A 57,671-nucleotide genomic window follows, 5' to 3' on the forward strand; every position below is an offset into this window, starting at 1 on the left:
CATACCGGCATATTCAATATGGTAACCATCGGCCAGTTCCTGCTCGGCTTCAGGCTGGTCGAACGGGTGACGGTGAGTCACGGCGACGCCAGCGATGAAGAAGGTCAGGAAACCGAAGATCTGCGGAATGATGAACCACAGGTTCTGTGCTTGATATTCAACGATGTCGCGCATGTTGAACGAGCCAACTTGCACCACGATGCCCATCAGCGACAGGCCCATGAACACTTCATACGACACGGTCTGGGCCGAAGCCCGCAAGGCACCCAGCAGGGCAAACTTGTTGTTGCTCGACCAACCGGCAAACAGCACCGCGTAGACCGACAGACCGGCCATGGCGAAGAAGAACAGGATGCCGATGTTCAGATCCGCCACGCCCCAGGTCGGGGTGATCGGGATAATCGCAAAGGAGATCAGCAGGGCGCTCATGGCCACCACCGGCGCCAGGGTGAAAATCACCTTGTCGGCAAACGGCGGCGTCCAGTCTTCCTTGAAGAACATCTTGATCATGTCAGCGGCAATCTGGAACGCGCCAAACGGGCCGACGCGGTTCGGACCGTAACGGTCCTGCCACAAGGCCAGCAGGCGACGTTCTACCCAGCTGAGCAGCGCGCCGCACACCACAACGGCGAGCAGAATCACCACGGCTTGCACCACCGAGATAATCACGTCGATCACTTCAGGCGTAAACCAGGTCATTGGGCTGCCTCCTGCAAACCGTCAACGGTAAGGCCAAAGATTGCAGGCGGGATGCCTGGCAAGCCTGCTGGCAATGCCACCAGACCTGCGCCCAGCTCTTCATTGATACGCAGCGGCAGACGCAGGGTCACACCGGCCACGTTGAGGCTGAGCAACGCACCGTCATTGACGCCCAGACGATCGGCTTCGGACTTGGCCAACGCAATGTAAGCGGCTGGAATGCGTTCTTGCACAGGTGCGGCTTTGGAAGAGTTCTCTTCGCTGCCCAGCAGGTGGTAGAACGGCACGACTTGCCAGGTGCCACGGGCCGGGTTGAACGCGCCCGGAATGTTGGCGAACCAATTCAGCGAGTCACCTTTGCTTTCGATCAGGCGGATACCCGGGTCGCCCGCACGGATATGACCACCGACTTCGTCCTGGAACTTGTTCCACGCTTGTGGCGAGTTCCAGCCCGGTGACCAGGCGAACGGCACTTGTTGGCGTGGTTCGGCGGAACCCGAGTAACCTTCCATGGAGAAGGCGAACGCGGTGTCCGGGTCTTGCGGGGTGCGCGGTTCGTGCACGCTGATATTGGCGCGCATGGCCGTGCGACCGCTGTAGCGCAAGGGTTCGCGCGCCAGCTTCATGCCTTTGATACGGAAGGCTGCCGACGGCGCCGCATCAACGATACCCGCCAGTTCCGGCGTGCTTGCCGCGGTTTGCTGCGTCACGTGATCGAGCAGGGTCCAGTCAACCGGCTTGTTCAGCAGGGTGCTGCGCAGGGCGTGCAACCAGCGCCAGCCTTCGTGGATCAAGATGCTCGAATCGAGGTAGCGCGGCTCGAACACCTGGAAGAAGCGTTGAGCGCGACCTTCCTGACTGACCAGCGTACCGTCGCCTTCGGCAAAGCTTGCCGCGGGCAGTACCAGATCGGCACGGTCGGTGGTGGCGGTCTTCTGATGATCGGCAACGATCACCACTTTGGCCGCGTCCAGTGCTGCGTTGACCTTGACCGCATCGACACGGGTAAACAGATCGTTTTCCAGCACCACGATGGCGTCGGCTTTACCATCGATCACCGCTTGCAACGCAGCGTCTACCGAGTCGCCGCCAAGCATGGCCAGACCGAGGCTGTTGGCTTCCGGCACGACCAGGCTGATGGAACCGGCTTTCTCACGCAGGTGCAGCGCCTTGGCGATGTTGCCTGCGGCTTCGATCAGGGCGTTGGAGCCCAGCGAAGTACCGGCAATGATCAATGGGCGTTTGGCCGCCAGCAGGGCATTGGCAATACGTTGGGCCAGTTCCAGAGCTTCAGCGTCCAGACCGGCAACGGCAGGCGCGCTGGCGTCGATGGCGTGGGCCACGGCGAAACCGATACGGGCCAGATCGTCCGGAGCAGCGTGGACGCACTCTTCGGCTACATCGTCGAGTTTTGTTTCAGCCAGGCTGGCAATAAACAGCGGGTTCAGCGCGTGCTGGCCGATGTTTTTGACCGCAGCGTCGAGCCAAGGCTGAACACGCATGGCGTCAGCCATTTCCTCGGCTTTGCCCTTGACCGACTGACGCAGCGACAGCGCCATACGGGCGGCGGTCTGAGTCAGGTCTTCACCCAGTACGAAAATGGCGTCGTGATCTTCGATCTCGCGCATGTTCGGTACGGGCAGCGGGCTGTCTTTCAGGACTTGCAGCACCAGACGAATGCGCTCCAGCTCGCCGGCTTCGATGCCCGAGTAGAAGTGCTCGGCGCCGACCAGTTCGCGCAACGCGTAGTTGCTTTCGAGGCTGGCGCGCGGCGAGCCGATACCGACGATGTTGCGACCGCGCAACAGGTCGGCGGCTTTATCCAGTGCAGCGTCAACGCTCAGTTTGCTGCCGTCGGCCAACAATGGCTGACGAGGGCGGTCGGTGCGGTTGACGTAGCCATAGCCAAAACGGCCACGGTCACACAGGAAGTACTGGTTAACCGAACCGTTGAAACGGTTTTCGATGCGACGCAGTTCACCGTAACGCTCGCCCGGGCTAATGTTGCAGCCGCTGGAGCAACCGTGGCAGATGCTCGGTGCAAACTGCATGTCCCATTTGCGGTTGTAACGCTCGGAGTGAGTTTTGTCGGTGAACACACCGGTCGGGCAGACTTCTGTGAGGTTGCCCGAGAACTCGCTTTCGAGCACGCCGTCTTCAACGCGACCGAAGTACACGTTGTCGTGGGCGCCGAACACACCGAGGTCAGTACCACCTGCGTAATCTTTATAGAAACGCACGCAGCGATAGCAGGCGATGCAGCGGTTCATTTCGTGGGAAATGAACGGCCCGAGTTCCTGATTCTGGTGAGTACGCTTGGTGAAGCGATAGCGGCGCTCGCTGTGACCGGTCATCACGGTCATGTCTTGCAGGTGGCAGTGACCGCCTTCTTCGCACACAGGGCAGTCGTGCGGGTGGTTGGTCATCAGCCATTCGACGACGCTGGCGCGAAACACTTTCGCTTCTTCGTCTTCGATGGAGATCCAGCTACCGTCGGTGGCCGGGGTCATGCACGACATGACGATACGACCACGGGTGTCGTTCTCGTCGGTGTACTGCTTGACCGCACATTGGCGGCAAGCGCCAACGCTGCCCAGGGCAGGGTGCCAGCAGAAATACGGAATATCGAGGCCTAGCGACAGACACGCCTGTAACAGGTTGTCTGCCCCATCGACTTCGAGCTCTTTGCCGTCTACGTGGATAGTGGCCATGGTTCAAAGTTCTTCGTTGGCCCGGTGTCAGCGGGCGTGGCTAATGGAATCTTGTTATGCGTTCGAAGCAACTCAGCCTTACGGCGTTATCGAACGATCAGAAGGGGGCACGGACCCCCTTCATTCAGAGCGTTACGCGCCGATTACAATCGGGCGTGCCAGAGGCGGAACACCGGGTTTTGCTTGCGCAATACCGGCTTCAAACTCTGGACGGAAATACTTGATGGCGCTGCCCAGCGGCTCCACGGCGCCCGGTGCGTGAGCACAGAACGTCTTGCCCGGGCCGAGGAAACCGACCAGACCCAGCAGGGTTTCGATATCGCCCGGCTGACCTTCGCCTTTTTCAATCGCCATCAGCAGCTTGACGCTCCACGGCAGACCGTCGCGGCAAGGGGTGCAGAAACCACACGACTCGCGAGCAAAGAACTGTTCCATGTTGCGCAGCAGGGAGACCATGTTGACGCTGTCATCCACGGCCATGGCCAGGCCCGTACCCATACGGGTGCCGACCTTGGCGATGCCACCGGCGTACATTTGCGCGTCCAGGTGCTCAGGCAGCAGGAAGCCCGTACCGGCACCGCCCGGCTGCCAGCACTTGAGCTTGAAGCCGTCGCGCATGCCGCCAGCGTAGTCTTCGAACAGCTCGCGAGCGGTCACGCCGAACGGCAACTCCCACAGGCCAGGGTTCTTCACTTTGCCGGAGAAGCCCATCAGCTTGGTGCCGTGGTCTTCGCTGCCTTCGCGGGCGAGGGATTTGTACCAGTCAACGCCGTTGCCGATGATGGCCGGCACGTTGCACAGGGTTTCAACGTTGTTCACGCAGGTCGGCTTGCCCCAAACGCCCACTGCTGCCGGGAAGGGCGGCTTGGAACGCGGGTTGGCGCGACGGCCTTCGAGGGAGTTGATCAGCGCAGTTTCTTCACCGCAGATGTAACGCCCGGCGCCGGTGTGCACGAACAGTTCGAAGTCGAACCCCGAACCCAGAATGTTCTTGCCCAGCAGGCCCGCTGCCTTGGCTTCTTCCACAGCACGGCGCAGATGCACCGCTGCGGTGGTGTATTCGCCACGCAGGAAGATATAGCCGCGGTAGGTTTTCAGTGCGCGGGCACTGATCAACATGCCTTCGATCAGCAGATGGGGCAGTTGCTCCATCAGCATGCGGTCTTTCCAGGTGTTGGGTTCCATTTCATCGGCGTTACACAAAAGGTAACGGATGTTCATGGACTCGTCTTTAGGCATCAGCCCCCACTTCACACCCGTGGGGAAGCCCGCACCGCCGCGACCTTTGAGGCCCGCATCTTTCACGGTCTGGACGATGTCGTCCTGAGCCATGTCGGCAAAGGCCTTGCGCGCAGCGGCGTAGCCGTCTTTGGCCTGATATTCGTCGAGCCATACCGGCTCGCCGTCATCACGCAGACGCCAGGTCAGCGGGTGAGTTTCTGCCGAACGCGCGATGCGGTTGGCAGGGCCGAAAGAAGTCAGGGTCATGGGTAGCCCTCCAACAACGTGGCGACGCCGGATGGCTGCACGTCACCGAATGTGTCGTCGTCGATCATCAACGCCGGCGCCTTGTCGCAGTTGCCCAGGCAGCAGACCGGCAGCAGCGTGAAGCGACCGTCCGGAGTGGTTTGGCCCAGGCCGATGCCCAATTTGTTCTGGATTTCGCCGACCACCGACTCATGGCCGCCGATGTAGCAGACCATGCTGTCGCACACACGGATGATGTGGCGACCAACCGGCTGACGGAAGATCTGGCTGTAGAACGTGGCCACGCCTTCAACGTCGCTGGCCGGAATGCCCAGCAGTTCGCCGATGGCGTATACCGCGCCATCCGGCACCCAGCCGCGTTCCTTTTGAACGATTTTGAGGGCTTCGATCGACGCCGCGCGCGGGTCTTCGTAGTGATGCATCTCGTGCTCGATGGCCGAGCGCTCGGTTTCGCTCAGGGCGAAACGGTCTGTCTGGATAAGCGTGCTGTTCATGCTTAGCGGTCCACGTCGGCCATAACGAAATCGATACTACCCAGGTACGCAATCAAGTCCGCGACCATTTCACCTTTGATCACCGAAGGGATCTGCTGCAGGTGCGGGAAGCTTGGGGTGCGAATCCGGGTGCGGTAGCTCATGGTGCCGCCATCGCTCGTCAGGTAATAACTATTGATGCCCTTGGTCGCTTCGATCATCTGGAAGGATTCGTTGGCCGGCATCACCGGGCCCCACGAAACTTGCAGGAAGTGCGTGATCAAGGTCTCGATATGTTGCAGCGTGCGTTCTTTAGGCGGCGGCGTGGTCAGCGGGTGATCCGCCTTGTACGGGCCGGCTGGCATGTTGCGCATGCACTGCTCGATGATCTTCAGGCTCTGGCGCATTTCTTCGACGCGCACGATGCAGCGGTCATAGGCATCGCCATTGGCCGCCAGCGGCACTTCAAATTCGAAGTTCTCATAACCCGAGTACGGGCGCGCTTTACGCACGTCGAAATCGCAGCCGGTGGAGCGCAGGCCAGCACCAGTAACGCCCCATTCCAGGGCTTCTTTGGTGTTGTAGGCGGCGACGCCGATGGTACGACCGCGCAGGATGCTGTTGTCCAAAGCGGCTTTCTGGTACTCGTCCAGACGCTTGGGCATCCAGTCGATGAATTCCTTGACCAGACGATCCCAGCCGTTCGGCAGGTCGTGGGCAACACCACCAATGCGGTACCAGGCCGGGTGCAGACGAAAACCGGTAATGGCTTCGATCACTTTGTAAGCGCGCTGACGGTCGGTGAAGGTGAAGAACACCGGGGTCATGGCGCCCACGTCCTGGATGTATGTCCCCAGGAACAGCAAGTGGCTGGTGATACGGAAGAACTCGGCCATCATGATGCGGATGGTGTCGACCCGGTCCGGCACTTTGATGCCAGCGAGCTTCTCGACCGAAAGCACATAGGGCAGGTTGTTCATCACGCCGCCGAGGTAGTCGATACGGTCGGTGTACGGGATGAAGCTGTGCCAGGACTGGCGTTCAGCCATTTTTTCGGCACCACGGTGGTGGTAGCCGATGTCTGGCACGCAGTCGACGATTTCTTCGCCGTCCAATTGCAGGATGATGCGGAAGGCACCGTGAGCCGAAGGGTGGTTCGGCCCCAGGTTGAGGAACATGTAGTCCTCGTTTTCACCGGAGCGTTTCATGCCCCAGTCTTCCGGCTTGAAGCGCGCGGCTTCTTCTTCCAGCTGAATTTTTGCCAGGCTCAGGCTGTACGGGTCGAACTCGGTGGCGCGGGCCGGGAAGTCCTTGCGCAGCGGGTGACCTTCCCAGGTCGGCGGCATCATGATGCGCGACAGGTGAGGATGACCTTTGAAGTCGATGCCGAACATGTCCCACACCTCACGCTCGTACCAGTTGGCGTTTGGCCAGATACCGGTCACGGTCGGCAGGCTCAGATCGCCTTCAGATAGCGCCACCTTGATCATCACATCGCTGTTACGTTCCAGCGACATCAGGTGGTAGAAGACGGTGAAGTCTGCGCCCGATGGCAAGCCCTGACGCTTGGTGCGCAGGCGCTCGTCCACACCGTGCAAGTCATAAAGCATGACGTAAGGTTTTGGCAGGTTACGCAGGTGGGTCAGCACTTCGACCAGTTTGGCGCGGGCAACCCAAAGCACCGGCATGCCGGTGCGCGTGGCCTGTGCGGTGAACGCTTCAGGGCCAAAACGGTTGTTCAATTCAACGACCACATCTTGGTCGTCAGCCTTGTAAGGCGGGATGTACAGAGCGGAGCCTGTAGTCATGGTTTTTTTATCGCTTTCGTTCAACGTAAAGAATGAAGCCAGTGATTCGTTCTATTGATTAGAAACGGCTCTGGGTCAGACTTCGTCGGGGCTGCGCAGGTTGGTCACCTGAATACGCTGTTCGCGGCGCTGTTCCTTTTGCGATGGCATCTCGGCGCGGTAAACGCCTTGCTCGCCAACAACCCAGGAAAGGGGGCGACGCTCCTGGCCAATCGACTCTTGCAAGAGCATCAAGCCTTGCAGAAAAGCCTCTGGGCGGGGCGGGCAGCCGGGTACGTAAACGTCCACAGGCAAGAACTTGTCGACCCCTTGAACCACGGAGTAGATGTCGTACATGCCGCCGGAGTTGGCGCACGAACCCATGGATATCACCCATTTTGGTTCAAGCATTTGCTCATAGAGACGCTGAATGATCGGCGCCATCTTGATGAAGCAGGTCCCGGCAATAACCATGAAATCCGCCTGACGCGGCGATGCCCGGATAACCTCGGCGCCAAAGCGCGCGATGTCGTGGGGCGCCGTGAAGGCGGTGGTCATTTCCACGTAGCAGCACGACAGGCCGAAGTTGTACGGCCACAGGGAGTTTTTACGCCCCCAGTTGACCGTGCCGTTCAGCACGTCTTCAAGCTTGCCCATGAAAATGTTTTTGTGGACTTGATCTTCTAACGGATCAGCAACGGTTTCCCGTGTGCCGATCGGATACTGCTCGTTAGGAGCGTCCGGGTCGATCCTGGTAAGTTCGTATTGCATTGCCAAAGCCTCATTGTTTCAGCTTGGCCTGCCGCTTACGACGAGCTTCCGGTGCCCAATCAAGAGCACCCACCCGAAATAGGTAGACAAGGCCTGCCAACAGAATTGCTATGAAAACGAGAGCTTCGACGAATCCGGTCCAGCCGCTTTCGCGTACAGACACAGACCATGCAAAGAGAAAGAGGGCTTCGATATCGAAGATCACGAACAGCATCGCGACCAGATAGAATTTGGCTGAGAGCCGCAAGCGGGCGCCACCGGTGGGCAGCATGCCGGATTCGAACGGTTCATTTTTGCTGCGACCCCAGGCTTTTGACCCAAGGAGGCTGGACACGCCGAGCATGAAGGCGCAAAGGCCGACAACGCCGAGAAGGAAAATGGCAAAGCCCCAGTTGTGGGCTATGAGTCCTGTCGCTTCGGGCATGCTGGAAATCCTTAACAGAGAACACGCGTCTCTGAGCTTGAAAAGGTAATAAAGCAGTGACGAAATGTCGCAGCGCAATTGATGGGCGGGATTTTATGGCTAAACACCCAGCAAGTAAATTTTCTAAGATGAATTAATTCAGTCCTTTAGTTGTAGAACCTCTGTCAATGTCTATGTAGCCCTTACTGTGCGTGCGTTACAGCGGTTTTCAGTGTTTCTGTACACGTGTTCATGTATTCAACAAAAGCAATTCGTAATGATAATTAATATCGTTTAAGTGATTGTTTGTTGTGTCGCTATGTCGCAGGTGTCTGGAACTTGGCTTATATACGCGCGGATAGCAAGTTTGGAACTTGGCTTTTTAACCTGTTCAGGCGTTTGAGGTATGGATCTGGGTCAGTGTTTTGGTGGAAAGAGGTGCTCTGGTCTCGTAGCAGCTGCCGTAGGAACGAGGCTGCGTTAGGCGGCGAAGCCGCCTTAAGAACTGACGCTCTGGTGTAATAGTCAAATCTGACTCGCAAAATTTACCACGACTACGCCGGGGTGCCGTATCACGCCGGACGCAGCCTCGTTCCTACGGCAGCTGCTACGCGAGACTGGTTATCTGCGAGTCAAAAAAAAGCCCCGAACCAGTCGGGGCTTCACGTTAAAGGCATTGCGTTTGTTCTTTACAGGCTGGGCAATGGCCGGGGTTCCACTATCAGTGGAACTGTTCTTCTTCCGTCGAGCCGGTAAGAGCGGTGACCGAAGACGATCCACCCTGAATCACGGTGGTCATGTCATCGAAATAACCGGTGCCCACTTCCTGCTGGTGCGCGACAAAGGTGTAGCCTTTGGCGGCATCAGCAAATTCCTGCTCTTGCAATTTCACGTAGGCAGTCATGTCGTTGCGGGCGTAGTCGTGCGCCAGGTTGAACATGCTGTGCCACATGTTGTGGATACCCGCCAGTGTAATGAACTGGTGCTTGTAGCCCATTGCTGACAGTTCGCGCTGGAACTTGGCGATGGTCGCGTCGTCCAGGTTTTTCTTCCAGTTGAAGGAAGGCGAGCAGTTGTACGACAGCAGTTGGTCCGGGTATTCCTTTTTGATCGCTTCAGCAAAGCGACGGGCTTCGTCCAGATCCGGCTTGGCGGTTTCACACCAGATCAGGTCAGCATATGGGGCGTAAGCCAGGCCACGAGCGATCGCTTGATCCAGACCGGCGCGTACTTTGTAGAAGCCTTCCTTGGTGCGTTCGCCTGTAACGAATGGTTGGTCGTACGGGTCGCAATCGGAGGTCAGCAGGTCAGCCGCGTTGGCGTCGGTGCGGGCCAGGATGATGGTCGGGGTGCCAGCAACGTCAGCCGCCAGACGGGCAGCCGTCAACTTTTGTACCGCTTCTTGAGTAGGTACCAGAACCTTGCCGCCCATGTGACCGCATTTTTTGACCGAAGCCAGCTGATCTTCGAAGTGAACACCCGCGGCGCCTGCTTCGATCATGCTTTTCATCAGCTCATAAGCGTTCAGAACGCCGCCGAAACCGGCCTCGGCATCGGCAACAATCGGTGCAAAGTAGTCGATATAACCTTGATCGCCCGGGTTTTTACCGGCTTTCCACTGAATCTGGTCGGCACGGCGGAACGAGTTGTTAATACGCTTAACCACGGTTGGAACGGAGTCGACCGGGTACAGCGACTGATCGGGGTACATGGATTCGGCAGAGTTGTTGTCTGCCGCCACTTGCCAGCCCGACAGGTAAATAGCCTGGATACCGGCTTTAACCTGTTGTACTGCCTGGCCCCCGGTCAGGGCGCCCATGCAGTTGACGAAATCTTTCTCGGGACGGAAGGACGGGTGTGCGCCCTGTGTCACCAGTTTCCACAGCTTGTCAGCGCCCATTTTTGCAAAGGTGTGCTCGGGTTGTACCGAGCCGCGCAGGCGGACCACGTCAGCAGCGGAATAATCGCGAGTCACGCCTTTCCAGCGTGGATTTTCGGCCCAGTCTTTTTCAAGGGCTGCAATTTGCTGTTCGCGTGTCAGTGCCATGGTGATAAACCTCGTCGCATAGGTCTGGGTTGAAAGTTTGCTCCACCAGGCACACATCAATGTTGTTTGTGTAAGTGCGTGAATGGCTTCTCGCTAGCTGCATTCAGAGGTCTTCTACAAGGCCTCTGATTCGCGGGAGCGGGGCCATCATGCCTTTGCATTTTTGCGTCGTCAAATACTTTGTAGTGCTTTTTTTATGGCACTACATATTTAGTCTAATACGACTCAGTGGTCAGTTTTGGGCCCTTGGGTCAAGGGTGTCGACTTTTACCCGTACGGTCATGTCATCACGGCTTTGGGTAGAGTAGGTAAGGGTTTCACCCTGTTGTGCGGTCTGGTTCTGACCATTGATACCCGCGACAGTGATCCACTTGCCCAGAGGTCCGCTGATCTGTGTGTCGGCATTCTGAACGTCCACTACATCAGGCTGCTCCTGGCTCATGCGGTCGCGCTGAGTGCTGATCGCCAGATGCACCGTGGTACCCGTCACTGTTGCGGTGACATAAAAGCCTCGCGTCACATTTCGGTATTCGGTCTGCGTCAACAAACGGCCATAGCCATCTGTCTGGGTGCTGGTGAGCGGCACACTTTGCCCGGTTTGAATAAATGCAGGAACACCCTCTGTCGCTTGAATTTGCTGAGTACCGCCATCGCGGCTTGCCGTGCTGTAAACGCGAGTACTGCGGCTGTTTAGATGCAGGTTATCGTCACGGGTATCGACGGTGATCAGCAGGCGCTTGGCGGGTTTGTCGAGTTGACTGAGCAGGTTCTGGAGGTTTTTGATTTTTGAGGCCGATGCCTCGACGATCAACTGATTGCCGTAGGCACTGACTGTGCCGTTCTTGCCTATAAAGTTTTGTGCGATAGGCAGAAGGTCAGTGCTGGTGCGGTTTTGCAGAGTGATGACTTGGGTGTCGGCCAAAGCAAAGCTGCTGGTGAGCAGTAACAGGCTGGCGATGAATGTGCGCAGGGACATGTCCGTAAGCTCCGCAATGCGTGAAAGGTCACAGCAGAGTGTGCCAGATAGCAAAACGCCCTGCGATCCGAAGATGGCAGGGCGTTGCTAATCCGTAGCAGCTGCCGAAGGCTGCGTTCGGCGGCGAAGCCGTCGTAAATCCTGTGTTCACATTGGCTGGATTTACGATCGCCTCGCAATCGGACGTCGCCTTCGGCAACTGCTACGGGAGGGTCAGGTCAGCTCACCCGTACCATATCAACATGAGGAATACCCGCTTCCAGGAATTCTTCGCTGACGATATTAAAGCCCAGCCGCTCGTAAAACGCCGAGGCGTGCACTTGTGCGCTGAGCATTTGCTGCTTGAGTCCGCGCTTTTCTGCTTCGCTGACCGCCGCATTCATCAGCGCATCACCGACTTTCAAACCGCGCCAGTCCTTGAGGACAGAGACACGGCCGATATGGCCGTCGAGCAATAAGCGCGCTGTACCGATGGCATAGTCGCCTTCATAGGCCAGAAAATGCACGGCTTCAGCGTCGTCAGAGTCCCATTCAAGCTCAGGTGGGACCTGTTGTTCATTAATAAATACCGCCTCACGAATGCGTCGAAGGTCGGCGATGTCCTTTTGCCAATTGGCGACACGTACGCGAATTTTATTCATCAGCGAATCCCAGGCTTCCTTGTTTGACCAGCTCACAGAGCAGGTTGCGTCCATCTTCATCAGCCAACCATGGCCCGAGGTTGTCACTGTGCAGGGCGTCGGCAGCGCAGATCATTTTCAGCAGCTCACGCAGCTTACCCGGCAGCAGGCGGCTTTGACCGCTGGCGAACAGTAGCAGGTCTTCGTCCACTTCTGACCAGGCCAGACGCGCGCTCGGGTTGCGAATCAGAACGGCGCCCTGTTCCAGGCTGCCCAGCAAGTCTTCTTCTTCGAGTTCGGGGCCTGTCACGAGTTCCGGATAACGTGGCTCGGTCATGAATTGGCCGAACCAGGTCAGTAGCATGCGCTCGTCGCTCATGTGCTCGGCGAGCAAGCCTTTGAGACGATCAAGGGCGTCATGCTGGATTTGATGCGGGTCGCTCACCGGCTGGGCGTCAGCGTCGGTGTAGCGCTCTTCATCAGGCAGGTACTGGCTGAGGAAGTCGGTGAAGTGCGTCAATACCTCTGCCGCGCTCGGTGCGCGGAAGCCCACGGAGTAGGTCAAGCAGTCATCAACGGCTACGCCGCAGTGCGCCAGGCGGGGCGGCAGGTAGAGCATGTCGCCCGGTTCCAGCGTCCACTCATCGGTGGCCTGGAAGTCGGCCAGAATGCGCAGATCGGCGTGTTCCAGCAGCTTGCTCTCGGAATCGCACATCTGGCCGATCTGCCAGTGACGCTTGCCGGCGCCTTGCAGCAGGAACACGTCATAGTTGTCGAAGTGAGGGCCAACGCTGCCACCCGGGGCTGCGTAGCTGATCATCACATCGTCAATGCGCCAGCTTGGCAGAAAACGGAAATTTTCCAGCAGTTCTCCCACTTCGGGTACGAATTGATCAACCGCTTGAACCAGCAGCGTCCATTCGCGCTCGGGCAGTTTGCCGAATTCGTCTTCTGCAAACGGGCCGCGGCGTAATTCCCATGGACGCTCGCCGTGCTCGATGACCAGGCGCGACTCGACTTCTTCTTCAAGTGCCAGGCCAGCCAATTCGTCGGCATCAATCGGGCTTTCGAAGTCAGGAATGGCCTGACGGATCAGCAACGGCTTCTTCTGCCAGTAGTCGCGCAGGAACTCGCGCGCAGTGATGCCGCCCAGGATTTGAAGAGGAGTATCAGGATTCATGTGTAACCTATTGAAAAATTGCACTTTGTAATCGGGAATAAAAACGCCCGGCACGGCCGGGCGTTAGTAGGTCGTTGCAGCGATCAGATGCGCTTGGCCTGTTCGACCGCGTTACCAATGTAGTTGGCAGGCGTGAGCAGCTTCAGCTCGGCTTTCGCCGCTTCCGGCATTTCAAGGCCGTCGATGAAAGTTTGCAGTGCTTCTGGGCTGATGCCCTTGCCGCGCGTCAGCTCTTTGAGCTTTTCGTACGGGTTTTCAATGTTGTAGCGACGCATCACGGTCTGAATCGGCTCGGCCAGAACTTCCCAGCAAGCGTCCAGGTCGGCAGCGATTTTCTGGGCGTTAAGCTCCAGTTTGCTGATGCCTTTGAGGCTGGCTTCGTAGGCAATCACGCTGTGAGCAAAGCCCACGCCGAGATTGCGCAGTACGGTGGAGTCAGTCAGGTCGCGCTGCCAGCGGGAGATTGGCAACTTGCTGGCCAAATGCTGGAACAGGGCGTTGGCGATGCCCAGGTTGCCTTCGGAGTTTTCGAAGTCAATCGGGTTGACCTTGTGCGGCATGGTCGATGAGCCGATTTCGCCTGCGATGGTGCGCTGCTTGAAGTAGCCCAGGGAGATGTAACCCCAGATATCGCGGTCGAAGTCGATCAGGATGGTGTTGAAGCGGGCGATGGCGTCGAACAACTCGGCGATGTAGTCGTGCGGTTCGATCTGAGTGGTGTACGGGTTGAAACCCAGACCCAGCTCGTCTTCGATGAAGGCGCGGGCGTTCTCTTCCCAGTCGATCTGCGGGTAAGCCGACAGGTGAGCGTTGTAGTTGCCGACGGCGCCGTTGATCTTGCCCAGCAACGGTACAGCAGCGACCTGAGCGATTTGACGCTCAAGACGGTAAACCACGTTGGCCAGTTCTTTACCCAGTGTGGTTGGCGAAGCCGGTTGGCCGTGGGTGCGCGACAGCATCGGCACGTCGGCGAACTTGATTGCCAGTTCACGGATAGCCTGTGCGGTCTGGCGCATCAGCGGCAGCATCACATCATCACGGCCTTCGCGCAGCATCAGGGCGTGGGACAGGTTGTTGATGTCCTCGCTGGTGCAGGCAAAGTGGATGAATTCACTGACGTTGGCCAGTTCAGGCAACTTGGCGGCCTGTTCCTTGAGTAGATACTCAATGGCTTTAACGTCGTGGTTGGTGGTGCGCTCGATCTCTTTGACACGCTCGGCGTGCTCCAGAGAGAAGTTTTCGGCCAGTTCATTGAGAACGGCGTTGGCTTCGGCGGAGAACGCCGGGACTTCAGGGATGGCGGCGTGAGCAGCCAGGCGCTGGAGCCAGCGAACTTCAACCAGAACGCGAGCACGGATCAGGCCGTATTCGCTGAAAATTGGGCGCAAAGCCTGGGTTTTGCCGGCGTAGCGGCCGTCAACAGGGGAAACCGCAGTGAGCGAAGAAAGCTTCATGGGGTGTTCTCGGACAGTCGGGCAACGAAATGGGGCGCGTATCATACATGAAAAAAACGGCCGGTCCGTTGCCAAGTGACCGGCGTCATACGCGTATCGATGTTAAAAAGTGTCCGGCCGGGTCTGTCAGTGACCGCGCAGCATCGGGTAGAGCTCTTTGAGCAGCTTGCGGCGGCTGATGACCAACTGCCAGCGATGGCCACCCAATTGACGCCACAGGCGTGCTGAGCGGATGCCGGCCAGCAGCAGGGCGCGAATTTTCGAGGCGTTGCTCGGTTGTTGCAGATTGCGCATGTCGCCATGCACCTGAATACGCTGGCGCAAGGTGCTTAGCGTGTCTTGATACAGCGCACCGCAGGCCGCGACCACGTTTTCGTGGGCCGGGCCGAAATGTTCGACTTGAGACTGAATCTGCGGCAGGCGTTTACCGATCAGTTCCAGCATGTCATCACGCTTGGCCAGTTGGCGCTCCAGGCCCAGCATCGACAGCGCGTAGCGCAATGGTTCGCGTTGCAGGGTGTTGGGGTCGCGTTCAAGGGCGCCAATCAGGGCGCGATAACCTTCACGCAGGTGGCTGTCGTCGCCGCCAAACACTTCAAGCGTGTCCTTGGGGTCGCGAACCAGCAGGGTCCCCAGCATGCAGGCTAATTCGGCTTCGCCGACTTGACCGGTTTTAGCGATCTTGTCGACCAGTACGGCAGCCAAGAAGACGCCGCCAAGGGCTACCAACTGCTCCTGGGTGGTGTTCATGCCTGGTTGCCTTTGCTGGTCCAGGGCTCGGCCACTTCGATCACGCCGCCGCCCAGACATACTTCGCCGTCGTAAAACACCACCGATTGACCGGGGGTGACGGCACGCTGTGGGTCATCGAATGTGGCGCGATAACCGTCTGCGGTTTTTTCCAGCGTGCAGGGCTGGTCGCTTTGGCGATAACGAACCTTGGCGGTCAGGCGCAGCGGGCTGCTCAGGTCGATCGGATTGACCCAGAAAATTTCAGAAGCGAGCAGGGCGCGTGAAAACAGCCACGGATGATCGTTGCCCTGACCTACGATCAACTCGTTGTTCTCCAGGTCTTTGAACAACACGTACCACGGCTCGTCGCTGGCGTCCTTGAGGCCGCCGATGCCCAGCCCCTGACGCTGGCCGATGGTGTGGTACATCAGGCCATGGTGACGGCCGATGACTTCACCTTCGGTGGTCTTGATCACGCCCGGTTGTGCGGGCAGGTACTGCTTGAGGAAGTCGCTGAAGCGTCGTTCGCCAATAAAGCAGATACCGGTGGAGTCTTTCTTCTTGGCGGTGGCCAGCCCGTGCTTCTCGGCTATTTGACGCACCTCGGGTTTTTCGAGTTCGCCCACCGGGAACAGGGTGCGGGCAATTTGCTCACCGCCGACCGCGTGCAGGAAGTAGCTTTGATCCTTGTTCGGATCAAGGCCCTTGAGCAGCTCGGTACGGCCGTCAATGTCGCGACGACGCACGTAGTGGCCCGTGGCAATCAGGTCGGCGCCCAGCATCAGGGCGTAGTCAAGGAACGCCTTGAACTTGATTTCGCGGTTGCACAGGATGTCCGGGTTCGGCGTGCGTCCGGCTTTGTATTCGGCCAGGAAATGCTCGAACACGTTGTCCCAGTATTCGGCGGCAAAGTTGGCGGTGTGCAGTTTGATGCCAATCTTGTCGCACACGGCCTGGGCGTCTGCCAGATCATCCATGGCGGTGCAGTAATCCGTTCCGTCGTCTTCCTCCCAGTTCTTCATGAACAGGCCTTCCACCTGATAGCCCTGCTCCATGAGCAGAACGGCGGAAACGGAAGAGTCGACACCGCCGGACATGCCGACGATGACGCGCTGTTTTTCGGGGGCGACTAAGGCTGGATCACGCATAAGGATTCAATGAGTGTCTTTAAAAAGGACGCGATTCTAGCAGGCCCGAGCGCTCAAGGCTAAACCGAAGGGCGGATTAACGAGAGGTCGAACAGTTTGCCGCTCAAATAATCGTCTATGCATTGCAAGGTCAGCTCGCTGCGCCAGCGATCGCGCTGGGCCAACAGCTCGTCGCGGGTCAGCCATTGTGGCCCGATGATGCCGGTGTCCAGTGTGTATTCGGGGTGGTGCTTGATGGCTTTGCCGGCAAAGCAGACGCGTTGGTATGTCACACCATTGCTGGGAGCGGTGTACAGATAAATGCCAATCACGCCGGTCAGTTCAACGTCGTAACCGGTTTCTTCGAGGGTTTCACGGATAGCCGCGTCGATCAGGCTTTCATTCGGGTCCAGATGGCCGGCCGGCTGGTTGAGCACTGCGCGGTCGCGTTTCAATTCTTCAACCATCAGGAAGCGGCCATTGTCTTCGACGACTGTGGCGACGGTGATGTGGGGTTTCCATTCCATTAAGTTGTTCTCTTTGTAATGAATTGTACGTAGCAGCTGCCGAAGGCTGCGTCCGGTTGCGAAGCAATCGTAAATCCTGAGTGTGCGGTGTAACTGACAAATTGCAGGTATTGATTTTACGACGTCTACGTCGTCGGACGCAGCCTTCGGCAGCTGCTACGAGATAGTCGTGTCCAAAAACACAAAACCCGGCGTCGTGGGCCGGGTTTTGTGTTGTTGCCTGTTGCTCTTACACGGAAGCGATAATCGCGTTCAGTGTGGCGCTAGGGCGCATTACTTGGCTGACCTTGTCGGCATCCGCGTGGTAGTAACCACCGATGTCTACAGGTTTGCCCTGCACAGCGTTGAGTTCGGCAACAATTTTTGCCTCGTTCTCGGCCATGGCTTTTGCCACAGGGGCAAATTGGGCTTGCAGCTCTTTGTCTTCTGTCTGAGCAGCCAGGGCTTGTGCCCAGTACAGCGCCAGGTAGAAGTGGCTACCGCGGTTGTCGATGTTGCCGACTTTGCGCGATGGCGATTTGTTGTTGTCGAGGAACTGACCGGTAGCCTGATCCAGAGTCTTGGCCAACACCAACGCTTTCGGGTTGTTGTAGGTGGTACCCAAGTGCTCAAGGGAGGCTGCCAGTGCCAGGAATTCACCCAGCGAGTCCCAGCGCAGGAAGTTTTCTTCCAGCAGCTGTTGCACGTGCTTCGGAGCCGAGCCGCCTGCGCCGGTTTCAAACAGACCGCCACCATTCATCAGCGGTACGATCGACAGCATTTTGGCGCTGGTGCCCAGTTCCATGATCGGGAACAGGTCAGTCAGGTAGTCGCGCAACACGTTGCCGGTCACCGAGATAGTGTCCAGGCCTTTACGGGTGCGCTCCAGAGTGAACTTCATGGCATCGACCGGCGCCATGATGCGAATGTCCAGACCGCTGGTGTCGTGATCCTTCAGGTAGGTTTCAACCTTCTTGATCATCAGCGCGTCGTGGCTGCGCTTAGGGTCGAGCCAGAACACGGCAGGCGTGTTGCTGGCGCGTGCGCGGTTGACGGCCAGTTTGACCCAGTCGCGGATCGGCGCATCTTTGGCCTGGCACATGCGCCAGATATCGCCTTCAGCGACCTTTTGCTCCATCAGCACATTGCCGTTGCTGTCGGTCACACGTACAACACCGTCCGTCTTGATCTGGAAGGTTTTGTCGTGGGAGCCGTACTCTTCGGCTTTCTGTGCCATCAGGCCAACGTTAGGCACGCTGCCCATGGTGGTCGGATCGAAGGCGCCGTGTTGCTTGCAGTCTTCGATGGTTGCCTGATAGATGGTGGCGTAGCAGCGATCCGGGATCACCGCCTTGGTGTCGTGCAGCTGGCCGTCAGCGCCCCACATTTTGCCCGAGTCACGGATCATCGCTGGCATCGATGCGTCGACGATCACGTCGCTTGGCACGTGCAGGTTGGTGATGCCTTTGTCGGAGTTGACCATCGCCAGCGCAGGGCGGTTGGCGTATACGGCCTCGATGTCAGCTTCGATTTCAGCTTGCTTCTCGGCTGGCAGCGCTTTGATGCGTGCGTACAGGTCGCCAATGCCGTTGTTCAGGTTGAAACCGATTTCTTTCAGGACGTCAGCGTGTTTTTCCAGCGCGTCCTTGTAGAACTCAGCCACGATCTGACCAAACATGATCGGGTCGGAAACCTTCATCATGGTGGCTTTCAAGTGCACCGAGAACAGCACGCCTTGTTTCTTGGCGTCTTCGATTTCAGCCGCTACGAATTCGCGCAGGGCTTTTTTGCTCATGACCGAGCAATCGATGATCTCGCCGGCTTGAACGGCGGTTTTTTCTTTCAGGACGGTGGTGGTGCCGTCTTGAGCGATCAGTTCGATTTTAACGGTGTCAGGGGCTTCGATCAGGGCGGCTTTTTCGCTGCCGTAGAAGTCGCCTTCGCTCATGTGAGCTACGTGGGACTTGGAGTCTGCTTTCCAGGCGCCCATTTTGTGCGGGTGCTTGCGAGCATAGTTTTTGACCGACAGCGGAGCGCGGCGGTCAGAGTTGCCTTCGCGCAGTACCGGGTTTACGGCGCTGCCCATGACCTTGCTGTAACGCGCTTTGATTTCTTTCTCGGCGTCAGTGGTCACGGTTTCCGGGTAGTCCGGAATGTCAAAGCCCTGCGCTTGCAGTTCTTTGATGGCGGCCTGCAATTGCGGGACCGAGGCGCTGATGTTAGGCAGCTTGATGATGTTGGCTTCAGGTGTAACGGCCAGCGCGCCCAGTTCGGCGAGGTGGTCGGGTACAGCCTTGGCACCCAATTGCTCGGGGAAGCTGGCGAGGATTCGACCGGCCAGAGAGATGTCTCGCGTTTCGACATCAATATTGGCGGTGGCCGTAAACGCTTCAATGATAGGCAGCAGTGAGTAGGTGGCGAGCGCCGGAGCTTCGTCGGTGAAGGTATAAATGATCTTCGAACGGTTGGGCATTTCGGATTAACTCTCTTCTTTGCTGAGCGTGCTCAGATACTCGAGATGCGCAGGGTAGGCGCTTTCGTTCACAGTGAACAATGAGCCGAAAGTCGAGGTTCTTCGCGGTGATGTGAATGCATCAGTAGAGCGTCAAGCGGTCGAACCGGGGTAACGGCTCAGCCTTTCTAGGCCTGAAAGACTCAATTCAATAGGTGTTGCTCGGTGACTCGATGGTCACCGGCCGCAGTATACATAGGTCCCTCAGGTTGCTGCGAGGGGTGTGGTGAATCGCGGGTCATCAATTGGTCTAAGAGCGCGCTGTTTATAGCGGCGTACCCAGTGAATACGGTGTTTTCATCGAGCACGGCTTGCTCTGAGTCAATCATTTTTTCTGTATTTCAAGCGCTCATATAACTGTTTTTTGGGCTTGGATACAGCTGCGAAGCATAAAAAAACCGCCTGCTCGAATTCTCGGTCAGGCGGTTTTTTTCAAATTTTTATAGGTGTGGACCGTTTTCTTGTCGTCATGTCAGACAGCAAGGGGTTGCCCCTCGGTTTCGGTCACCGCGTGCGGCGCAATGGCCTTCGCATCAGTGATGGCTACGGCGTGGAGGCCTTTGGGGCCCTGAATGATTTCAAAGCTCACTGGCTGGCCAGCCTTGAGCGTCTTGTAACCATCCATATTGATCGCCGAAAAATGAGCAAAAAAATCGATCGCGTTACCGTGTTCATCGATGCCTTCCTTGGCTTGCGTATTAATGAAGCCGAAGCCCTTGGCGTTGTTGAACCACTTGACCTTGCCTTGCATACTCATATCCCTCTGCTGCAAACGACTCCATCACTGGAGTATCATCCAGTTCATTCGCACAAAAACCAGTAAATGTGGTTGACTGCGCGGGCCTTTACTACCCACTGTGGGCCCTATTGGTTGTAACACCGTTTTACCGATAGTCAAGGTCACGCGGCAGGTACAGTTGAAATTTAATGTGCTTGCCTCCATCACTGTAATCGATCAATGACGAACCTTTCTTTCCATGCATGCAATTAGCCAGATTCGACTAACATTCAATCAGGATCAGCCCGGTTTTGATGACGACGATTCCGCTGGCTTGGCTGTGCAAGAGGCTAAGCCTGCGCTTCAGGTGCCGCCTATGTACAAGGTGGTTTTGTTCAACGATGACTACACACCCATGAATTTCGTTGTCGAGATACTTGAGGTGTTTTTTAACTTGAATCGCGAATTGGCGACCAAGGTCATGCTGGCCGTTCATACAGAAGGACGGGCTGTGTGTGGTATCTATACCCGCGACATTGCTGAAACCAAGGCAGCGCAGGTAAATCAGTACGCACGCGAAAGCCAGCATCCGCTACTCTGTGAAATCGAGAAGGACGGTTAACGCCGACCACTTGGGTATGAGGTGAAGCCATGTTAAATCGCGAGCTCGAAGTCACCCTCAATCTTGCCTTTAAGGAAGCCCGCTCCAAGCGTCATGAATTCATGACGGTTGAGCACCTCCTTCTAGCGCTACTGGATAACGAGGCGGCCGCAACCGTTCTACGCGCCTGTGGCGCAAACCTCGACAAACTCAAGCATGACCTGCAAGAGTTTATTGATTCCACCACCCCTTTGATTCCTGTCCACGATGAAGACCGTGAAACCCAGCCAACACTGGGCTTTCAGCGTGTCTTGCAACGTGCTGTTTTCCATGTGCAAAGCTCCGGCAAGCGTGAAGTGACCGGTGCCAACGTTCTGGTTGCGATTTTCAGCGAACAGGAAAGCCAGGCAGTGTTTCTGCTCAAGCAGCAGAGCGTTGCCCGTATCGATGTCGTCAACTTTATTGCCCATGGCATTTCCAAAGTGCCAGGGCAGGGTGATCACTCTGACGGGGAGCATGAAATGCAGGATGAGGAAGGCGGTGAGTCGTCCTCTTCCAGCAATCCTCTGGATGCCTATGCCAGTAATCTGAACGAACTGGCTCGTCAGGGGCGTATTGACCCATTGGTCGGGCGTGAAATGGAAGTTGAGCGCGTTGCTCAAATCCTTGCGCGTCGACGTAAAAACAATCCGCTGCTGGTCGGTGAGGCAGGCGTGGGTAAAACCGCGATTGCTGAAGGGCTGGCCAAGCGCATCGTTGATAATCAAGTGCCTGACTTGCTGGCGAACAGCATTGTCTATTCCCTTGATCTGGGTGCGCTGCTCGCGGGTACTAAATACCGCGGCGATTTCGAAAAGCGTTTCAAAGCGCTGCTCGGCGAACTGAAAAAACGTCCTCAGGCGATTTTGTTCATCGACGAAATTCACACCATCATTGGTGCGGGTGCTGCCTCGGGCGGTGTGATGGATGCGTCTAACCTGCTCAAGCCACTGTTGTCTTCGGGCGATATACGGTGCATTGGTTCGACGACGTTCCAGGAATTTCGCGGTATTTTCGAAAAAGACCGTGCCTTGGCGCGTCGTTTCCAGAAAGTGGATGTTTCCGAACCTTCGGTTGAAGACACCATCGGCATTCTGCGTGGCCTTAAAGGCCGCTTCGAACAGCATCACAGTATCGAATACAGCGATGAAGCCTTGCGCGCCGCTGCCGAGCTGGCGTCGCGCTATATCAATGATCGGCATATGCCTGACAAGGCGATTGATGTCATTGACGAAGCGGGCGCTTACCAGCGCTTGCAGCCGGTTGAGAAGCGCGTCAAGCGCATCGATGTGCAGCAAGTCGAAGATATCGTGGCAAAAATTGCCCGTATTCCGCCTAAGCACGTATCCAGTTCTGACAAAGAACTGCTGCGTAACCTTGAGCGCGACTTGAAAATGACCGTGTTTGGTCAGGATGCAGCCATTGATTCACTGTCGACGGCCATCAAGCTGTCGCGGGCCGGGCTGAAGGCGCCTGACAAGCCAGTGGGTTCGTTCCTGTTTGCAGGCCCGACCGGTGTCGGTAAAACCGAAGCGGCTCGTCAGTTGGCCAAGGCTTTGGGTGTTGAACTGCTGCGTTTCGACATGTCGGAATACATGGAGCGTCACACCGTTTCACGCCTTATCGGTGCTCCTCCGGGTTATGTGGGCTTCGATCAGGGTGGGTTGTTGACTGAAGCCATCAGCAAGCAACCGCATTGTGTGTTGCTGCTGGATGAAATCGAGAAGGCGCATCCTGAAGTCTTCAACCTGCTGTTGCAGGTCATGGATCACGGCACGTTGACCGATAACAACGGGCGCAAGGCGGACTTCCGCAATGTGATCGTCATCATGACCACCAACGCGGGTGCTGAAACGGCTTCGCGGGCCTCAATCGGCTTTACGGTGCAGGACCATGCAACCGATGCGATGGAAGCCATTAAGAAGAGCTTTACGCCCGAGTTCCGCAACCGTCTGGATACCATCATCCAGTTTGGTCGCCTCAGCCATGAGGTGATCAAGCACGTGGTGGACAAGTTTCTCACCGAGTTGCAGGCGCAATTGGACGACAAGCATGTGCAGTTGGTGGTTACCGACGCCGCACGTGGCTGGTTGGCGGCGGGAGGCTACGATGTGCAGATGGGCGCGCGGCCAATGGCGCGTTTGATTCAGGACAAGATCAAGCGTCCGCTGGCTGAAGAAATACTCTTTGGTGAACTGGCTGATCATGGCGGTGTGGTTCACATCGACCTGGTCGACGGGGAGCTGACCTTCGAGTTTGAAACAGCCGTTGAAATGGCTTGATCTAGCTCTGAAACAGGAAAAGCGCCGAAAGGCGCTTTTTTTTGATCGAAATACCCTCACCCTAGCTCTCTCCCAGAGGGAGAGGGGACTGATTCAGTCGATTTCAGGTTCGGTGATCAGTTTTCAGGCCGCCCGACCAGCTCCCTCTCCCTTTGGGAGAGGGTTGGGGTGAGGGTGGGCTTTTGATCTTCAGACCACAAATCGCAGACAAACAAAAACGCCCGGCAGAACCGGGCGTTTTGTATTGACTTGATTAACGAGCGCGGTAAGTGATGCGCCCTTTGCTCAAGTCATAGGGCGTCAGCTCGACGCGCACTTTGTCGCCGGTAAGAATACGAATGTAGTTCTTGCGCATCTTGCCGGAAATATGCGCGGTTACGACGTGCCCATTTTCCAACTCCACACGAAACATGGTGTTGGGCAGGGTGTCGACGACAGTGCCTTCCATTTCGAAGCTGTCTTCTTTCGACATGCAGTAAAGCCCTCGGTGTCCAATGAATGGCCCGGTGCAACTGCGCCAGGCAAAAGCGGCGTGCATTGTGCCCGAAAAATGGGGTTTAAGCCAAGGGTTCAGTTAACACTGCTCCATCTCTGATTTATCAGCAGCTCAATCGGGCGGTATTCAGTCTTGTAATTCATCTTTTTGCAGTCCTTGATCCAGTACCCCAGGTACAGGTTATCAAGCCCCATGCGCCGGGTTTCTGCGATCTGCCAGAGAATCCCGTAACGACCCAGGCTGCGGCGTTCTTCCTCGGGTTCGTAGAAGGTGTAAACAGCCGATAAGCCGTTAGGCAGCACATCGGTCACGGCAACGGCCAGCAAGCGTCCATCGAGACGGAATTCATAAAACGTCGAGAACGGCAGGTCACGCACCAGAAAAGTCGAAAACTGATCGCGGCTCGGCGGGTACATGTCGCCATCGGCATGTCGCTGTTCGATATAGCGCTGATACAGATCGAAGTTTTCTTCGCTGAAGCACGGCTTTACCGCCGTAACCTGTAAGTCGGCATTGCGCTTCATGATGCGTTTTTGCTGACGATTGGGGGCAAATCGTGCCACTGGAATGCGCGCAGCCGTGCAGGCATCGCACTTCAGACAATGGGGTCGGTAAAGGTGATCGCCGCTGCGTCGAAAGCCCATTTCGGACAAGTCGGCATAGACCTGCACATCCATTGGCTGGCTGGGGTCGAGAAACAGCGTTGTAGCCTGTTCTTCGGGCAGGTAGCTGCAAACGTGAGGTTGAGTGGCATAAAACTTCAAACGCGCCAGCTCGGTCATGATTGGCCCTCGGGAAATCTTTGAATTAAGTGTAAGACAGTGCGCAAAAATCGTCTGTAAAACACTCGGTATCTTGTAGCTCTTATAGGTTTAAGTCCCACTGTGCCGTTGTAGGTTGGTCCAGATGGTCGCGCAAGTAGTCGGCAAACTCTCGGCGCGGGATGGATCGTGCGCCCAGGCTTTCCAGGTGAGGCGTCGGCATTTGGCAGTCGATCAGTACGAAGCCCCATGCCTGAAGGTGTCTTGCCAGCGTGATAAAGCCAAATTTTGATGCGTTGTCAGCACGACTGAACATGGATTCGCCAAAAAAAAGCTGGCCCATTGCCAACCCATACAGCCCTCCAACCAGTTCGCCGTTGTCCCACACTTCCACAGAGTGTGCATGGCCGCGGGCGTGGAGCTCGGTGTAGGCATTTTGCATGTCGTCAGTGATCCATGTGCCATCTGCATCGCGTCGAGGGCCGGCACAGGCTTGTATGACCGCCTTGAAATCGCGATCAAAGCTCACCTGATAGCGTTGCTGGCGCAAAAGCTTGGCCATGCTGCGCGACACATGCAGTTCCTCGGGGAACAGTACTGTGCGTGGATCTGGCGACCACCAGAGGATAGGCTGGCCTTCGGAGAACCAAGGGAAACAGCCATGACGATACGCCTGAACCAAGCGGTCTGCTGACAAGTCTCCGCCTGCCGCCAGCAGCCCGTTGGGCTCGCGCATGGCCTTGGTCAGCGGCGGAAATGTAAGGGTGTCGCGTTTTAACCAGGTCAGCATGGTAATTAGTCTTGCGCAGGTGGGGGGAGGGCGCCTGCAACTCTACTGCGCCAATGCGGTCTCAATCGATCTGCCATTTGGAATCAGTTGCTGTTTTACAGTGCTATAAGTCTTTGTCACAAAAGATAATGCATGCTCAAATCAGGGCTTCACAGGCATTTCGGGCACTCACTGGCCCGACGCATGTGTCGGCGTGGCATCAGCGGCTTAAACCCGTACAATGGCCCGCCTGTTTGAGCTGATCTAAACTGCATGCGTACCCGCGCTGACAACGGTGGTTGATAGTACAAAGCGGCATGCAGCGCGAGTCCAGTGTCTGGTGTTAACGAGTTATCTGCTCGACACGCGTAGTTCCTTGCAGTCAATTTAGTCAATTAATAGTTGGGCGCGCCACAGGCGCAGGAAAAGACCCGTTTTGAAGAAATCCACAGCAGCACCCAAAGTAGTTCCTCTCTGGCGTCAGCAATTGCACTACCGGCTTAAGGAAGGTGCACTGATTGCTATCGGCGCCCTCTGCCTGTTTATGATCATGGCCTTGCTGACCTACGCCAAGGATGACCCTGGCTGGAGCCACAACAGCCGTATTGTCGATGTGCAGAACTTCGGTGGGCCTGCGGGTTCCTACAGCGCTGACATCCTGTTCATGGTGCTCGGCTACTTCGCTTATATCTTCCCGCTGTTGTTGGCAGTCAAGGCGTATCAGATCTTCCGTGAACGGCATCAGCCGTGGCAATGGAGCGGTCTGTTGTTTTCGTGGCGTCTGGTCGGGTTGCTGTTTCTGGTGCTCTCGGGTGCGGCACTGGCTCACATACATTTTCATTCGGCCTCGGGCCTGCCGGCAGGCGCGGGGGGAGCGCTGGGCGAAAGCCTGGGCGATCTGGCCAAGAATGCCTTGAATATCCAGGGCAGCACCCTATTGCTGATTGCCTTGTTCCTGTTCGGTTTGACGGTGTTTACGGACCTTTCATGGTTCAAGGTCATGGACATGACCGGCAAAATTACCCTCGACCTGTTTGAACTCATCCAGGGCGCTGCCAACCGCTGGTGGTCGGACCGTAACGAGCGCAAGCAACTGGTTGCTCAATTGCGTGAGGTCGACACCCGCGTCAATGAAGTGGTTGCCCCCAGCGTTTCCGATAAACGTGAACAGGCCAAGGCCAAAGAGCGTTTGATCGAACGCGAACAGGCGCTGACCAAACATATGTCCGAGCGCGAAAAACATGTGCCGGCGGTGATCACGCCGGTACCGACCAAAGCGCCTGAACCCAGCAAGCGCGTGCAGAAAGAGAAGCAAGCGCCCTTGTTTGTCGACAGCGCCGTTGAAGGCACTTTGCCTCCCATTTCCATTCTGGATCCAGCTGAGAAAAAACAACTCAACTATTCACCGGAATCCTTGGCGGCCGTGGGCCACTTGCTTGAAATCAAGCTCAAGGAGTTCGGGGTAGAAGTCGCTGTTGACTCGATCCATCCCGGCCCGGTGATTACCCGCTACGAAATTCAACCCGCAGCCGGGGTCAAGGTCAGCCGTATTGCCAACTTGGCCAAAGACCTGGCGCGTTCACTGGCTGTGACCAGTGTTCGGGTGGTTGAAGTCATTCCGGGCAAAACCACGGTCGGTATCGAAATCCCTAACGAAGATCGTCAGATCGTACGTTTCAGTGAAGTACTGTCCACGCCTGAGTTCGACAACGCTAAATCACCTGTGACCTTGGCTTTGGGCCACGACATTGGTGGCAAGCCGGTGATCACCGACCTCGCTAAAATGCCGCACTTGCTGGTGGCCGGTACGACAGGTTCCGGTAAGTCGGTGGGTGTGAACGCCATGATCTTGTCGATCCTTTTCAAGTCGGGTCCGGAAGACGCCAAGCTGATCATGATCGACCCGAAAATGCTTGAGCTGTCTATCTACGAAGGCATCCCGCATCTGCTGTGCCCGGTCGTGACCGACATGAAAGACGCCGCCAATGCCCTGCGTTGGAGCGTTGCCGAGATGGAGCGCCGCTATAAGCTGATGGCCAAGATGGGCGTACGTAACCTGGCCGGTTTCAACCAGAAGATCAAAGATGCCGAGGCAGCGGGCGAACCGCTGACCGATCCGCTGTACAAGCGTGAAAGCATTCACGACGAAGCGCCCTTGCTGACCAAATTGCCGACTATTGTGGTGGTCGTTGACGAATTTGCCGACATGATGATGATCGTCGGCAAAAAGGTTGAAGAGCTGATCGCCCGTATTGCCCAGAAGGCACGAGCGGCGGGCATCCACTTGATTCTCGCCACCCAGCGACCGTCGGTGGATGTGATCACGGGTCTGATCAAGGCCAACATTCCGACCCGTATGGCGTTCCAGGTGTCGAGCAAGATCGACTCGCGCACCATCATCGATCAAGGCGGTGCCGAGCAGTTGTTGGGGCACGGTGACATGCTTTACATGCCGCCGGGCACCAGCCTGCCGATTCGGGTGCATGGTGCATTTGTATCTGACGAAGAAGTACACCGTGTGGTTGAGGCGTGGAAGCTGCGCGGCAGCCCGGACTATAACGACGATATTCTTAACGGCGTTGAAGAGGCCGGCAGTGGCTTTGAGGGTGGCAGTGGCGAAGGCAGCGAAGACAGCGAGACCGACGCGCTGTATGACGAAGCCGTTCAGTTTGTACTGGAAAGTCGTCGCGCTTCCATCTCTGCCGTGCAACGCAAACTTAAAATTGGCTATAACCGTGCCGCCCGTATGATCGAGTCCATGGAAATGGCCGGTGTGGTCACAGCAATGAACACTAATGGCTCGCGCGAAGTGCTGGCGCCAGCTCCGATGCGCGATTGATCTGCTCGCGGGTATCCGCGAGCGGCGTTCAACTAATCAATGAGGATTCTCATGCGTTTTACCAGCATGTTGTTGCTACCGATTTTGGCTTTTTCGTCACTTTCAGCTCATGCTGATGCCCAGGACGTCACTCGCTTGAGCCAGTTGCTTGAGAAGTCGAAGACCATCACGGCTAACTTCTCGCAGTTGACGCTGGATGGCAGTGGCACACGATTACAGGAAACCAAAGGCGAAATGTCGGTGCAGCGCCCTGGCCTGTTCTACTGGCACACCGAAGCCCCGCAAGAGCAAACGATGATTTCCGACGGCCAGAAAGTGACCCTCTGGGACCCGGATCTGGAACAGGCCACCATCAAAAAGCTGGATCAGCGCCTGACCCAGACGCCGGCATTGCTGTTGTCGGGTGACGTGTCGAAGATCAGTGAAAGTTTTGATATCAGCTCGAAACAGGCAGGCGAGGTCATGGAATTTATCCTTAAGCCCAAGACCAAAGACACGCTGTTCGATTCGCTGAACCTGTCCTTTCGCAATGGCATGATCAACAACATGCGCCTGGTTGACAGCGTAGGTCAGCGTACTGACATTCTGTTTAGCGGTGTTAAGGCCAACGAGCCGATCCCTGCCAGTAAATTCAAGTTCGTCATCCCGAAAGGGGCTGACGTCATCCAGGAGTAATCCTGGAACAAGAGGTTTGAAGCGTTGCCCATGGATCTGTTTCGAAGTGCCCCGATTGCTCAACCCTTGGCTGCTCGCTTGCGTGCGGCCAATCTGGACGAGTACGTCGGCCAGCAACACTTGCTCGCCCGGGGCAAACCCTTGCGCGAAGCGCTGGAGCAGGGCGCGCTGCATTCGATGATCTTCTGGGGGCCGCCGGGGGTGGGTAAAACCACCTTGGCGCGGTTACTGGCAGAAGTCTCGGACGCGCATTTTGAGACGGTGTCTGCCGTGCTGGCCGGGGTCAAAGAGATTCGTCAGGCGGTCGAAATTGCCAAGCAGCAGGCTGGGCAATATGGGCGCCGTACAATTCTGTTTGTCGATGAAGTTCACCGTTTCAACAAGTCGCAGCAAGATGCGTTTCTGCCTTATGTTGAAGACGGCACCCTGATTTTTATCGGGGCCACCACTGAGAACCCTTCCTTTGAGTTGAACAACGCTTTGCTGTCGCGGGCGCGGGTGTATGTGCTCAAAAGCCTTGATGAAGCCGCGCTGCAGCAACTGGTGCAGCGTGCGCTGACCGAAGAAAAGGGTCTGGGCAAGCGTGGGCTGACGCTCAGCGACGAGGGCTTTCATATCTTGCTGCGCGCGGCAGATGGCGATGGCCGGCGTTTGCTCAACCTGCTGGAAAACGCCTCGGATCTTGCCGAAGACAACAGCGAGATCGGTACCGAGTTACTGCAAAGTTTGTTGGGTGATACCCAGCGTCGCTTCGACAAAGGCGGCGAGGCGTTCTACGACCAGATTTCGGCGCTGCACAAATCGGTGCGTGGCTCCAATCCTGATGGCGCCTTGTATTGGTTCGCGCGAATGATCGACGGTGGCTGCGATCCGCTGTATATCGCTCGTCGTGTCGTGCGCATGGCCAGTGAAGACATCGGCAATGCCGATCCGCGGGCCTTGAGCCTGTGCCTGGCGGCATGGGATGTGCAAGAGCGTCTCGGCAGCCCGGAAGGGGAATTGGCGGTGGCGCAGGCCATCACGTATCTGGCCTGTGCACCTAAAAGTAACGCGGTATACATGGGGTTCAAGGCGGCACTGCGCAGCGCTTCCGAGTACGGTTCGCTTGAAGTGCCCATGCATTTGCGCAATGCACCGACCAAGCTGATGAAACAACTGGGTTACGGCGAAGAATACCGTTACGCCCATGATGAACCTGATGCCTACGCGGCTGGCGAAGACTACTTCCCGGATGAACTGGAGCCTTTAGCGCTCTATCAGCCGGTGCCACGCGGACTTGAGCTTAAAATTGGTGAGAAGCTCAAGCACCTCGCTGCACTCGACCGGGCAAGCCCTCTTCAGCGGAGAAAACCTTGATTCCATTGGTTCTAGCGGTCTCGGCTGGCGGCATTGTGGGCACCTTGTTGCGTTTCGCCACGGGTAACTGGATTAACACCAATTGGCCTCGGCACTTTTATACCGCGACATTGGCCGTTAATATCGTCGGCTGCCTGCTGATAGGTGTTCTGTACGGACTTTTTTTGATTCGCCCGGAAGTACCGATTGAAGTCCGCGCTGGACTCATGGTCGGTTTTCTGGGGGGGTTGACCACCTTTTCATCTTTTTCACTGGATACGGTGCGCCTGCTTGAAAGCGGGCAAGTGCCACTGGCACTGGGCTATGCGGCTCTCAGCGTATTCGGCGGGCTGCTCGCAACCTGGGCCGGCCTGTCCTTGACCAAACTTTGATAAACGAGAAACCGACATGCTCGATTCCAAACTGTTACGTAGCAACCTTCAGGACGTAGCGGATCGCCTGGCATCACGAGGCTTCACGCTGGACGTGGCGCGCATCGATGCGCTAGAAGCCCAGCGTAAAGAAGTCCAGACCCTGACCGAGAAGCTGCAGGCCGAGCGTAATGCGATCTCCAAAAGTATCGGTCAAGCCAAGGCGCGCGGTGAAGACATCGCGCCGTTGATGGCCAGCGTCGAGACCATGGGCACTGACTTGGCCAATGGCAAAGTGCAACTGGAGGCGATCCAGACTGAGTTGGATTCCATCCTGTTGAGCCTGCCGAACCTGCCAGACGCTTCCGTGCCGGTAGGAGCTGATGAAGACGACAACGTTGAAATTCGCCGTTGGGGCACGCCGAAGGTCTTCGATTTTGACATCAAGGACCACGTAGCGCTGGGCGAGCAGCACGGCTGGCTGGATTTTGAGACCGCCGCCAAACTGTCCGGCGCACGTTTTGCTTTGCTGCGTGGCCCGATCGCACGTATGCACCGCGCTCTGGCACAGTTCATGATCAACCTGCACACCGGTGAACACGGCTACGAAGAGGCCTACACGCCTTATCTGGTTCAGGCACCTGCGCTGCAAGGCACTGGCCAGTTGCCAAAATTCGAAGAAGAACTGTTCAAGATCAGCCGCGAAGGCGAAGCTGACTTTTACTTGATTCCTACTGCCGAAGTGACCCTGACCAACATCGTCGCCGGTGAAATCGTCGATCACAAAGCCCTGCCGATCAAATTCGTGGCGCATACGCCGTGCTTCCGCAGTGAAGCGGGCGCATCGGGTCGTGATACCCGCGGCATGATTCGTCAGCACCAGTTCGACAAGGTTGAGATGGTTCAGATCGTTGAGCCTGCAACCTCGATGGACGCGCTGGAAGGCTTGGTCGGCAATGCCGAGAAAGTCCTGCAATTGCTTGAACTGCCGTACCGCACGTTGGCTTTGTGCACCGGCGATATGGGCTTCAGTGCTGTTAAAACCTACGACCTTGAAGTGTGGATCCCGAGCCAGGATAAGTACCGCGAAATTTCGTCGTGCTCCAACTGTGGCGATTTCCAGGCCCGTCGTATGCAAGCACGTTTCCGTAACCCGGAAACCGGCAAGCCTGAGCTGGTACACACCCTTAATGGTTCCGGTTTGGCAGTAGGTCGTACGCTGGTTGCAGTGCTGGAAAACTACCAGCAGGCAGACGGCTCGATTCGCGTGCCAGAAGTGCTCAAGCCTTACATGGGCGGTATCGAGGTCATCGGCTAAATGGAGTTTCTGCCGCTGTTTCATAACCTGCGGGGCAGTCGCGTACTAGTGGTCGGCGGTGGGGAGATTGCCTTGCGCAAATCCCGGCTGCTGGCCGATGCGGGCGCCGTATTGCGGGTTATCGCACCCCAAATAGAACCTCAGTTGTGCGAATTGGTTAACAGCAGTGGCGGTGAGCAAATCTTGCGCGGCTATGTTGAGTCGGACCTTGACGGGTGTGTGCTGATCATTGCCGCCACCGATGACGAGCCGCTTAACGCGCAAGTCTCGGCTGATGCCCATCGGCGCTGTGTACCGGTCAATGTGGTGGATGCGCCAGCGCTGTGCAGCGTTATTTTCCCCGCCATTGTCGACCGCTCGCCGTTGGTGATTGCCATTTCCAGTGGTGGCGACGCGCCCGTGCTGGCGCGTTTGATTCGGGCCAAGATCGAAACCTGGATTCCTTCAACCTACGGTCAATTGGCGGGCCTTGCGGCGCGCTTTCGGACACAGGTCAAAGGTCTTTTTCCTGACGTACAACAGCGTCGCGGTTTCTGGGAAGATGTTTTCCAGGGGCCGATTGCGGATCGCCAACTGGCCGGGCAGGGCGGCGAAGCCGAGCGGTTGCTGCAGGCCAAGATCAACGGCAAAGCGGCCATTACCACGGGTGAGGTCTACCTGGTGGGCGCTGGCCCGGGTGATCCTGATTTGCTCACCTTCCGCGCGTTGCGATTAATGCAGCAAGCTGATGTGGTGCTTTACGACCGCCTGGTGGCGCCTGCCATCCTTGAGTTGTGCCGTCGTGACGCCGAACGTGTGTATGTCGGTAAACGTCGCGCTGATCATGCGGTTCCGCAGGACCAGATCAACCAGCAATTGGTGGACCTGGCCAAGCAAGGCAAGCGTGTGGTGCGGCTTAAAGGCGGTGATCCGTTTATCTTCGGGCGTGGCGGTGAAGAGATCGAAGAACTGGCCGCCCACGGCATTCCGTTTCAGGTGGTGCCGGGTATCACGGCGGCCAGTGGTTGTGCGGCGTATGCCGGCATTCCGCTGACGCATCGTGATTATGCCCAGTCCGTACGTTTTGTAACGGGCCACCTGAAAGACGGCACCAGCAATCTGCCTTGGGACGATCTGGTCGCCCCAGCGCAGACCCTGGTGTTTTACATGGGCCTGATTGGCTTGCCGATCATCTGTGAGCAGCTGATCAAACATGGCCGTTCTGCAGATACGCCAGCGGCGTTGATTCAGCAGGGCACGACGTCTAATCAGCGGGTTTTCACCGGCACATTGGCGGATCTGCCGACCCTGGTGGCGGAGCACGAAGTCCATGCGCCGACACTGGTGATTGTGGGTGAAGTGGTGTTGCTGCGCGAGAAGTTGGCGTGGTTTGAAGGAGCGCAATCGCAGGTGTAAAAACGCCCTCACCCCAACCCTCTCCCGGAGGGAGAGGGGGCTGACCGAGTCACTTTCAAAAAATATCCCCATTCCAGTTCCCTCTCCCTTTGGGAGAGGGTTAGGGTGAGGGGCTTTTGATCTCAGTCCCGGTTATCCCCCACCAGGCTTTCCACCGACGGCACTCGCGTGTCGCTCTCCATCTGCGCATCGTGCTCGATCTGATGGCTAAAGCGGTCCAGTGACCCTTGCGCCGGTTGTGCATCGCTGGCAAAGACCGGCGGGCTCATCATGTACACCCCCAACAGACGACTCAACGCCGCAAGGCTGTCGATGTGGGTGCGCTCATAACCGTGGGTCGCATCACAACCAAAAGCCAGCAGCGCGCAACGAATGTCATGCCCGGCCGTGACAGCGGAGTGCGCATCGCTGAAGTAATAGCGAAACATGTCCCGACGCACTGGCAGTTCGTTCTCCGCACCCAAACGCAGCAAATGCCGCGACAAGTGATAGTCATACGGGCCGCCCGAATCCTGCATGGCCACACTCACGGCATGCTCACTGGAATGTTGGCCCGGCGCCACTGGCGCAATATCAATGCCGACGAACTCACTGACATCCCAAGGCAATGCGGCAGCCGCGCCGCTGCCCGTTTCTTCAGTGATCGTGAACAAGGTATGACAGTCAATCTGCGGTTGCTCGCCGCTTTCCACAATCGCCTTCAAGGCGGCCAGCAGTGCCGCGACGCCAGCCTTGTCGTCCAGATGACGGGCACTGATATGCCCGCTTTCCGTGAACTCAGGCAGCGGATCGAACGCCACAAAATCGCCAACATTAATGCCCAGCGAATCACAGTCCGCTCGCGTGGCGCAGTACGCATCCAGACGCAATTCGATATGATCCCAACTGATAGGCAGTTCGTCGACACCTGTATTGAATGCGTGGCCTGAAGCCATCAGCGGCAACACGCTGCCACGTATGACGCCATTGTCGGTAAACAGGCTGACGCGGCTGCCTTCAGCAAAACGGCTGGACCAACACCCGACAGGTGCGAGCACCAACCGACCGTTGTCTTTAATGGCGCGAACACTGGCGCCGATGGTATCCAGATGCGCTGAGACGGCGCGGTCCGGGCTGCTTTTTTGGCCCTTGAGCGTAGCGCGAAGGGTACCGCGCCGCGTCAGCTCAAAAGGAATGCCCAGCTCTTCTAGGCGTTCGGCCACATAACGCACGATGGTGTCGGTGAAACCGGTGGGGCTGGGAATGGCCAGCATTTCCAGCAATACCCGTTGCAGGTAGTCGAGGTCGGGTTCAAGGATGGTGCGGTTCATAAGGCCTCCTGAGGCGAGGCTCGCCGCGCAAGTGAATGCGGCAAGCCTGAATGACGTTCAGCGGCTGCGTTCAGGGTGCAGGCTGACTGTGAGGGAACAACAAATCGATAAAGCGTTCAGCGGTAGGTTGCGGTTCGTGATTGGCCAGCCCGGCCCGCTCGTTGGCTTCGATAAACACATACTCCGGCTGGTCGGCGGCGGGCACCATCAAATCCAGCCCGACAACGGGAATATCCAGCGCACGGGCGGCACGAATGGCCGCGTCCTTGAGCACCGGGTGCAAAATGGTGGTCACGTCTTCAAGGCAACCCCCGGTGTGCAGATTGGCAGTTTTGCGCACGGCTAACAGTACGCCTGCGGGCAACACACTGTCGTATTCATAGCCTGCAGCCTGCACGGCGCGCAGTGTCTCGGCGTCTTGAGGGATGCGACTTTCCCCCTGTGTCGCCGCCTGACGTCGGCGGCTTTGGGCTTCAATCAGTTGCAGCACGCTGTGATGACCATCGCCCACTACTTGGGCAGGGCGTCTGATGGCGGCTGCCACCACATCAAATCCAATTACCACAATGCGCAGATCAAGACCTTCGTGGAAGCTTTCAAGCAGTACTCGGCTATCGAAGACACGGGCGGTATCGATCGCGGCTTGTACTTGGTCAAATGAGTCCAGATCGACCGCCACGCCGTTGCCTTGCTCGCCATCCAAAGGCTTGACCACAATGCGCGAGTGCTCTTCGAGAAACGCCAGATTGTCATCGCCATTGCCGGCCAGTTGCTGCACCGGCACGTTGAGGCCTGCTTGACTCAAGACTTTGTGCGTCAAGCTCTTGTCCTGACACAAACTCATGCTGATTGAACTGGTCAAGTCGGTCAGCGACTCCTTGCAACGTATTCGCCGCCCGCCGTGGCTCAGCGTGAACAATCCGCTGGGCGCGTCGTCGATCTGTACATCAATCCCGCGTCGATAGGCTTCTTCAACCAAAATACGAGCGTAGGGGTTAAGCCCGACTTCAGGGCCCGGCCCGAGAAATAATGGCTGGTTGATACCGTTTTTACGTTTGATCGCAAAGGTCGACAGGTTGCGAAAACCTAGTTTCCCGTAGAGGTTTTTGGCCTGCTGATTGTCGTGCAGGACTGACAAGTCCAGATAACTCAGACCGCGACTCATAAAGTGTTCGACCAAATGCCGCACCAGCACTTCTCCCACGCCGGGACGTGAGCACTGAGGATCGACGGCCAGACACCATAAGCTGCTGCCGTTCTCCGGGTCGTGAAATGCCGTGTGGTGATTCAAGCCCATCACACTGCCAATCACCGCGCCGCTGTCCTCATCTTCGGCAATCCAGTACACCGGGCCGCCCTGATGCCGTGCGGTCAGCAGTGTGGGATCTATGGGTAACATAGCGCGTGCTTGATACAGCGAGTTGATCGCGCACCAGTCGGCCTCGCTTTGCGCCCGGCGAATACGGAAACCGCGAAATACACGGGTCGCCGGGCGATAATCGGTAAACCAGAGGCGCAGCGTGTCAGAAGGGTCCAGAAACAGTTGTTGCGGCGACTGCGCCAGCACTTGCTGCGGAGCCGCCACATACAGCGCAATATCGCGCTCGCCCGGTTGTTCATTAAGCAGTTCGTCGGCAAGGCTGCCCGGATCAGGGAAGGTATGCCCGATCAGCAGTCGCCCCCAGCCGCAATGCACGGCCACGGGCTGCGCATCCAGTGCGCTGCCGTCTTCGGCAAAACGTGCTTGCAGACGTTCATAAGAAGGTGTTTGACCGCGCAGCAAGCGCTGGCTGTAAGCCGTAGCGAGGGGTTTCATCGGTCAAATTCCTTGTTCGCTCAGCCACAGATTGAGTGCGGCCAATTGCCAGAGCTTGGAGCCATTGAGCGGTGTCAGCTGGCCTTGCGGGTTGGTCAGCAGCGTATCGAGCATCGCTGGTTGAAACAGCCCGCGGTCCTGGCTCGGATCGAGCAATAAATCGCGGACCCAATTCAGGGTGTCGCCTTGCAAATGCTTAAGGCCGGGTACCGGGAAATAGCCTTTTTTACGGTCAATCACTTCGCTGGGAATGACCAGTCGCGCGGCTTCTTTGAGCACCTGCTTGCCACCGTCGGGTAATTTAAAGCGTGCCGGAATGCGCGCTGACAGTTCGGCCAGCCGGTAATCAAGAAACGGGGTGCGCGCCTCAAGCCCCCACGCCATGGTCATGTTATCGACGCGTTTGACCGGGTCATCCACCAGCATCACCGTGCTGTCCAGGCGTAACGCCTTGTCTACGCCTGCATCAGCGCCAGGCTGAGCGAAATGCTCACGAACGAAGTCGCCGGCCGCGTCATTGTCGGTCAGCCATTTCGGTTGCACGGTGGCCTTATAGTCTTCATAGCTGCGATCGAAAAAAGCTTCGCGATACGCCGAATAAGGATCGCTGGCGCCGTCTATCTGCGGATACCAGTGATACCCGGCAAACAGCTCATCAGCACCTTGACCGCTTTGCACCACCTTGCAGTGTTTGGACACTTCCCGTGACAACAGGTAAAAGGCGATGCAGTCGTGGCTGACCATCGGCTCACTCATGGCGCGGAAGGCGGAGGGGAGTTGCTCGATGATTTCGTGTTCACCGATGCGAAGCTGGTGATGACGAGTGCCGTAATGCTTGGCGATCAAATCCGAATACTCGAATTCATTTCCTCGCTCGCCACCGGCGTCCTCAAAGCCTATCGAAAATGTCGACAGATCTTGTACGCCTACTTCCCGCAATAACCCGACCAACAGGCTTGAATCGACGCCGCCCGAAAGCAAAACGCCCACATCCACGGCTGCGCGCTGGCGAATAGCAACGGCTTCACGGGTGCTGTCGAGCACGCGGTCGCGCCAGTCTTCCAGGGTCAGATGGGCTTCATCGGCGTGTGGGCCGTAGGGCAGGGTCCACCAGGTTTTCTGTTCGGTATCACCTTGGGCATCGATACGCATCCAGGTCGCAGGCGGCAGCTTTTCAATGCCCGCGATCAGCGTGCGTGGCGCGGGTACCACGGCATGAAAATTGAGGTAGTGGTTGAGTGCAACCGGATCGAGCATCGGATTGATGTCTCCACCCTTGAGCAGTGCCGGTAACGTCGAGGCAAAGCGCAGCCGCTGGCCGGTACGCGACAAATAAAGGGGTTTCACGCCCAATCGGTCGCGGGCAATAAACAGGCGTTGAGTGTCCCGTTCCCAAATGGCGAAGGCGAACATGCCATTGAGTTTTGGCAGTAATGCCTCACCCCAAGCGTGATAGCCCTTGAGCAGCACTTCTGTGTCACCGCCGGAATAAAATCCGTAGCCCAAACCTTCAAGCTCGGTACGAAGTTCGGGGAAGTTGTAGATGGCACCATTAAACGCCAGTGACAAACCCAGCTGGCTGTCGACCATAGGCTGCGCTGAGCCGTCCGACAAATCCATGATTTTCAGTCGCCGATGGCCCAGCGCGATAGGCCCCTGACTGTGAAAGCCCCACGCGTCGGGTCCGCGAGGTGCCAGGTGATGGGTAATGCGTTCGATGGCTGCCAGATCGGCAGGGTGTTGATCAAAACGTATCTCGCCAGCTAATCCACACATACTGCTTAAACCCTTTTGTCTCCGGGGCCTGTTGCACATTGGCCCGGTTTTGGATCGGGTATAGCGCTCTGACCCGTCTCCCGATCCTTTCAGCGCGAATGCATCATCAGAGCGCGCCGCCGTAAGTCGTCTGGTTTTTACGAGTGCCTTGGGGCGGCGATCGTTCAATTAAATTCATGAGCGGTCATGGTTCAGGCGTACAGACAGGAACTTAACCCTGGGTCAGTCCTCGTATTCTTACTATCCATGGGAATTCAGACATGAGCATCGGCGCACGATTGAAGTCTGAGCGACTAAGGCTTGGATTATCACAGGCTGCTATTGGGGGAATTGGCGGTGTTGAAGTAAATGCACAAGGTCAGTACGAAAGTGGTAAGCGGATACCGCGTGCTGATTATTTGGCGCTAATCGCATCAGCGGGCGTCGATGTGCTGTTTGTGGTGACTGGAAATCACACCCAAAACGGTAATATTGACTCCTTCAACGCCGCAGAAGCACTGGACAATGCTACTGAGTGCCTAGAGAGGGCTAAAGATCAGCTACAGAGGTAAACGGTACTAAGCCGATTCATGTTTTTTCTTGTTCATAACTATGTACGGCATACGGGTCGTGATGCACAGGTAGCGTGAATTCCTGTTCACTTTGACCTGAGACTGGTTATGACCTCTATTCACCCCTCCCCAAAACTTCCTCTCGATGCGCGATCAGCCACATTCAGTGATTTTGAACCGTTGGAACTTGTGCTAAGTAATATGCCCAAATGGCTGGTGGACGCTGATCCGCACATAATTTCTGAGTTGAATGAAGCTATGGCTCAAAGCCGGGCTTTTCATGGCCGCATAGGTAAGAAATTCGGCCAGTTACAGAGTATTGAAGCCTTTTGCGGTTCGCTGCTGTCTGCTGAAGCATGGCGAGAGTTCGGCCCCTTGGTGGATGTCCATCGTGACTATCTGGCGGCGGTACATGTTCAGTTGGTTACCGACCAAACCCTTATATTAACGGTGCGTCCCCATTGGATACACGATGAGCCCAAAACTCTATTGTGGGCCGCTTTACAGAATTTCACCGAGAGTGAAGCGCTTGTGGGCGGCTTCAATCCGCAAAGCCACATACGCCATGGCGGGAATCCTGCTCAGGTCAGCGCGGTACAACCCTGGCAATTTGCCGCGCTGTGTCGTCGACTGGATTTGGGTCAGAAGTATCAAGCTTATCTACAGCAGTTCCTCGGGGTTGCACCAACAGGTGCCACTTCTCTGAATGACGTACAACGAACTACACAGATCAACCTGCAACGGCTCAAAGCCTATGATATGCAAGTCGATGTCCATATTGCTTTCCTCAAGAAGAACATCAGTCGAACTGCCTACGACGCCATATTGCCTGTCCTGCTGAGCGCAACCTCTCTGGGTTCAGTGACTCTAGTAGCGCTGGATGGTCGGTCCGTGATCCTCAGTTCTATATCGATTCTGGATACAGTGATTGACGGTGTACTGATTTTTACTTCGGACACTCCTTTGTTGCACCCCCACAATCGATTGATCGTCTATATCCCCAATGATCCTGTAGCACCGTTTTATGAATACAGCTCTTTGCAGGCATTTACCGACGCGTTGAAGCAGCGATTGCTGGATTCGGCCTATGTGACGTTCTTCTCACGCTTCGTTGCTTTGAGTGAGCGCGCCGAATTCATGCATAAAGTGGCTGAAAAGAGCGATTACCTGAGGCTCACCACTACGCCTTTGGTCACGAGGGCAGACGAGTATTTGTCATCTGTTCAACTGAAGAATATGTTCGCTGATGCGCAATTGCTGGCTGTTCCGACGGGGGTGTTGGACGACCGGGAACGTGAAGCGCGTTGGCAGCTTTACAAAACAGCCGGCTTGTTTTTCGTCAATCTGGCCGCGCTTTTCGTGCCTGTGCTGGGGGACATCATGCTGGCTGTGGCCATTGGTGACATGCTCAAGGAAGTGTATGAAGGCGTCGATGATTGGAGTCAGGGCGATATCGACCATGCCCGTGAACACTTGCTCAATGTTGCCAAGGACGCTGCGATCAATGTTGGGGTAGTTGTCGGAGTGACTGCGTTTAAGGCTGCTGCCAGTCGCTTGAGTGCTGCGGCCCAGGCTCATTTTGAAAATTTCCAGCCGATCAGGCGTGATGATGGCTCTGTACGGCTATGGAATAAAGGCCTGGAGCACTATGCCCATGATGAGGCCGGTGCGCAGGTGCACAAAGCTGATGCTCAAGGCATTTTCACGTTCAATAACCGCCAACATGTCGCTGTGGATGGTAAACACTACCCCGTTGAGTTTGATCAGCTATTGCGTCAGTGGCGAATCGTTCATGGGGGCAGATCTGATGCCTTCAAGCCCGCGTTGTTGCATGACGGCAAGGGCAGATGGCTGCACGCTCATGAACAACCCCTTGAGTGGCAAGGCAGCAAAGCATTAGTGGGGAGACTGGGACAAGCGCCGACCAATCTTGATGGACAAACGCTCGAGAAGATCAGGCAATTGACGGGTACCTCCGAAGCGGTCATTAGACGTGTACACGTTGATAATCTCCCTACGCCCCCATTGCTGGCGGTCACTCTCAAGCGTTTTGAGATTGATCGCAACCTTGATGCTTTTATCCGCCAGATGGGGACCACGCAGTACAACGCAGAGCGTTGGGCCAATTGGCAATTGCACCAATTGCCTTACATGCCGGGCTGGCCTTCGGGTAAAGGCTTGAGAGTGACTGATGCGACCGGCCAGGCTCTGGCTTCATACGGCACGGCGCAGGTGCCCGCAACGTCATACATCAACCTGATGCCCTCCATACTGGAACAAGGAAAAGTCTTTGAGGCTGTTGTTGCAGCGTTGACGGATGTGGAGGCCAAGGCATTATTAGGTGACGAGTTGAGTCATGGGCTTAGTCCCGCTCGAGCGCTGGCCCGCTCGCTCGGTCAGTTTGTAGATGAAAATCGGCAAGCCGTTTTTGAGCGTATTTATGCACGCGCTGACACCCCTAAAACCCCAGAGGCAAGTACTGTTTCAGTTGCTTTTCCAGGGCTGCCCCGGTCTGTAGCTGAAGCGTTGAGAGAATCAGCCAACTTTGATCAGCGTGGAGTGCTGCGCACCAGCAAAGTCCCTCTCGCACTCGCCGAAACCGCAAGGGTGTATTTGCATGAAATAAGGCTGAACCGAGCGCTGGAGGGGTTTTATCTAAAGGGGCATCTCAATGCTGACACTGACAGGCTGACAGTGCATTTTGTGAAGCAGTTACCGGGCTGGTCACCCGATCTATCGCTGGAAATTCGTGAGGGTGGATTACAAGGGCCTGTGATTCGCCGTATCGGTACTGTTGAAGTAGCGCCTGCGAGGGGCTTGGTCAGAACCCCACAGGGGTATCAGCGGTATAAAATGTGGGGTTCCAGTTATCGGCTTGAACCTGGCATTTACCCTTCATTACCCAACGCGATCTTCACATCTTTAACTGCGTTTGAACGCGAAGCCATGGGCTTCGGTTCATTGTCTGACGCCGCTAAATTCAACGAGGCGTTAGCTGCTCAAGCAGCCCGTGCGCGTGCCGAAGTTGCGACGGTACTGGGAATGCAACCCATAAAACCGCGGTTTAAACCCCTTTCAATCTTGTCGGATGGTCAAGTGGGCTACCCATTGTGCGGACTTGATGCGGGGCCTCACGGAAGCGCCCTGCAGCGGCGCGTTCGTGAACTGTTTCCCGAGTTTAATCAGGACCAGGTACTGGATTATCTGGATGGTTTAGTCGCAAGAGGTGCCGACCCGTTGTCTGTGCTGCGGGAACGAAAACGCATCAGGACGTCACTACGAAATTGCTTGCAGATATGGATTGATGCCCCCTTAACTGAGCTGCCCCCTGGAGGCGCAATCATCGACTACTCGGAAAACAGGTATCAAGCCGCCGGCCTGATTGAACGGATCTGGCGCCACAATCCGCAGCATTATTCGTTGGTAGGTCTTACAGATGGACTCAAATTGAGTCTGGAAGGGCTGCGCGTATTAGGTTTCCCGGTATTACCCGTAATGGCCGAATTTGGTCATGTCCGCGAGCTAAATCTGAACAATATGGGTTGTAAGGACACCGCTGCCGGTTTTCTTGAGCATTTCAAGGGGTTGGAATCCCTTGAAATGGACAATAACGAAATGTCTCACTTGCCTTCGTCATTGGGGAACATGCCTGATTTGCAGCGTTTATCCGTAGCGCGAAACAATTTGTTTTTAAGCTCAGGAAACCAAGTGACGCTCAATGCCTTAAGCAAACTAGAGATACTTAACCTGAACGATAATTTTCTTGGGCCTGAACTGGATCTCAGCCAGTTGGGTCATCTGCGCCGTATTTACGTGCGTCGCACCTGGCTTGACCGCTGGCCCGGCGGATTGATCACACGGCCACTGTTGGAAGCGGCAGACCTGCGGGAAAACCGAATTGTCGAAATCCCCGAAGAGGTCTATCAGGCATCGCCGAAGCTAACCCGCAATATCACGATGTCGAACAACCCTTTATCACCTGCCAGTCGCTTGCGTTTAGCCCGTTTTGTGAGCCAAGGCGGCAGCAGTATGGGCATCAGCAGTGACGAGTTATTGAGTGAAGCAGCTGCCTTTGAGTTCTGGACTACAGGTATTACCAGCGTCGAGCTGGCCAGGCGTGAACAGCTATGGAACGGTCTAAGAGCCACTGATGCCTCTGAAGACCTGTTTATTATCTTCAGTCGCCTGACGACGACAGCTGAAGCACAGGCCGTGCGACAAGACCTCAGTCGACGTATTTGGGAAATGATTGAAGCTGCGAGCGATAATGCCGAGCTTCGCTATGATCTGATGAACATTGCCGCTTCGCCCCGCAGTTGCACAGACAGCGTGCTGATGGCTTTCAGTAATCTTGAGGTGCAGATGGAGCTGGCCAAAGTGTCATGGATACAACCCGCTCAGCCGCAAAAGTTGTATGAGTTGGGTAAAAGTTTATTTCGCTTGGACAAACTGGCGAAGCTCGCGGATGCGCACTGTGCATCGCTAGTGCGTGCTGGAGGGGCTGCTCCGGATGAACTCGAAGTGTTGTTAGCTTACCGAATTGGTTTGGCCAGAACACTTGAACTACCAGGGCAACCTCAGAGCATGACCTTCAAGAATTTGGCCGGGGTCACTGCTCAGGACCTGGAGTATGCCCGACGCTCGGTCGTAAGTGCCGAACTCAACCTTGAGCACAATATCTTTATAAGCACCCTTGATTTTTGGAAGGCATATTTGATCAACGAGCAGCAAGTGGAATACAGCACGCTGACCGAACCGTACTTTGAAAACCTGAGCGAACTCTTGAAAAAGTCCCCGGAAATGGGCAGTCAGCGCTATTTGCGCAGGGTGGGTGAAGTCCGTAATCAAATGGACTCTGCGGTGGATGCCTGGAGTTTGAATAAGACCAATGCCTTTTTGAACTCATTGCCATCAGGGCCATCCACTACAGCCCTTTGATCAATGTGCGCAAGCCGAACCGGTTGGGATGACAGGCTTCAGCAATTGCACGCGGCACAGGCAGCGGTTCGTCATTTAGCCAGGCCGCGATGATTTCACCGGACAAGGGGGCTGTAATTAACCCTCGAGAACCATGGCCACTGTTGACGTACAAACCGTCCAGCCATGGGCACGGTATGTCGGGCATCTGGCGCGCATCTTTGCGTAAAACCGCGTAGGCGCTGGCAAACTCATCAGGTTCTGAAAGAGGTCCGACAATGGGCAGGTAGTCAGGGCTGGTGCAGCGAAAGGCGGCCCAGCCTTGTAACTGTTCAGGGTCAAGCTGCTGGCCAAAGCGTTCGACCAGATCGGGGGATATTTCTTGCAGCAGGTCGAGGTTGCTCTGATGCCCGGCGGGAGTGGTGGTCAAATCATCATTATGGAAATCGAAGCTGGCGCCCAATGTATGTTCGCCCAGTCGGCCGGGAGCGACATAACCTTCGGCGCACACCACAGTCTTCAGCACGGCAGTTTGTGCCGTTTCTTCCAATTGCGTAATTTGCCCGCGAATTCGCTTGAGCGGTAAACCGCTGGTGGCCGGGAAGCGCTTCACTTCAGCCGCCCCGGCAAGGATTGCAACCGGGGCACTGGCGAGGACCTGATCGTGATGACAGGCTTGCCATTGGCCGTCGACATTAATGAGTTCAACAACATCGTGGTGGGTCAACACCTGAACATTGGGATGCAAGGCCTGATACTGGCACAAAGCTGGAGGGTGAACCCAACCACCTTCCGGATAGAAAAGGCCGCCATGGGCCAGCTCGATACCTGCACGTGACTGTGCCTGAGCCTGATCGAGCACATGCACCAAAGCAGGCGGGAATGCCGCAGCCAGTTGCGCCTGTCGTTCGGCTTCTTTTGCGTTAAAGCCCAGTTGTAAAACACCGCAGTCGTCCCAATCACGGCCGCGTTGCAGCTGTTCCAACAAACGACGGGTGTATCCGAAACCGCTGACAATCATTCGTGACAGTGTGGTGCCGTGTGCCGACAGTTTGAGGTACAGCACGCCTTGCGGGTTGCCCGATGCCTCTTTAGCCAGCCGTTCGTGACGTTCAAGCAGCACAACCTGCCAGCCGCGTCGGGCCAGACTGTTGGCGCTGGCGCAGCCCGAAAGTCCGCCGCCAATCACCAGCGCCTTGCGCTCACCCTTGGGTTGGGGAGGGCGGGCATACCAGGGTTTGACTGCTGAAGTGGCCAGCGGGTTATCAGGCAGTTCTACAAAAGTGCCGCGCAGGATTTCCCATTTATGGCCGATACCGGGTGTGCGGCGCATTTTAAAGCCGGCATCATTCAATGCCCGGCGGACCCAACCGGTACTGGTAAAGGTGCTGATTGTTGAACCGGGGGCGGCCAGGCGTGCCAGTTGCGCAAAGAGTTCGGGGGTCCACATGTCAGGGTTCTTCGCCGGAGCAAAGCCGTCGAGAAACCACGCGTCAATCTGTGCATCCAGTTGCGGTAATTGCTCAAGGGCATCACCGATCAACAGCGTCAACGTGACTCGACCGTTTGCCAGTGTCAGGGTTTGAAAACCCGGGTGGATAGCGAAGTAAGCCGATATCAGTTGCTCGCTGTATACCGCCAGTTCGGGCCACAGCTCCAGCGCCCGCTGCAAGTCTTCGCGGGTGAGCGGGTATTTTTCGACACTGATGAAGTGCAGGCGCGCATCCGGATGTGCGTATTGATCAAACAGTTGCCAGGCGCATAAAAAATTCAGCCCAGTGCCGAAACCTGTTTCCCCAATCACCAGCTGACGATTGGCAGGCAGGGCAGCGAAGCGTTCTTTCAGCGCGTTCTGTTCAATAAACACATAACGCGTTTCTTCCAGACCCGATTTGTCAGAAAAATACACGTCATCAAACACCCGAGAGTGGGGGCGACCTTGTTCATCCCAGTCAATCTGGGCATTGGGCATTTCAGTAGTCATGTGCGGCTCGGCAACGGCAAGTCGGCCATTCTAGCCGATCAATGAACATGGAACTGATCTGCGGCATCCCTGCGCAGCTTTCTTGCTGCATCGCGGGAACAATCCGCTAGTCTTGTGACAACTTGACAGGGAGTTTTCCATGTTCGAATCAGCCGAAATCGGTCATTCCATCGATAAAGAAACCTACGACAAAGAAGTTCCTGCCCTGCGCGAGGCCTTGCTTGAGGCGCAGTATGAGCTACATCAGCAAAAGCGTTCGGCGGTCATCGTGCTGATCAACGGTATTGAAGGTGCGGGCAAGGGCGAGACGGTAAAACTGCTCAGCGAATGGATGGACCCGCGTTTAATCGAAGTGCGCACCTTTGATAATCAAACCGACGAAGAGTTGGCTCACCCGCCCGCTTGGCGTTATTGGCGAAAACTGCCGGCAAAGGGCCGTATGGGTGTGTTCTTCGGTAACTGGTACAGCCAGATGCTGCAGGGCCGAGTGCATGGTGTGTTCAAGGATGCCGTGCTCGATCAGGCGATTAACGGCGCAGAACGTCTGGAAAAAATGCTCTGCAACGAAGGCGCTGTGATTTTCAAGTTCTGGTTCCATTTGTCCAAGAAGCAAATGAAAGCTCGTCTCAAAGCCCTACAGGATGATCCGCTCCACAGCTGGCGCATCAGCCCGCTGGATTGGCAGCAATCGAAAACCTACGACCGGTTTGTGCGATTTGGTGAGAGGGTAATTCGGCGCACCAGTCGTGACTACGCGCCGTGGAATATTGTTGAGGGAATAGACCCTTACTACCGTAGCCTGACGGTAGGCAAAATTCTGCTTGAAGGCTTGCAGGCTGCACTCAATACGCCCAAGCCAAAAGCTCGTCCGAGCAGCGCTGCGCCATTGCCAGATGTCATTGACGGACTCAGCTTGCTCGATTGCCTGGACATGACCCAGCATCTGGAAAAAGACGATTATCAGGAGCAGTTGATTACCGAACAGGCGCGCCTGTCGGGGTTAATGCGTGACAAGCGCATGCGTCGCCATGCCTTGGTGGCCGTATTTGAAGGTAATGATGCGGCGGGCAAAGGCGGTTCGATCAAGCGCGTCGCGGCGGCGCTGGATCCACGCCAGTACAGCATTGTGCCGATTGCGGCGCCTTCGGAAGACGAGCGGGCGCAACCGTACCTGTGGCGTTTTTGGCGGCAAATCCCGGGGCGCGGGAAATTCACCATCTTTGATCGTTCGTGGTATGGCCGAGTATTGGTTGAGCGCGTTGAGGGCTTTTGCACCAAGGCAGACTGGATGCGTGCCTACGGAGAAATCAATGATTTTGAAGAGCAGCTTAGTAATGCGGGGGTGATTGTCGTCAAGTTCTGGCTGGCTATTGACAAGGACACCCAGCTTCAACGTTTTCAAGAGCGTGAAGCCATACCGTTCAAGCGCTACAAAATCACTGAGGAAGACTGGCGTAACCGCGAGAAATGGGACCTGTACCGCAAAGCGGTCTGCGACATGGTCGATCGCACCAGCACCGAAATTGCACCCTGGACGCTCGTAGAAGCCAATGACAAGCGGTGGGCGCGGGTCAAGGTGCTGCGCACCATCAACGACTCAGTGGAAGCAGCCTTCGAGAAGCGTGACAAGCACGACAAAAAGCACAAGAAATAACCTCGCGCTGAAAATAGCCGGTTGTGCATGGCCCCTTGGCCTCTAATGAGAAACGAAGGCTGTGACAGGGCGACAAAGTCGCCCTGTCACCTGTCAGTGCTTGCCCGAGCCCAACATATTCTCGGGTCGCACCCACTGGTCGAACTCTTCATCGGTCAGATAGCCCAACTCCAGCGCGGCTTCACGCAGGGTCAATCCTTCGGCATAGGCTTTCTTGGCAATCTCGGCAGACTTGTCGTAGCCAATGTGCGGATTGAGCGCCGTGACCAGCATCAAACCACGCTCCAGATGTTCGGCCATTTTCCCCGCGTCGGCTTCAAGGCCGGTCACGCAGTGTTTCTGGAAGTTGCTGCAACCATCTGCCAGCAACTGGATGGATTGCAGCAGGTTATGAATGATCACGGGTTTGTACACGTTTAATTGCAGATGACCTTGGCTTGCAGCAAAGCCAATGGTCACGTCGTTGCCCATGACTTGACAAGCCAACATGGACAGTGCTTCGCATTGTGTGGGGTTGACTTTGCCAGGCATGATCGAGCTGCCCGGCTCATTGGCGGGCAGTTTAATCTCGGCCAGCCCCGCGCGCGGCCCGGAACCCAGCAAGCGGAAGTCATTGGCCAGCTTCATTAAGGCAACCGCCAAGGTTTTTAGCGCCCCTGAAAGGTTCGTCAGCGGCTCATGGCCCGACAGGGCGGCAAATTTGTTGGGTGCTGTAATAAACGGTAAACCCGACAGTGCGGCCAGCTCCCCGGCAATGGCCTCACCAAAGCCATGCGGGGCGTTGAGCCCTGTACCCACAGCAGTGCCGCCTTGCGCCAACTCGTAAATGGCTGGCATAGCGGCATTGATTGCTTTTTCTGCGTAATCCAGTTGTGCGATGTAGGCAGAAACTTCCTGCCCGAAGGTGATCGGGGTGGCATCCATCATATGGGTGCGCCCGGTTTTCACCAGTTTCATGTGCCGGGCCGACAGTTCAGCCAAACCGCCAGACAATTCACTTATCGCCGGCAATAAATAGTTGTGGACCGCTTTGGCCACTGCAATATGCATGGCGGTTGGGAAGCAGTCATTGGAGCTTTGCGAGCGATTGACGTGGTCGTTGGGGTGTACGGGGGATTTGCCGCCCCGGCCTTTGCCGGCCAGTTCGTTGGCGCGTCCGGCGATCACTTCATTGGCGTTCATGTTGCTTTGTGTGCCGCTGCCGGTCTGCCAGACCGCCAGCGGGAATTGATCATCGTACTGTCCCACAAGGACTTCATCGGCGGCTTGTTCGATCAGGCGGGCGATGTCAGCGGGCAGATCACCATTGCGATCATTGACCCGTGCTGCAGCCTTTTTGATGAGCGCAAGCGCGTGTAGAACGGCCAGCGGCATTTTTTCGTTGCCGATGGCAAAGTTGATCAGCGAACGCTGGGTCTGAGCGCCCCAATAGGCCTCTTCAGGAACGTGCACTTCACCCAGGCTGTCGGTTTCGATACGGCTCATCGTGCTCTTTCTCCCAAGTGAATTGATCCATCAGCTTAGGCGGTGTTTACAAAGAGAGGTTCAAACTTTGGTTTTAGAGACGTTTGTCGGGTTATTGAGAAGCGCTGTCAGGCTTGGGGTTGAGTGACACACTTTGTTAGGCGCAGAATGGTCGCCCTTGGGGTATGACCTCGTTTGCTAGATAAAGGAAATTCGATGACCCGTCTACGCGCCATCTGTACTGCAGTTGCTCTGGTATGCGCCAGCGGCCAGGTTTTTGCCGACGCTGCCAGCCACGCTGCCAGTGCTGAAACATTCCTGAAGCTGGCACATGCCGACAAGCTGGGAACGCCGGTCTACATGCAAGTGCAGCAAATGTTTGCTCAGCGCTTTGAGCAAACCAAAGCACCTGCTGCCAAGAAAGCCGTACTGGAAACCTATCAAGCCAAAGCCAATACCGCTCTGGACCAAGCCATTGGCTGGGACAAGCTGAAGCCGGACATGGTCAAGCTGTACACCACCAACTTCAGTGAATCCGAGCTTAAGGATCTGGTTGCTTTCTACCAGTCGCCTTTGGGCAAGAAAGTGTTGGAAAAAATGCCGCAGCTGACTCAGCAATCGGCTCAGATGACTCAGTCCAAGCTGGAAAGCGCGGTCCCTGTGGTCAATAAGCTGTTGGCTGACATGACCGCTGAGCTGGAGCCAAAAGCGGCCCCTGCCAAAAAGAAGTAAGCGGAGCCTGAATGAGCATGCAACACCGTATTGAATCGACCCTGAGTGCGTTGCAGCCCGAGCATTTGACTGTGCTGGATGAAAGCCACATGCACAGTCGCGGGCTTGAAACGCACTTTAAGGCAGTGGTGGTCAGCGAGCAGTTTGCCGGACTCAATAGCGTCAAGCGTCACCAAAAGGTATACGCCACACTGGGTGACTTGATGGGCGAATTTCATGCGTTGGCCTTGCACACGTATACGCCTGAAGAATGGGCGAAAATCGGCACGGCTCCGGCATCGCCGACCTGCGCCGGCGGTGGGCACTAAGTTGTCTTTTTGCTAGAATCCGCAGCGCGCCGCTTTAGGGTCTGATGGCGCTTCATTGCGACCGCGACGAAAACTCACGTGGTGCAGGGTAAGACGCGAGCAGCGTAGTTTGGTTGTTCCAAATAAGCTGCGAGCAACGCCGCCCTGCGCCACGTGAGCGTTCGTCCCTTCGGGTCGCGTGTCAAATTTCGCCAAGCTGCGTTGCAGGGTTTTAGAAGGGAACAACCATTCTCTTCACCCTGCGCCTTGCCTGGCAAAATTTGACCCAGCGACGCGGCTCCCAATGAAGCGCCAACAGACCCTAACTGGCGCGTTTTTTTTGCATCCGGTTTGCCCTTTACGAGGGTAGCCACCTGGAGAGATTCACAATGACTGCATCGATTGTTGTAGCTGCACTGTATAAATTCGTCACCCTTGAAAACTACATCGAGATGCGTGAGCCGCTGCTCAAGGCCATGGTCGATAACGGCATCAAGGGTACCTTGCTGATTGCCGAAGAAGGTATCAATGGCACGGTTTCCGGCAGTCGCGAGGGCATTGACGGTCTGATGGCCTGGCTCAAAAGTGACCCGCGCATGGTCAACATTGACCACAAGGAATCCTACTGCGAAGACCAGCCGTTCTATCGGACCAAGGTCAAGCTGAAGAAAGAAATCGTCACTCTCGGCGTTGAAGGTGTAGACCCGAACAAAAAAGTCGGTACCTACGTCGACCCCGAGAACTGGAATGCCTTGATTAGCGATCCAGAAGTGCTGCTGATAGACACACGTAACGATTATGAAGTGTCGATTGGTACGTTTGAGGGTGCAATTGACCCTAAAACAACGAGTTTTCGCGAATTTCCCGACTACATAAAAGCCAACTTCGATCCGGCCAAACACAAGAAAGTCGCGATGTTCTGCACCGGCGGCATTCGTTGTGAAAAGGCCTCCAGCTACATGCTCAGCCAAGGCTTTGACGAGGTGTATCACCTCAAAGGCGGCATCCTGAAGTACCTTGAAGAGGTGCCTCAGGAAGAAACCAAATGGCAGGGTGACTGTTTCGTGTTCGATAACCGCGTGACGGTGCGTCACGACTTGACCGAAGGCGAGTACGATCAGTGCCACGCCTGCCGCACCCCGATCAGCGCGGCAGACCGCGAATCCGAGCACTACCAGCCCGGCATCAGTTGCCCGCACTGCTGGGATAAGCTGAGCGAGAAGACCCGTCGCAGCGCCATTGACCGTCAAAAGCAGATCGAACTGGCCAAGGCGCGCAATCAGCCGCACCCCATTGGTCACAACTACCGTAAACCTGCCGAGGCCTGAAGATGTCTGCGCGCTTGCTCTATGTGATGGACCCCATGTGTTCGTGGTGCTGGGGCTTTTCGCCGATCGCCGAAGCGTTGGTTGAGCAAGCGCAAGCCAAGGGTGTGGAGTTGCACCTGGTCGTGGGTGGCTTGCGCACGGGTGGCGCTTCACTGGAACCCGCCAAGCGCCGCTATATTCTTGAGCACTGGCAGGCCGTCAATGAGGCTACCGGGCAGCCATTTACCTTTGAGGGTGCTTTGCCTGAAGGTTTTGTTTACGACACGGAGCCCGCTTGCAGAGCGCTGGTAGCCGCCCGCAGTCTGGCGCCGGATTGTGCCTGGAAACTGGTCAAACTGATCCAGCAGGCCTTTTATGTGCAAGGCCGTGACGTGACCCAGGCCAGTGTGCTGGTTGAGTTGGCAGAAACCGCTGGCGTACCGCGTATTGAGTTTGCAGCCGCTTTTGACAGTACCGAGCAACAGGCGGCCACCGCGGCCGACATTGCTTGGGTTCAGGATCTGGGAATAGCTGGATTTCCCACATTGCTGGCCGAGCGTAACGGCCAGCTTGCTTTATTGACCAACGGCTATCAGCCGCTGGAACCACTTGCAGATCTGCTCGGCCGCTGGTTAGAGCGTGCTGCGAGTGTCTGATACAAAGGATGTTCCTCAAATTACCTCTGCACCGGATCGCCTGACATGGGCTGAAATCAGACGTTTGGCCCTGCGCAACAAAAAAGCGTTATGGATTGCCAATGGCGTAGCTGTGCTGGCTACGCTATGCAGCGTGCCAATCCCATTACTCCTGCCTTTGTTGGTTGACGAAGTGTTGTTGGGTCATGGCGATGCGGCGCTCAAGGTGATGAATCACGCGTTGCCCTCTGCGTGGCAAACCTCGGTCGGTTACATCGGCCTGATGCTGGTCGTGACACTGTTGCTGCGTAGCGGCGCATTGTTTTTTAACGTGCTGCAAGCCCGGCTGTTTTCAAGACTGGCCAAAGATATTGTGTTGCGCATCCGTCTGCGTCTGATCGAGCGCTTGAAGCGCATTTCGCTGGCTGAGTACGAAAGTTTGGGGAGCGGTACGGTCACCACGCATTTAGTCACCGACCTCGACACTCTCGACAAATTTGTCGGGGAGACGTTGAGCCGTTTTTTGGTGGCAATGCTCACGCTTGTAGGGACCTCTGCGATTTTGGTGTGGATGCACTGGCAACTGGCGCTGGTCATTCTGCTGTTCAATCCGCTGGTCATCTTTGCCACGGTGCAATTGGGTAAACGGGTTAAACACCTTAAAAAGCTCGAAAACGACAGCACTGCACGCTTCACCCAAGCGTTGACTGAAACCCTGGACGCCATTCAGGAAGTCCGCGCGGGAAATCGTCAGGGCTTCTTTTTGGGGCGCTTGGGTCACAGAGCCAAAGAAGTGCGCGATTTTGCCGTCGCCTCGCAGTGGAAAAGCGACGCTTCAAACCGCGCCAGCGGTTTGTTGTTTCAGTTTGGTATCGATATTTTCCGTGCGGCTGCAATGCTCACGGTGCTGTTCTCTGATCTGTCGATTGGTCAGATGCTCGCTGTGTTCAGCTACCTGTGGTTCATGATCGGGCCGGTCGAGCAGTTGCTCAATTTGCAATACGCATTTTATGCGGCAGGTGGCGCAATCACGCGCATCAACCAACTGCTGGCGCGTGCCGATGAGCCGCAATATCCCGGCGGTAAAAATCCGTTTGCGGGTCGTGAGACCGTGTCCATTGAAGTGCGTGACCTGAGCTTCAGCTATGGCGAAGAGCCCGTGCTGGATCATCTGAACCTGACCATCGCGCCGGGTGAAAAGGTCGCCATAGTGGGGACCAGTGGAGGGGGTAAAAGCACCTTGGTGCAATTGCTTCTCGGGCTTTATACACCACAGTCAGGCAGCATTCTTTTCGCCGGAGAAAGCCAGTCTGCCATTGGCCTTGAAACCATCCGCGAGCATGTAGCAGTCGTCCTGCAACATCCTGCGTTATTCAACGATACGGTGCGCGCAAACCTGACCATGGGCCGTGAAAGAACCGATGAGGCGTGCTGGCGTGCGCTGCAAATCGCCCAGCTTGATGGCACTATTTTGAACTTGCCCCAAGGGCTCGACAGCATCGTGGGTCGCTCGGGTGTGCGCCTCTCGGGCGGGCAGCGCCAGCGTCTGGCGATAGCCCGTATGGTACTGGCCGAACCCAAGGTGGTGATTCTTGATGAGGCGACCAGCGCGCTGGATGCTGCGACGGAATACAACCTGCATCACGCTTTGGCGAAATTCTTGAGTGCGCGCACAACTTTGATCATTGCCCATCGCTTATCTGCGGTAAAACAGGCAGACCGTGTTCTGGTCTTTGACGGCGGTCGTATTGCTGAAGACGGCGATCATCAGCAGTTGATTGCCGAGGGTGGGCTTTACGCCAAGTTGTATGGCCATTTGCAGCAGAGCTGACGGAGACGCTACAGGTTTTTCGAACTGTGTAGCACAAGTCCACGTCATAGATGTCAGAAACAAGCCTATGATAAATCTCGTTGAGGCTTTTTCTCTGGTTTTCATTTTGGTCTGAAGCATAGGGAACTCATGAAGCAAAAACGTGCTAGTGGTACGCCGCGTTTATTGGGAATTGTTTGGCCCTTTATTGCGGTCGTACTGTTTCAGGCGCTTTTAGGTTGTATGAGTCTCTACATGCTCTCTGCGGTGAGAGGCTATGTGGCAGGTGAAAGCCTGTGGAGCAAAGGCCAGAAAGACGCCATTTACTACCTCGATTTATATGCCGATAGCCGTGATCCGGTGATTTTCGAGAAGTATCAGCAAGCCATTAAAGTTCCTGAAGGCGGGCACCGATTGCGCGTTGCGCTTGATCAGTCTCCGCCTGATCTGCAAGCAGCCCGTGAGGGTATTTTGCAGGGCGGCAACAATCCGGACGATGTGTCGAGCATCATTTGGTTTTATCGCTATTTTCGTAATTTCAGCTATCTGAATACGGCCGTTGAGAAGTGGACCGTGGGTGATGATCATCTCACTCGACTCAATGACCTTGCGCAAGAGATGCGTAGGCTCATCAGTGAAGGTCAAGTCAGTACTGATGACGTCAAGCGCTGGAAGTCCGCTATTTACGCCATCAATGAAAGTGTCACACCAGCAGCCAAAGCGTTTAGCGATGCGTTGGGTGAAGGTTCGCGCTTTATTTTGCAGTTGCTGGTGTTCATTAATCTGGCCACCGCACTGGGTTTGATTATTCTGGCCTTGTTGCGCACTCACAAAATTCTTGCCCAAAGTCGTGAGTTTGCCGAAGCGCTGCAAGTGGAAAAAGAGCGGGTGCAGGTCACGCTTGAGTCCATTGGTGATGGCGTTATCAGTACCGATGTGAACGGCTCGATTGTTTACATGAATCCGGCAGCCGAACAACTCACGCACTGGAAATCGGAACAGGCACGGGGTGTTCCTCTGGCCGCGTTGTTCAAATTACTCGATGAGCATGCGCTGGATGATGGTTTCAAGCTGATAGACCATATCCTCAGCGGGCAGTTAGGCAATAGCAGCGAGCATTCCAAACTGATTCAGCGTATGGACGGCAGTACGGTTTCGGTCACGCTGGTGGGCGCGCCGATACTTCATGCTGGCACCGTCAGCGGGGCAGTGCTGGTGTTGCATGACATGACCCGGGAACGCCAGTTCATCGACAATTTGTCCTGGCAGGCAACCCATGATGCCTTGACCGGATTAGCCAACCGCCGTGAGTTTGAGTATCGCCTGGAGCTGATTCTGCAAAATCTGTCTCGTCAGCAAGGCCGGCACGCGTTGATGTTTCTTGATCTCGACCAGTTCAAATTGGTTAATGACACCTGCGGTCATGCGGCGGGTGATGAACTGCTGCGTCATATTTGTGCGCTATTGCAGTCCGGTTTGCGCGAAGGCGACACGCTGGCTCGCCTTGGAGGAGATGAGTTCGGCATTTTGCTTGAAAACTGCCCTGCGGATGCTGCAGAAAAGATTGCCGAAGGCTTGCGCCAGACCGTTCAAAGTCTGCACTTCGCCTGGAAGGGGCGCCCATTTTTAAACACGATCAGCATTGGTCTTGTGCATATACACCAAGCCCCGGTGACACTGGAAACTTCCATGCGAGCCGCCGATATGGCGTGTTACATGGCAAAAGAGAAAGGTCGGAACAGGGTGCAGGTTTACCATGCCGATGATTCGGAGCTGTCTTTGCGTTTTGGTGAGATGGCCTGGGTACAACGCTTGCATGTGGCTTTGGAGGAAAACCAGTTTTGCCTGTATTCGCAAGAAATCGCTCTGCTCAATCATGAGCATGAGGACGGAGGGCATATCGAGATCCTCTTGCGACTGCGCGATGATAAAGGCGGCCTGATCATGCCTGACAGTTTTATTCCGGCGGCAGAACGTTATGGGTTGATGACATCAATTGATCGATGGGTAGTCGAAAATGTCTTCAAGACTATTTCCAGTTACACGGCACTTAACAAGGATCAGCCCATGGTCATGTGCGCGATCAACTTGTCAGGCACAACCATTGGTGATGAAGATTTTCTCGCGTTTCTGCACGAGCAGTTTGAGTGTTATGGCGTTGCTCCCGAACGCATATGTTTTGAAATCACTGAAACCAGTGCAATTGCCAATTTAGGCAGTGCTATCCGCTTTATCAACGAGTTAAAAGGGTTGGGTTGTCACTTCTCTCTGGATGACTTTTGTGCAGGAATGTCTTCTTTTGCATATTTAAAGCATTTGCCGGTCGACTTTTTGAAAATTGATGGCAGCTTCGTCAGGGACATGCTGGACGACCCCATTAACCGGGCGATGGTTGAGGTGATTAACCACATCGGGCATGTAATGGGTAAAAGGACTATTGCCGAATTTGTCGAAAACCCGCAAATTGAGCATGCTTTGGCCGAAATCGGTGTCGATTATGCTCAAGGCTACAACGTTGAGCGTCCGCATGTGTTTACGTGCGACAGTTTGCGCCGTCGGCCCAAGCGCCCAAAGGCTTTTGCTTTGAAGTCACCGGGCACATTACGTTAAGTGCTGCCCTGTTTTGCAAATCACCTCTCAGAAGGAACCCGATAGTGATCGATGCATACGAAAGAACTGGGCCTCTCATGGAAGCAACCAGCTACCCGCAGTGGGCTCAACAGTTGATCCGCGATTGCTTTGAAAGCAAGCGCCGGGTGGTTGAGCACGAGATATTCCAGCGCATGCGCGACAACACCCTCAGCCCGAAGACCATGCGTATGTATCTCATCGGGGGCTGGCCAGTCGTTGAGCAGTTTTCGTTGTATATGGGGCATAACCTGGGCAAAACCCGGTATGGACGTCATCGCGGCGAGGACATGGCTCGACGCTGGTTGATTCGCAATATTCGTGTCGAGCTCAACCATGCTGACTATTGGGTGCATTGGGCAAGGGCGCATGGTGTGAGTCTTGAGGACATGAATGCGCAAGATATTCCGGCTGAATTCCAGGCGTTGAATGATTGGTGCTGGCACAGCTGTGCAACAGATTCGTTGGCTGTGGCCATGGCGGCGACCAATTACGCGATCGAAGGTGCGGTCGGTGAATGGGCTGCCGTGGTGTGCTCTAAAAATGTTTACGAGGAGTCATTCCCTGAAGAAGGGCGTAAACGCACCATGAAGTGGCTGAAAATGCATGCTCAGTATGATGACGAGCATCCATGGGAAGCGCTGGAAATTATTTGTACGCTGGCGGGAATGAATCCCAGCGAGGCGCTGCAAACCGAACTACGCAAAGCCATCTGCAAGAGCTATGACTATAAGTACCTCTTTTTGCAGAGCTGCCTTGAGTTTGAAAAAAAGCCGGTTGTCCGCGAGTCGCATCAGCTGGCAGAAGCCTGATACGTCAAACAAAAGTTTTTTTGCATAAAAAAACCGCAGGTTGCGTGATTCGCGACCTGCGGTTTTTGTTTGTGTTGCCGTTACTGAGCGTCGAACGCCTGGCCGTTGATTCCGGTACTGTCCGGGCCCATCAGATACAGGTAAACCGGCATGATCTGATGTGGTTCCGGGTTATTTTGCGGGTTTTCCCCTGGGTAAGCCAAGGCCCGCATGCTGGTCCGTGTAGCGCCAGGGTTGATGCTGTTGGAGCGTACCGGGGCGATAGAATCGACTTCGTCGGCCAGTGTTTGCATCAACCCTTCGGTGGCAAACTTCGAGACGCCATAAGCACCCCAGTACGCGCGGCCTTTACGGCCCACGCTGCTGGAGGTAAATATCACAGATGCATCCTGCGACAGTTTAAGCAGTGGCAGCAGGGTGCTGGTGAGCATGAATGTGGCATTGACGTTCACCTGCATCACGCGCATGAAGTTCTCACCAGACAGTTGCTCCAGTGGCGTGCGTGGGCCAATGATGGAGGCATTGTGCAGTAGGCCGTCCAGATGACCGAACTCACGCTCGATCATTGCCGCTAACTCGTCATATTGGTGAGGCTGAGCAGTTTCCAGATTGAATGGGATCACGGCTGGTTGTGGGTGACCGGCGGCTTCTATTTCATCGTAGATCTCGGTCAGATTGGTCTCGGTTTTACCCAGCAACAACACAGTCGCACCGTGAGCTGCGTAGGTTTTAGCTGCGGCAGCGCCAATGCCACGGCCTGCGCCAGTAACCAGAATGACCCGACCCTGAAGCAAGTTGGGGCGTGCGCAATAATCAAACATAAAGACCCTCGGCAGGAAACAGGAGTGGCGCGCTGATCAGCAGCTGCATACGGCGTTATCCAGCACTTTGCGCAATTCGCTT

The 57,671-nt window shown here is 56.0% G+C and carries 45 protein-coding genes (2 of these 45 cut by a window edge); 18 read left to right on the forward strand and 27 right to left on the reverse strand.

The window, feature by feature from the left end:
• The 17 genes from nuoH to GHN86_RS01110 all read right to left on the reverse strand — a co-directional run.
• Positions 1 to 699, reverse strand: partial view of an NADH-quinone oxidoreductase subunit NuoH gene (gene nuoH / locus GHN86_RS01030; protein WP_153377291.1) — the 5' portion only. The gene continues 309 nt to the left of window position 1, outside the view; 699 of the gene's 1,008 nt are visible here — the first part of the coding sequence; it begins with the start codon at positions 697 to 699; its stop codon lies beyond the left edge, outside the window.
• Positions 696 to 3,410 (reverse strand): NADH-quinone oxidoreductase subunit NuoG, encoded by a 2,715-nt coding sequence (nuoG, locus tag GHN86_RS01035; protein WP_153377292.1) that lies wholly within the window; start codon positions 3,408 to 3,410, stop codon positions 696 to 698. Before nuoG ends, nuoH begins: the two co-directional genes overlap by 4 nt.
• A 132-nt stretch (positions 3,411 to 3,542) precedes the next feature.
• Complete coding sequence (gene nuoF / locus GHN86_RS01040) at positions 3,543 to 4,898, reverse strand: NADH-quinone oxidoreductase subunit NuoF (protein ID WP_153377293.1); 1,356 nt, start codon at positions 4,896 to 4,898, stop codon at positions 3,543 to 3,545.
• A complete protein-coding gene (gene nuoE, locus GHN86_RS01045) occupies positions 4,895 to 5,392 on the reverse strand; it encodes an NADH-quinone oxidoreductase subunit NuoE (protein WP_153377294.1) in 498 nt (165 codons plus the stop codon). The genes nuoF and nuoE overlap by 4 nt, the downstream gene beginning before the upstream one ends.
• Before the next feature lie 2 nt (positions 5,393 to 5,394).
• Positions 5,395 to 7,179 carry an NADH-quinone oxidoreductase subunit C/D gene (nuoC, locus tag GHN86_RS01050; RefSeq protein ID WP_153377295.1) on the reverse strand — a complete coding sequence of 595 codons (1,785 nt, stop codon included), beginning with the start codon at positions 7,177 to 7,179 and terminating at the stop codon, positions 5,395 to 5,397.
• A 75-nt stretch (positions 7,180 to 7,254) separates the two neighbouring features.
• Positions 7,255 to 7,929: a NuoB/complex I 20 kDa subunit family protein gene (locus GHN86_RS01055; RefSeq protein WP_016780200.1), complete on the reverse strand. Its 675-nt coding sequence runs from the start codon at positions 7,927 to 7,929 to the stop codon at positions 7,255 to 7,257.
• A gap of 10 nt (positions 7,930 to 7,939) precedes the next feature.
• Positions 7,940 to 8,353, reverse strand: coding sequence for an NADH-quinone oxidoreductase subunit A (locus GHN86_RS01060; RefSeq protein WP_003446990.1), 414 nt, complete (start codon positions 8,351 to 8,353; stop codon positions 7,940 to 7,942).
• A 700-nt stretch (positions 8,354 to 9,053) separates the two neighbouring features.
• Positions 9,054 to 10,379: an isocitrate lyase gene (aceA, locus tag GHN86_RS01065; protein ID WP_003446991.1), complete on the reverse strand. Its 1,326-nt coding sequence runs from the start codon at positions 10,377 to 10,379 to the stop codon at positions 9,054 to 9,056.
• A 232-nt stretch (positions 10,380 to 10,611) separates the two neighbouring features.
• Entirely contained in the window at positions 10,612 to 11,355 is a 744-nt protein-coding gene (locus GHN86_RS01070) for a secretin N-terminal domain-containing protein (RefSeq protein WP_153377296.1), read from the reverse strand.
• Between the two features lie 218 nt (positions 11,356 to 11,573).
• Positions 11,574 to 11,996, reverse strand: coding sequence for a GNAT family N-acetyltransferase (locus GHN86_RS01075; RefSeq protein ID WP_153377297.1), 423 nt, complete (start codon positions 11,994 to 11,996; stop codon positions 11,574 to 11,576).
• Positions 11,989 to 13,155 carry a cupin domain-containing protein gene (locus tag GHN86_RS01080; protein ID WP_153377298.1) on the reverse strand — a complete coding sequence of 389 codons (1,167 nt, stop codon included), beginning with the start codon at positions 13,153 to 13,155 and terminating at the stop codon, positions 11,989 to 11,991. Before GHN86_RS01080 ends, GHN86_RS01075 begins: the two co-directional genes overlap by 8 nt.
• An 83-nt stretch (positions 13,156 to 13,238) precedes the next feature.
• Positions 13,239 to 14,609: an adenylosuccinate lyase gene (gene purB / locus GHN86_RS01085; RefSeq protein WP_095028382.1), complete on the reverse strand. Its 1,371-nt coding sequence runs from the start codon at positions 14,607 to 14,609 to the stop codon at positions 13,239 to 13,241.
• 126 nt (positions 14,610 to 14,735) lie between these two features.
• A complete protein-coding gene (hflD, locus tag GHN86_RS01090; protein ID WP_153377299.1) occupies positions 14,736 to 15,359 on the reverse strand; it encodes a high frequency lysogenization protein HflD in 624 nt (207 codons plus the stop codon).
• Positions 15,356 to 16,489, reverse strand: coding sequence for a tRNA 2-thiouridine(34) synthase MnmA (gene mnmA, locus GHN86_RS01095; protein WP_153377300.1), 1,134 nt, complete (start codon positions 16,487 to 16,489; stop codon positions 15,356 to 15,358). Before mnmA ends, hflD begins: the two co-directional genes overlap by 4 nt.
• A 59-nt stretch (positions 16,490 to 16,548) precedes the next feature.
• On the reverse strand, positions 16,549 to 16,995 hold the full coding sequence (locus tag GHN86_RS01100; RefSeq protein ID WP_153377301.1) for an NUDIX hydrolase: 447 nt from the start codon (positions 16,993 to 16,995) through the stop codon (positions 16,549 to 16,551).
• Positions 16,996 to 17,224: 229 nt separating this feature from the next.
• Positions 17,225 to 19,447 (reverse strand): NADP-dependent isocitrate dehydrogenase, encoded by a 2,223-nt coding sequence (locus tag GHN86_RS01105; RefSeq protein WP_153377302.1) that lies wholly within the window; start codon positions 19,445 to 19,447, stop codon positions 17,225 to 17,227.
• Between the two features lie 511 nt (positions 19,448 to 19,958).
• Positions 19,959 to 20,237, reverse strand: coding sequence for a cold shock domain-containing protein (locus GHN86_RS01110; RefSeq protein ID WP_153377303.1), 279 nt, complete (start codon positions 20,235 to 20,237; stop codon positions 19,959 to 19,961).
• A gap of 226 nt (positions 20,238 to 20,463) precedes the next feature.
• Between GHN86_RS01110 and clpS the strand changes: the two genes are divergently transcribed.
• Positions 20,464 to 20,826 (forward strand): ATP-dependent Clp protease adapter ClpS, encoded by a 363-nt coding sequence (gene clpS, locus GHN86_RS01115; protein ID WP_153377304.1) that lies wholly within the window; start codon positions 20,464 to 20,466, stop codon positions 20,824 to 20,826.
• Positions 20,827 to 20,855: 29 nt separating this feature from the next.
• On the forward strand, positions 20,856 to 23,126 hold the full coding sequence (gene clpA, locus GHN86_RS01120) for an ATP-dependent Clp protease ATP-binding subunit ClpA (protein ID WP_153377305.1): 2,271 nt from the start codon (positions 20,856 to 20,858) through the stop codon (positions 23,124 to 23,126).
• A gap of 253 nt (positions 23,127 to 23,379) precedes the next feature.
• Here clpA and infA read toward each other — a convergent pair whose 3' ends face one another.
• The 3 genes from infA to aat all read right to left on the reverse strand — a co-directional run bounded on the left by infA (position 23,380) and on the right by aat (position 25,173).
• Positions 23,380 to 23,598, reverse strand: a complete 219-nt coding sequence (gene infA / locus GHN86_RS01125) for a translation initiation factor IF-1 (protein ID WP_002553999.1) — start codon at positions 23,596 to 23,598, stop codon at positions 23,380 to 23,382.
• Positions 23,599 to 23,696: 98 nt separating this feature from the next.
• The gene (locus tag GHN86_RS01130) at positions 23,697 to 24,404 is read right to left on the reverse strand and encodes an arginyltransferase (protein WP_153377306.1); all 708 of its coding nucleotides are present in this window, start codon (positions 24,402 to 24,404) and stop codon (positions 23,697 to 23,699) included.
• Positions 24,405 to 24,486: 82 nt separating this feature from the next.
• On the reverse strand, positions 24,487 to 25,173 hold the full coding sequence (aat, locus tag GHN86_RS01135; protein WP_153377307.1) for a leucyl/phenylalanyl-tRNA--protein transferase: 687 nt from the start codon (positions 25,171 to 25,173) through the stop codon (positions 24,487 to 24,489).
• 415 nt (positions 25,174 to 25,588) lie between these two features.
• Here aat and GHN86_RS01140 point away from each other — a divergent pair, with 415 nt between their 5' ends.
• From GHN86_RS01140 to cysG, 6 genes are read left to right on the forward strand one after another with little or no spacing between them, the layout of a single operon-like run.
• On the forward strand, positions 25,589 to 27,991 hold the full coding sequence (locus tag GHN86_RS01140; protein WP_153377308.1) for a DNA translocase FtsK: 2,403 nt from the start codon (positions 25,589 to 25,591) through the stop codon (positions 27,989 to 27,991).
• A gap of 51 nt (positions 27,992 to 28,042) precedes the next feature.
• Entirely contained in the window at positions 28,043 to 28,666 is a 624-nt protein-coding gene (lolA, locus tag GHN86_RS01145) for an outer membrane lipoprotein chaperone LolA (protein ID WP_153377309.1), read from the forward strand.
• A 30-nt stretch (positions 28,667 to 28,696) separates the two neighbouring features.
• Complete coding sequence (locus GHN86_RS01150; RefSeq protein WP_153377310.1) at positions 28,697 to 30,022, forward strand: replication-associated recombination protein A; 1,326 nt, start codon at positions 28,697 to 28,699, stop codon at positions 30,020 to 30,022.
• Positions 30,019 to 30,393 carry a fluoride efflux transporter CrcB gene (gene crcB, locus GHN86_RS01155; protein ID WP_153377311.1) on the forward strand — a complete coding sequence of 125 codons (375 nt, stop codon included), beginning with the start codon at positions 30,019 to 30,021 and terminating at the stop codon, positions 30,391 to 30,393. Before GHN86_RS01150 ends, crcB begins: the two co-directional genes overlap by 4 nt.
• Before the next feature lie 16 nt (positions 30,394 to 30,409).
• Positions 30,410 to 31,690: a serine--tRNA ligase gene (gene serS / locus GHN86_RS01160; RefSeq protein ID WP_153377312.1), complete on the forward strand. Its 1,281-nt coding sequence runs from the start codon at positions 30,410 to 30,412 to the stop codon at positions 31,688 to 31,690.
• Complete coding sequence (gene cysG / locus GHN86_RS01165; RefSeq protein WP_153377313.1) at positions 31,691 to 33,085, forward strand: siroheme synthase CysG; 1,395 nt, start codon at positions 31,691 to 31,693, stop codon at positions 33,083 to 33,085.
• Between the two features lie 122 nt (positions 33,086 to 33,207).
• Here the strand turns inward: cysG and GHN86_RS01170 are convergent, their stop codons facing one another.
• The 3 genes from GHN86_RS01170 to GHN86_RS01180 all read right to left on the reverse strand — a co-directional run bounded on the left by GHN86_RS01170 (position 33,208) and on the right by GHN86_RS01180 (position 37,987).
• Positions 33,208 to 34,395 carry an osmoprotectant NAGGN system M42 family peptidase gene (locus tag GHN86_RS01170; protein ID WP_153377314.1) on the reverse strand — a complete coding sequence of 396 codons (1,188 nt, stop codon included), beginning with the start codon at positions 34,393 to 34,395 and terminating at the stop codon, positions 33,208 to 33,210.
• 70 nt (positions 34,396 to 34,465) lie between these two features.
• Entirely contained in the window at positions 34,466 to 36,211 is a 1,746-nt protein-coding gene (gene ngg / locus GHN86_RS01175) for an N-acetylglutaminylglutamine synthetase (protein WP_153377315.1), read from the reverse strand.
• A 3-nt stretch (positions 36,212 to 36,214) separates the two neighbouring features.
• A complete protein-coding gene (locus GHN86_RS01180) occupies positions 36,215 to 37,987 on the reverse strand; it encodes an N-acetylglutaminylglutamine amidotransferase (protein ID WP_153377316.1) in 1,773 nt (590 codons plus the stop codon).
• Between the two features lie 260 nt (positions 37,988 to 38,247).
• On the opposite strand from GHN86_RS01180, the gene GHN86_RS01185 reads away from it, so the two are divergent.
• Both GHN86_RS01185 and GHN86_RS01190 read left to right on the forward strand, forming a co-directional pair.
• A complete protein-coding gene (locus GHN86_RS01185) occupies positions 38,248 to 38,538 on the forward strand; it encodes a helix-turn-helix domain-containing protein (protein WP_153377317.1) in 291 nt (96 codons plus the stop codon).
• Between the two features lie 108 nt (positions 38,539 to 38,646).
• The gene (locus tag GHN86_RS01190) at positions 38,647 to 43,476 is read left to right on the forward strand and encodes an NEL-type E3 ubiquitin ligase domain-containing protein (protein WP_153377318.1); all 4,830 of its coding nucleotides are present in this window, start codon (positions 38,647 to 38,649) and stop codon (positions 43,474 to 43,476) included.
• Here GHN86_RS01190 and mnmC read toward each other — a convergent pair.
• Positions 43,463 to 45,439: a bifunctional tRNA (5-methylaminomethyl-2-thiouridine)(34)-methyltransferase MnmD/FAD-dependent 5-carboxymethylaminomethyl-2-thiouridine(34) oxidoreductase MnmC gene (mnmC, locus tag GHN86_RS01195; RefSeq protein ID WP_153377319.1), complete on the reverse strand. Its 1,977-nt coding sequence runs from the start codon at positions 45,437 to 45,439 to the stop codon at positions 43,463 to 43,465. The two genes, GHN86_RS01190 and mnmC, sit on opposite strands and share 14 nt — an antisense overlap.
• Positions 45,440 to 45,578: 139 nt before the next feature.
• On the opposite strand from mnmC, the gene pap reads away from it, so the two are divergent.
• Positions 45,579 to 47,093: a polyphosphate:AMP phosphotransferase gene (gene pap, locus GHN86_RS01200; RefSeq protein WP_153385983.1), complete on the forward strand. Its 1,515-nt coding sequence runs from the start codon at positions 45,579 to 45,581 to the stop codon at positions 47,091 to 47,093.
• Between the two features lie 93 nt (positions 47,094 to 47,186).
• On the opposite strand, the gene GHN86_RS01205 is transcribed toward pap, so the two are convergent.
• Positions 47,187 to 48,578 carry a class II fumarate hydratase gene (locus GHN86_RS01205; protein ID WP_153385985.1) on the reverse strand — a complete coding sequence of 464 codons (1,392 nt, stop codon included), beginning with the start codon at positions 48,576 to 48,578 and terminating at the stop codon, positions 47,187 to 47,189.
• A 195-nt stretch (positions 48,579 to 48,773) separates the two neighbouring features.
• Here GHN86_RS01205 and GHN86_RS01210 point away from each other — a divergent pair, with 195 nt between their 5' ends.
• The 7 genes from GHN86_RS01210 to GHN86_RS01240 all read left to right on the forward strand — a co-directional run bounded on the left by GHN86_RS01210 (position 48,774) and on the right by GHN86_RS01240 (position 56,768).
• Positions 48,774 to 49,289 (forward strand): DUF2059 domain-containing protein, encoded by a 516-nt coding sequence (locus GHN86_RS01210; RefSeq protein ID WP_153377322.1) that lies wholly within the window; start codon positions 48,774 to 48,776, stop codon positions 49,287 to 49,289.
• An 11-nt stretch (positions 49,290 to 49,300) separates the two neighbouring features.
• The gene (locus GHN86_RS01215) at positions 49,301 to 49,597 is read left to right on the forward strand and encodes a BolA family protein (RefSeq protein ID WP_153377323.1); all 297 of its coding nucleotides are present in this window, start codon (positions 49,301 to 49,303) and stop codon (positions 49,595 to 49,597) included.
• Positions 49,598 to 49,965: 368 nt separating this feature from the next.
• The gene (locus tag GHN86_RS01220) at positions 49,966 to 50,904 is read left to right on the forward strand and encodes a rhodanese-related sulfurtransferase (RefSeq protein WP_153377324.1); all 939 of its coding nucleotides are present in this window, start codon (positions 49,966 to 49,968) and stop codon (positions 50,902 to 50,904) included.
• 2 nt (positions 50,905 to 50,906) lie between these two features.
• A complete protein-coding gene (locus GHN86_RS01225) occupies positions 50,907 to 51,539 on the forward strand; it encodes a DsbA family protein (protein ID WP_153377325.1) in 633 nt (210 codons plus the stop codon).
• Between the two features lie 19 nt (positions 51,540 to 51,558).
• On the forward strand, positions 51,559 to 53,349 hold the full coding sequence (locus GHN86_RS01230; protein ID WP_323369142.1) for an ABC transporter ATP-binding protein: 1,791 nt from the start codon (positions 51,559 to 51,561) through the stop codon (positions 53,347 to 53,349).
• 129 nt (positions 53,350 to 53,478) lie between these two features.
• Positions 53,479 to 55,938, forward strand: coding sequence for an EAL domain-containing protein (locus GHN86_RS01235; RefSeq protein ID WP_153385987.1), 2,460 nt, complete (start codon positions 53,479 to 53,481; stop codon positions 55,936 to 55,938).
• Between the two features lie 44 nt (positions 55,939 to 55,982).
• Positions 55,983 to 56,768 (forward strand): TenA family transcriptional regulator, encoded by a 786-nt coding sequence (locus tag GHN86_RS01240; RefSeq protein ID WP_323369134.1) that lies wholly within the window; start codon positions 55,983 to 55,985, stop codon positions 56,766 to 56,768.
• An 80-nt stretch (positions 56,769 to 56,848) separates the two neighbouring features.
• Here GHN86_RS01240 and GHN86_RS01245 read toward each other — a convergent pair whose 3' ends face one another.
• Together GHN86_RS01245 and mupP are read right to left on the reverse strand one after the other, a co-directional pair.
• Positions 56,849 to 57,589: a YciK family oxidoreductase gene (locus GHN86_RS01245; protein ID WP_153377327.1), complete on the reverse strand. Its 741-nt coding sequence runs from the start codon at positions 57,587 to 57,589 to the stop codon at positions 56,849 to 56,851.
• A 36-nt stretch (positions 57,590 to 57,625) separates the two neighbouring features.
• A protein-coding gene (mupP, locus tag GHN86_RS01250; protein ID WP_153385989.1) for an N-acetylmuramic acid 6-phosphate phosphatase MupP crosses the window boundary here: on the reverse strand, positions 57,626 to 57,671 show its final stretch. Its footprint extends 626 nt past the window's final position; only the last 46 of its 672 coding nucleotides appear in the window; its start codon lies beyond the right edge, outside the window; it ends in the stop codon at positions 57,626 to 57,628.

Origin of the sequence: Pseudomonas helleri (assembly GCF_009600315.1) — a bacterium.
In the GTDB taxonomy this organism is placed as follows: domain Bacteria; phylum Pseudomonadota; class Gammaproteobacteria; order Pseudomonadales; family Pseudomonadaceae; genus Aquipseudomonas; species Aquipseudomonas helleri_A.

Bases quoted from the DNA above. Each gene is read 5' to 3' on its own strand.
- nuoG (WP_153377292.1), bottom strand. From the start codon at position 3,410: ATGGCCACTATCCACGTAGACGGCAAAGAGCTCGAAGTCGATGGGGCA.
- nuoF (WP_153377293.1), bottom strand. From the start codon at position 4,898: ATGACCCTGACTTCTTTCGGCCCTGCCAACCGCATCGCGCGTTCGGCA.
- nuoE (WP_153377294.1), bottom strand. From the start codon at position 5,392: ATGAACAGCACGCTTATCCAGACAGACCGTTTCGCCCTGAGCGAAACC.
- nuoC (WP_153377295.1), bottom strand. From the start codon at position 7,179: ATGACTACAGGCTCCGCTCTGTACATCCCGCCTTACAAGGCTGACGAC.
- GHN86_RS01055 (WP_016780200.1), bottom strand. From the start codon at position 7,929: ATGCAATACGAACTTACCAGGATCGACCCGGACGCTCCTAACGAGCAG.
- GHN86_RS01060 (WP_003446990.1), bottom strand. From the start codon at position 8,353: ATGCCCGAAGCGACAGGACTCATAGCCCACAACTGGGGCTTTGCCATT.
- aceA (WP_003446991.1), bottom strand. From the start codon at position 10,379: ATGGCACTGACACGCGAACAGCAAATTGCAGCCCTTGAAAAAGACTGG.
- GHN86_RS01070 (WP_153377296.1), bottom strand. From the start codon at position 11,355: ATGTCCCTGCGCACATTCATCGCCAGCCTGTTACTGCTCACCAGCAGC.
- GHN86_RS01075 (WP_153377297.1), bottom strand. From the start codon at position 11,996: ATGAATAAAATTCGCGTACGTGTCGCCAATTGGCAAAAGGACATCGCC.
- GHN86_RS01080 (WP_153377298.1), bottom strand. From the start codon at position 13,155: ATGAATCCTGATACTCCTCTTCAAATCCTGGGCGGCATCACTGCGCGC.
- purB (WP_095028382.1), bottom strand. From the start codon at position 14,609: ATGAAGCTTTCTTCGCTCACTGCGGTTTCCCCTGTTGACGGCCGCTAC.
- hflD (WP_153377299.1), bottom strand. From the start codon at position 15,359: ATGAACACCACCCAGGAGCAGTTGGTAGCCCTTGGCGGCGTCTTCTTG.
- mnmA (WP_153377300.1), bottom strand. From the start codon at position 16,489: ATGCGTGATCCAGCCTTAGTCGCCCCCGAAAAACAGCGCGTCATCGTC.
- GHN86_RS01100 (WP_153377301.1), bottom strand. From the start codon at position 16,995: ATGGAATGGAAACCCCACATCACCGTCGCCACAGTCGTCGAAGACAAT.
- GHN86_RS01105 (WP_153377302.1), bottom strand. From the start codon at position 19,447: ATGCCCAACCGTTCGAAGATCATTTATACCTTCACCGACGAAGCTCCG.
- GHN86_RS01110 (WP_153377303.1), bottom strand. From the start codon at position 20,237: ATGCAAGGCAAGGTCAAGTGGTTCAACAACGCCAAGGGCTTCGGCTTC.
- clpS (WP_153377304.1), top strand. From the start codon at position 20,464: ATGCATGCAATTAGCCAGATTCGACTAACATTCAATCAGGATCAGCCC.
- clpA (WP_153377305.1), top strand. From the start codon at position 20,856: ATGTTAAATCGCGAGCTCGAAGTCACCCTCAATCTTGCCTTTAAGGAA.
- infA (WP_002553999.1), bottom strand. From the start codon at position 23,598: ATGTCGAAAGAAGACAGCTTCGAAATGGAAGGCACTGTCGTCGACACC.
- GHN86_RS01130 (WP_153377306.1), bottom strand. From the start codon at position 24,404: ATGACCGAGCTGGCGCGTTTGAAGTTTTATGCCACTCAACCTCACGTT.
- aat (WP_153377307.1), bottom strand. From the start codon at position 25,173: ATGCTGACCTGGTTAAAACGCGACACCCTTACATTTCCGCCGCTGACC.
- lolA (WP_153377309.1), top strand. From the start codon at position 28,043: ATGCGTTTTACCAGCATGTTGTTGCTACCGATTTTGGCTTTTTCGTCA.
- GHN86_RS01150 (WP_153377310.1), top strand. From the start codon at position 28,697: ATGGATCTGTTTCGAAGTGCCCCGATTGCTCAACCCTTGGCTGCTCGC.
- serS (WP_153377312.1), top strand. From the start codon at position 30,410: ATGCTCGATTCCAAACTGTTACGTAGCAACCTTCAGGACGTAGCGGAT.
- cysG (WP_153377313.1), top strand. From the start codon at position 31,691: ATGGAGTTTCTGCCGCTGTTTCATAACCTGCGGGGCAGTCGCGTACTA.
- GHN86_RS01170 (WP_153377314.1), bottom strand. From the start codon at position 34,395: ATGAACCGCACCATCCTTGAACCCGACCTCGACTACCTGCAACGGGTA.
- ngg (WP_153377315.1), bottom strand. From the start codon at position 36,211: ATGAAACCCCTCGCTACGGCTTACAGCCAGCGCTTGCTGCGCGGTCAA.
- GHN86_RS01180 (WP_153377316.1), bottom strand. From the start codon at position 37,987: ATGTGTGGATTAGCTGGCGAGATACGTTTTGATCAACACCCTGCCGAT.
- GHN86_RS01185 (WP_153377317.1), top strand. From the start codon at position 38,248: ATGAGCATCGGCGCACGATTGAAGTCTGAGCGACTAAGGCTTGGATTA.
- GHN86_RS01190 (WP_153377318.1), top strand. From the start codon at position 38,647: ATGACCTCTATTCACCCCTCCCCAAAACTTCCTCTCGATGCGCGATCA.
- mnmC (WP_153377319.1), bottom strand. From the start codon at position 45,439: ATGACTACTGAAATGCCCAATGCCCAGATTGACTGGGATGAACAAGGT.
- pap (WP_153385983.1), top strand. From the start codon at position 45,579: ATGTTCGAATCAGCCGAAATCGGTCATTCCATCGATAAAGAAACCTAC.
- GHN86_RS01205 (WP_153385985.1), bottom strand. From the start codon at position 48,578: ATGAGCCGTATCGAAACCGACAGCCTGGGTGAAGTGCACGTTCCTGAA.
- GHN86_RS01210 (WP_153377322.1), top strand. From the start codon at position 48,774: ATGACCCGTCTACGCGCCATCTGTACTGCAGTTGCTCTGGTATGCGCC.
- GHN86_RS01215 (WP_153377323.1), top strand. From the start codon at position 49,301: ATGAGCATGCAACACCGTATTGAATCGACCCTGAGTGCGTTGCAGCCC.
- GHN86_RS01220 (WP_153377324.1), top strand. From the start codon at position 49,966: ATGACTGCATCGATTGTTGTAGCTGCACTGTATAAATTCGTCACCCTT.
- GHN86_RS01225 (WP_153377325.1), top strand. From the start codon at position 50,907: ATGTCTGCGCGCTTGCTCTATGTGATGGACCCCATGTGTTCGTGGTGC.
- GHN86_RS01235 (WP_153385987.1), top strand. From the start codon at position 53,479: ATGAAGCAAAAACGTGCTAGTGGTACGCCGCGTTTATTGGGAATTGTT.
- GHN86_RS01245 (WP_153377327.1), bottom strand. From the start codon at position 57,589: ATGTTTGATTATTGCGCACGCCCCAACTTGCTTCAGGGTCGGGTCATT.